This is a genomic window from Amycolatopsis sp. NPDC049159 (genome assembly GCF_040648295.1).
In the GTDB taxonomy this organism is placed as follows: domain Bacteria; phylum Actinomycetota; class Actinomycetes; order Mycobacteriales; family Pseudonocardiaceae; genus Amycolatopsis; species Amycolatopsis pretoriensis_A.
Genome location: NZ_JBEZDL010000006.1, coordinates 306,239 through 362,056 on the forward strand (window position 1 = coordinate 306,239; position 55,818 = coordinate 362,056).

At 71.6% G+C, this 55,818-nt stretch carries 56 protein-coding genes and 1 riboswitch (2 of these 57 only partly in view); of the genes, 37 read left to right on the forward strand and 19 right to left on the reverse strand.

Translation table 11 applies throughout. From position 1 onward, the window contains the following. Nucleotides 1-1,301, forward strand: partial view of an AMP-binding protein gene (locus tag AB0B33_RS14260; RefSeq protein ID WP_360770988.1) — the 3' portion only. 403 nt of this gene lie to the left of the window's left edge; only the last 1,301 of its 1,704 coding nucleotides appear in the window; its start codon lies beyond the left edge, outside the window; the stop codon is at nt 1,299-1,301. A 40-nt stretch (nt 1,302-1,341) separates the two neighbouring features. Here the strand turns inward: AB0B33_RS14260 and AB0B33_RS14265 are convergent, their stop codons facing one another. Further along, complete coding sequence (locus AB0B33_RS14265; RefSeq protein ID WP_360770991.1) at nt 1,342-1,731, reverse strand: hypothetical protein; 390 nt, start codon at nt 1,729-1,731, stop codon at nt 1,342-1,344. Nucleotides 1,732-1,764: 33 nt separating this feature from the next. Continuing rightward, nucleotides 1,765-2,265: a hypothetical protein gene (locus tag AB0B33_RS14270; RefSeq protein WP_360770994.1), complete on the reverse strand. Its 501-nt coding sequence runs from the start codon at nt 2,263-2,265 to the stop codon at nt 1,765-1,767. A 315-nt stretch (nt 2,266-2,580) separates the two neighbouring features. Here AB0B33_RS14270 and AB0B33_RS14275 point away from each other — a divergent pair, with 315 nt between their 5' ends. From AB0B33_RS14275 to trxA, 8 genes are all read left to right on the forward strand, one after another. Next, nucleotides 2,581-2,790 (forward strand): hypothetical protein, encoded by a 210-nt coding sequence (locus AB0B33_RS14275; protein WP_360770997.1) that lies wholly within the window; start codon nt 2,581-2,583, stop codon nt 2,788-2,790. 611 nt (nt 2,791-3,401) lie between these two features. Then, entirely contained in the window at nt 3,402-4,022 is a 621-nt protein-coding gene (locus AB0B33_RS14280; RefSeq protein ID WP_247023172.1) for a CDP-alcohol phosphatidyltransferase family protein, read from the forward strand. Nucleotides 4,023-4,110: 88 nt separating this feature from the next. Then, nucleotides 4,111-4,494 (forward strand): glycine cleavage system protein GcvH, encoded by a 384-nt coding sequence (gene gcvH / locus AB0B33_RS14285; RefSeq protein ID WP_247023173.1) that lies wholly within the window; start codon nt 4,111-4,113, stop codon nt 4,492-4,494. 137 nt (nt 4,495-4,631) lie between these two features. Beyond that, nucleotides 4,632-5,102, forward strand: coding sequence for a glycogen accumulation regulator GarA (garA, locus tag AB0B33_RS14290; RefSeq protein ID WP_086864865.1), 471 nt, complete (start codon nt 4,632-4,634; stop codon nt 5,100-5,102). Next, on the forward strand, nt 5,099-5,845 hold the full coding sequence (locus tag AB0B33_RS14295) for a MerR family transcriptional regulator (protein ID WP_247023174.1): 747 nt from the start codon (nt 5,099-5,101) through the stop codon (nt 5,843-5,845). The genes garA and AB0B33_RS14295 overlap by 4 nt, the downstream gene beginning before the upstream one ends. 225 nt (nt 5,846-6,070) lie before the next feature. After that, nucleotides 6,071-6,544 carry a bifunctional nuclease family protein gene (locus AB0B33_RS14300; protein WP_004559569.1) on the forward strand — a complete coding sequence of 158 codons (474 nt, stop codon included), beginning with the start codon at nt 6,071-6,073 and terminating at the stop codon, nt 6,542-6,544. Nucleotides 6,545-6,585: 41 nt separating this feature from the next. After that, nucleotides 6,586-6,981: a MerR family transcriptional regulator gene (locus AB0B33_RS14305; RefSeq protein ID WP_247023175.1), complete on the forward strand. Its 396-nt coding sequence runs from the start codon at nt 6,586-6,588 to the stop codon at nt 6,979-6,981. Nucleotides 6,982-6,992: 11 nt separating this feature from the next. Continuing rightward, the gene (gene trxA / locus AB0B33_RS14310; RefSeq protein WP_247023176.1) at nt 6,993-7,337 is read left to right on the forward strand and encodes a thioredoxin; all 345 of its coding nucleotides are present in this window, start codon (nt 6,993-6,995) and stop codon (nt 7,335-7,337) included. Here the strand turns inward: trxA and AB0B33_RS14315 are convergent. Continuing rightward, on the reverse strand, nt 7,318-7,950 hold the full coding sequence (locus tag AB0B33_RS14315) for a TetR/AcrR family transcriptional regulator (RefSeq protein ID WP_360771002.1): 633 nt from the start codon (nt 7,948-7,950) through the stop codon (nt 7,318-7,320). The genes trxA and AB0B33_RS14315 overlap by 20 nt on opposite strands. Nucleotides 7,951-8,228: 278 nt before the next feature. On the opposite strand from AB0B33_RS14315, the gene AB0B33_RS14320 reads away from it, so the two are divergent. Together AB0B33_RS14320 and gcvP are read left to right on the forward strand one after the other, a co-directional pair. Further along, the gene (locus AB0B33_RS14320) at nt 8,229-8,807 is read left to right on the forward strand and encodes a MerR family transcriptional regulator (protein WP_281506288.1); all 579 of its coding nucleotides are present in this window, start codon (nt 8,229-8,231) and stop codon (nt 8,805-8,807) included. A 42-nt stretch (nt 8,808-8,849) separates the two neighbouring features. Then, nucleotides 8,850-8,948, forward strand: a riboswitch (glycine riboswitch). Nucleotides 8,949-9,119: 171 nt separating this feature from the next. Next, a complete protein-coding gene (gene gcvP, locus AB0B33_RS14325; RefSeq protein WP_360771006.1) occupies nt 9,120-11,996 on the forward strand; it encodes an aminomethyl-transferring glycine dehydrogenase in 2,877 nt (958 codons plus the stop codon). A 34-nt stretch (nt 11,997-12,030) separates the two neighbouring features. Here the strand turns inward: gcvP and AB0B33_RS14330 are convergent, their stop codons facing one another. After that, nucleotides 12,031-12,774, reverse strand: a complete 744-nt coding sequence (locus tag AB0B33_RS14330) for a helix-turn-helix transcriptional regulator (protein WP_360771009.1) — start codon at nt 12,772-12,774, stop codon at nt 12,031-12,033. Nucleotides 12,775-12,842: 68 nt separating this feature from the next. After that, complete coding sequence (locus AB0B33_RS14335) at nt 12,843-13,511, reverse strand: hypothetical protein (protein WP_360771012.1); 669 nt, start codon at nt 13,509-13,511, stop codon at nt 12,843-12,845. 129 nt (nt 13,512-13,640) lie between these two features. Between AB0B33_RS14335 and AB0B33_RS14340 the strand changes: the two genes are divergently transcribed. Then, nucleotides 13,641-14,588, forward strand: coding sequence for an NAD-dependent epimerase/dehydratase family protein (locus tag AB0B33_RS14340; RefSeq protein WP_360771015.1), 948 nt, complete (start codon nt 13,641-13,643; stop codon nt 14,586-14,588). Beyond that, nucleotides 14,585-16,759 (forward strand): glycosyltransferase family 2 protein, encoded by a 2,175-nt coding sequence (locus AB0B33_RS14345; protein ID WP_360771018.1) that lies wholly within the window; start codon nt 14,585-14,587, stop codon nt 16,757-16,759. Before AB0B33_RS14340 ends, AB0B33_RS14345 begins: the two co-directional genes overlap by 4 nt. Here the strand turns inward: AB0B33_RS14345 and AB0B33_RS14350 are convergent. Next, a complete protein-coding gene (locus AB0B33_RS14350; RefSeq protein WP_360771021.1) occupies nt 16,689-17,186 on the reverse strand; it encodes a GtrA family protein in 498 nt (165 codons plus the stop codon). The two genes, AB0B33_RS14345 and AB0B33_RS14350, sit on opposite strands and share 71 nt — an antisense overlap. A gap of 138 nt (nt 17,187-17,324) precedes the next feature. Here AB0B33_RS14350 and AB0B33_RS14355 point away from each other — a divergent pair, with 138 nt between their 5' ends. Next, nucleotides 17,325-18,479, forward strand: a complete 1,155-nt coding sequence (locus tag AB0B33_RS14355; RefSeq protein ID WP_360771024.1) for an NAD-dependent epimerase/dehydratase family protein — start codon at nt 17,325-17,327, stop codon at nt 18,477-18,479. 47 nt (nt 18,480-18,526) lie between these two features. On the opposite strand, the gene AB0B33_RS14360 is transcribed toward AB0B33_RS14355, so the two are convergent. After that, the gene (locus tag AB0B33_RS14360; RefSeq protein WP_360771026.1) at nt 18,527-18,889 is read right to left on the reverse strand and encodes a nuclear transport factor 2 family protein; all 363 of its coding nucleotides are present in this window, start codon (nt 18,887-18,889) and stop codon (nt 18,527-18,529) included. Between the two features lie 332 nt (nt 18,890-19,221). On the opposite strand from AB0B33_RS14360, the gene AB0B33_RS14365 reads away from it, so the two are divergent. Together AB0B33_RS14365 and AB0B33_RS14370 are read left to right on the forward strand one after the other, a co-directional pair. Beyond that, nucleotides 19,222-20,031, forward strand: a complete 810-nt coding sequence (locus AB0B33_RS14365; protein WP_360771029.1) for a helix-turn-helix transcriptional regulator — start codon at nt 19,222-19,224, stop codon at nt 20,029-20,031. Nucleotides 20,032-20,074: 43 nt separating this feature from the next. Further along, nucleotides 20,075-20,854 (forward strand): aldo/keto reductase, encoded by a 780-nt coding sequence (locus AB0B33_RS14370; RefSeq protein ID WP_360771032.1) that lies wholly within the window; start codon nt 20,075-20,077, stop codon nt 20,852-20,854. Here the strand turns inward: AB0B33_RS14370 and AB0B33_RS14375 are convergent. The 5 genes from AB0B33_RS14375 to AB0B33_RS14395 all read right to left on the reverse strand — a co-directional run bounded on the left by AB0B33_RS14375 (nt 20,851) and on the right by AB0B33_RS14395 (nt 26,653). Further along, a complete protein-coding gene (locus AB0B33_RS14375) occupies nt 20,851-21,999 on the reverse strand; it encodes a hypothetical protein (protein ID WP_360771035.1) in 1,149 nt (382 codons plus the stop codon). The two genes, AB0B33_RS14370 and AB0B33_RS14375, sit on opposite strands and share 4 nt — an antisense overlap. Before the next feature lie 617 nt (nt 22,000-22,616). Further along, complete coding sequence (locus AB0B33_RS14380) at nt 22,617-23,489, reverse strand: 3-methyladenine DNA glycosylase (protein WP_360771038.1); 873 nt, start codon at nt 23,487-23,489, stop codon at nt 22,617-22,619. Continuing rightward, nucleotides 23,486-24,529 (reverse strand): hemolysin family protein, encoded by a 1,044-nt coding sequence (locus AB0B33_RS14385; protein WP_360771041.1) that lies wholly within the window; start codon nt 24,527-24,529, stop codon nt 23,486-23,488. The genes AB0B33_RS14380 and AB0B33_RS14385 overlap by 4 nt, the downstream gene beginning before the upstream one ends. Further along, nucleotides 24,526-25,872, reverse strand: coding sequence for a hemolysin family protein (locus tag AB0B33_RS14390; RefSeq protein ID WP_247023190.1), 1,347 nt, complete (start codon nt 25,870-25,872; stop codon nt 24,526-24,528). The genes AB0B33_RS14385 and AB0B33_RS14390 overlap by 4 nt, the downstream gene beginning before the upstream one ends. A 199-nt stretch (nt 25,873-26,071) precedes the next feature. Then, nucleotides 26,072-26,653, reverse strand: coding sequence for a TetR/AcrR family transcriptional regulator (locus tag AB0B33_RS14395; RefSeq protein WP_247023191.1), 582 nt, complete (start codon nt 26,651-26,653; stop codon nt 26,072-26,074). A 187-nt stretch (nt 26,654-26,840) separates the two neighbouring features. On the opposite strand from AB0B33_RS14395, the gene AB0B33_RS14400 reads away from it, so the two are divergent. The 5 genes from AB0B33_RS14400 to pip all read left to right on the forward strand — a co-directional run bounded on the left by AB0B33_RS14400 (nt 26,841) and on the right by pip (nt 30,993). Further along, entirely contained in the window at nt 26,841-27,242 is a 402-nt protein-coding gene (locus AB0B33_RS14400) for a hypothetical protein (protein WP_360771045.1), read from the forward strand. A gap of 8 nt (nt 27,243-27,250) precedes the next feature. After that, nucleotides 27,251-27,868: a DUF3558 domain-containing protein gene (locus tag AB0B33_RS14405; RefSeq protein ID WP_360771047.1), complete on the forward strand. Its 618-nt coding sequence runs from the start codon at nt 27,251-27,253 to the stop codon at nt 27,866-27,868. A 3-nt stretch (nt 27,869-27,871) separates the two neighbouring features. After that, a complete protein-coding gene (locus tag AB0B33_RS14410; RefSeq protein WP_360771050.1) occupies nt 27,872-29,212 on the forward strand; it encodes a WXG100 family type VII secretion target in 1,341 nt (446 codons plus the stop codon). Nucleotides 29,213-29,237: 25 nt separating this feature from the next. Next, entirely contained in the window at nt 29,238-29,966 is a 729-nt protein-coding gene (locus AB0B33_RS14415; RefSeq protein ID WP_360771155.1) for an ESX secretion-associated protein EspG, read from the forward strand. Nucleotides 29,967-30,045: 79 nt separating this feature from the next. Continuing rightward, entirely contained in the window at nt 30,046-30,993 is a 948-nt protein-coding gene (gene pip, locus AB0B33_RS14420) for a prolyl aminopeptidase (protein ID WP_360771053.1), read from the forward strand. A gap of 154 nt (nt 30,994-31,147) precedes the next feature. Here pip and AB0B33_RS14425 read toward each other — a convergent pair whose 3' ends face one another. Next, on the reverse strand, nt 31,148-32,347 hold the full coding sequence (locus AB0B33_RS14425) for a Glu/Leu/Phe/Val dehydrogenase dimerization domain-containing protein (RefSeq protein WP_360771056.1): 1,200 nt from the start codon (nt 32,345-32,347) through the stop codon (nt 31,148-31,150). Between the two features lie 120 nt (nt 32,348-32,467). Between AB0B33_RS14425 and AB0B33_RS14430 the strand changes: the two genes are divergently transcribed. The 7 genes from AB0B33_RS14430 to AB0B33_RS14460 all read left to right on the forward strand — a co-directional run bounded on the left by AB0B33_RS14430 (nt 32,468) and on the right by AB0B33_RS14460 (nt 40,084). Further along, nucleotides 32,468-33,394, forward strand: a complete 927-nt coding sequence (locus AB0B33_RS14430) for a LysR substrate-binding domain-containing protein (RefSeq protein WP_360771059.1) — start codon at nt 32,468-32,470, stop codon at nt 33,392-33,394. 122 nt (nt 33,395-33,516) lie between these two features. After that, nucleotides 33,517-34,785: a glutamate-cysteine ligase family protein gene (locus AB0B33_RS14435; protein WP_360771062.1), complete on the forward strand. Its 1,269-nt coding sequence runs from the start codon at nt 33,517-33,519 to the stop codon at nt 34,783-34,785. Then, nucleotides 34,782-36,125, forward strand: coding sequence for an ergothioneine biosynthesis protein EgtB (gene egtB / locus AB0B33_RS14440; RefSeq protein WP_360771064.1), 1,344 nt, complete (start codon nt 34,782-34,784; stop codon nt 36,123-36,125). Before AB0B33_RS14435 ends, egtB begins: the two co-directional genes overlap by 4 nt. 5 nt (nt 36,126-36,130) lie before the next feature. Next, complete coding sequence (gene egtC, locus AB0B33_RS14445; protein WP_360771067.1) at nt 36,131-36,886, forward strand: ergothioneine biosynthesis protein EgtC; 756 nt, start codon at nt 36,131-36,133, stop codon at nt 36,884-36,886. Continuing rightward, nucleotides 36,883-37,860 carry an L-histidine N(alpha)-methyltransferase gene (gene egtD / locus AB0B33_RS14450; RefSeq protein ID WP_360771069.1) on the forward strand — a complete coding sequence of 326 codons (978 nt, stop codon included), beginning with the start codon at nt 36,883-36,885 and terminating at the stop codon, nt 37,858-37,860. Before egtC ends, egtD begins: the two co-directional genes overlap by 4 nt. Nucleotides 37,861-37,906: 46 nt before the next feature. Further along, the gene (locus AB0B33_RS14455) at nt 37,907-38,329 is read left to right on the forward strand and encodes a nitroreductase family deazaflavin-dependent oxidoreductase (RefSeq protein ID WP_360771158.1); all 423 of its coding nucleotides are present in this window, start codon (nt 37,907-37,909) and stop codon (nt 38,327-38,329) included. Between the two features lie 141 nt (nt 38,330-38,470). Next, on the forward strand, nt 38,471-40,084 hold the full coding sequence (locus AB0B33_RS14460) for an alpha/beta hydrolase (RefSeq protein WP_360771160.1): 1,614 nt from the start codon (nt 38,471-38,473) through the stop codon (nt 40,082-40,084). A 45-nt stretch (nt 40,085-40,129) separates the two neighbouring features. On the opposite strand, the gene AB0B33_RS14465 is transcribed toward AB0B33_RS14460, so the two are convergent. Beyond that, complete coding sequence (locus tag AB0B33_RS14465) at nt 40,130-40,705, reverse strand: TetR/AcrR family transcriptional regulator (protein ID WP_360771072.1); 576 nt, start codon at nt 40,703-40,705, stop codon at nt 40,130-40,132. Nucleotides 40,706-40,795: 90 nt separating this feature from the next. On the opposite strand from AB0B33_RS14465, the gene AB0B33_RS14470 reads away from it, so the two are divergent. Next, the gene (locus AB0B33_RS14470; protein ID WP_360771075.1) at nt 40,796-41,650 is read left to right on the forward strand and encodes an alpha/beta hydrolase; all 855 of its coding nucleotides are present in this window, start codon (nt 40,796-40,798) and stop codon (nt 41,648-41,650) included. Between the two features lie 198 nt (nt 41,651-41,848). Beyond that, entirely contained in the window at nt 41,849-42,553 is a 705-nt protein-coding gene (locus AB0B33_RS14475) for an MgtC/SapB family protein (protein WP_360771078.1), read from the forward strand. A 54-nt stretch (nt 42,554-42,607) separates the two neighbouring features. Here AB0B33_RS14475 and AB0B33_RS14480 read toward each other — a convergent pair whose 3' ends face one another. Beyond that, nucleotides 42,608-45,421 carry an aconitate hydratase gene (locus AB0B33_RS14480; RefSeq protein WP_360771081.1) on the reverse strand — a complete coding sequence of 938 codons (2,814 nt, stop codon included), beginning with the start codon at nt 45,419-45,421 and terminating at the stop codon, nt 42,608-42,610. A 348-nt stretch (nt 45,422-45,769) separates the two neighbouring features. Here AB0B33_RS14480 and AB0B33_RS14485 point away from each other — a divergent pair, with 348 nt between their 5' ends. Together AB0B33_RS14485 and AB0B33_RS14490 are read left to right on the forward strand one after the other, a co-directional pair. After that, nucleotides 45,770-47,083, forward strand: a complete 1,314-nt coding sequence (locus AB0B33_RS14485; RefSeq protein WP_360771084.1) for an NlpC/P60 family protein — start codon at nt 45,770-45,772, stop codon at nt 47,081-47,083. A 44-nt stretch (nt 47,084-47,127) separates the two neighbouring features. Next, entirely contained in the window at nt 47,128-47,838 is a 711-nt protein-coding gene (locus tag AB0B33_RS14490; RefSeq protein ID WP_360771087.1) for a methyltransferase domain-containing protein, read from the forward strand. Between the two features lie 2 nt (nt 47,839-47,840). Here AB0B33_RS14490 and AB0B33_RS14495 read toward each other — a convergent pair whose 3' ends face one another. Continuing rightward, on the reverse strand, nt 47,841-48,239 hold the full coding sequence (locus tag AB0B33_RS14495) for a DUF1801 domain-containing protein (protein ID WP_360771090.1): 399 nt from the start codon (nt 48,237-48,239) through the stop codon (nt 47,841-47,843). A gap of 27 nt (nt 48,240-48,266) precedes the next feature. Here AB0B33_RS14495 and AB0B33_RS14500 point away from each other — a divergent pair, with 27 nt between their 5' ends. The 4 genes from AB0B33_RS14500 to AB0B33_RS14515 all read left to right on the forward strand — a co-directional run bounded on the left by AB0B33_RS14500 (nt 48,267) and on the right by AB0B33_RS14515 (nt 52,060). Continuing rightward, nucleotides 48,267-48,812 carry an NTP transferase domain-containing protein gene (locus AB0B33_RS14500; RefSeq protein WP_360771093.1) on the forward strand — a complete coding sequence of 182 codons (546 nt, stop codon included), beginning with the start codon at nt 48,267-48,269 and terminating at the stop codon, nt 48,810-48,812. A gap of 168 nt (nt 48,813-48,980) precedes the next feature. Then, on the forward strand, nt 48,981-50,054 hold the full coding sequence (locus AB0B33_RS14505) for an AAA family ATPase (protein WP_360771096.1): 1,074 nt from the start codon (nt 48,981-48,983) through the stop codon (nt 50,052-50,054). Between the two features lie 7 nt (nt 50,055-50,061). Beyond that, nucleotides 50,062-51,006 carry a DUF58 domain-containing protein gene (locus AB0B33_RS14510; protein ID WP_360771099.1) on the forward strand — a complete coding sequence of 315 codons (945 nt, stop codon included), beginning with the start codon at nt 50,062-50,064 and terminating at the stop codon, nt 51,004-51,006. A 73-nt stretch (nt 51,007-51,079) separates the two neighbouring features. After that, nucleotides 51,080-52,060 (forward strand): VWA domain-containing protein, encoded by a 981-nt coding sequence (locus AB0B33_RS14515; protein WP_360771102.1) that lies wholly within the window; start codon nt 51,080-51,082, stop codon nt 52,058-52,060. Between the two features lies 1 nt (nt 52,061). On the opposite strand, the gene AB0B33_RS14520 is transcribed toward AB0B33_RS14515, so the two are convergent. Next, the gene (locus tag AB0B33_RS14520; RefSeq protein ID WP_360771105.1) at nt 52,062-52,571 is read right to left on the reverse strand and encodes a hypothetical protein; all 510 of its coding nucleotides are present in this window, start codon (nt 52,569-52,571) and stop codon (nt 52,062-52,064) included. 105 nt (nt 52,572-52,676) lie between these two features. Between AB0B33_RS14520 and fxsT the strand changes: the two genes are divergently transcribed. Continuing rightward, complete coding sequence (gene fxsT / locus AB0B33_RS14525; RefSeq protein ID WP_360771108.1) at nt 52,677-55,262, forward strand: FxSxx-COOH system tetratricopeptide repeat protein; 2,586 nt, start codon at nt 52,677-52,679, stop codon at nt 55,260-55,262. A gap of 11 nt (nt 55,263-55,273) precedes the next feature. Here the strand turns inward: fxsT and AB0B33_RS14530 are convergent, their stop codons facing one another. Then, complete coding sequence (locus tag AB0B33_RS14530) at nt 55,274-55,735, reverse strand: tRNA (cytidine(34)-2'-O)-methyltransferase (protein ID WP_360771111.1); 462 nt, start codon at nt 55,733-55,735, stop codon at nt 55,274-55,276. A 3-nt stretch (nt 55,736-55,738) separates the two neighbouring features. Next, a protein-coding gene (locus tag AB0B33_RS14535; RefSeq protein WP_247023217.1) for a thioesterase family protein crosses the window boundary here: on the reverse strand, nt 55,739-55,818 show its final stretch. The gene runs 343 nt beyond the window's last position; 80 of the gene's 423 nt are visible here — the last part of the coding sequence; its start codon lies beyond the right edge, outside the window; its stop codon occupies nt 55,739-55,741.

Consider the following 55,818-nt stretch of genomic DNA (forward strand, 5'->3'; position numbering starts at 1 on the left):
ACCTGACCGACCGGGTGGAGCGCGGCGCGGCCAGGCACGTCGTGGTCCGCTCGGCCGACGCGCCGAAGTTCGCGGACGTCGAAGGGGACTACACGCGCATCGCCGTCGGAGAGCCGGTCGAGGGCTGGCAGCAGTACTCGGCCGCGTTCGCCGAGTCGTCGGAGTTCGCCCCGGACGCGCCCACGAAGGCCACCGACCCGCTGCTGCTCTACTTCACCTCCGGCACCACGGCGAAGCCGAAGCTGGTGCAGCACACGCACGTCTCCTACCCCGTCGGGCACCTGTCGACGATGTACTGGATCGGGCTGGAGCCGGGCGACGTCCACCTCAACATCTCCTCGCCGGGGTGGGCGAAGCACGCGTGGAGCAACTTCTTCGCGCCGTTCAACGCCGAGGCGACGGTCTTCCTCTACAACTACAACCGCTTCGACGCGGGCGCGCTGATGGCCCAGATGGACCGCTGCGGCGTGACGAGCTTCTGCGCGCCGCCGACGGTGTGGCGGATGCTCATCCAGGCCGACCTGACGGCGTTGAAGACGCCGCCGAAGAAGGTCGTCGGGGCGGGGGAGCCGCTCAACCCCGAGGTGATCGAGCAGGTCCAGAAGTCGTGGGGCGTCACCATCCGCGACGGCTTCGGGCAGACGGAAAGCAGCGTCCAGATCGCGAACACGCCGGGCCAGGACGTCGTGCCGGGCTCGATGGGCCGCCCGCTGCCGGGGTTCGTGGTGGCGCTGGTCGACCCGGTCAGCGGCGAGCGGGCGTCGGAAGGCGAGATCTGCCTCGACCTGCAGCACCGCCCGGTCGGCCTGATGACCGGCTACGCCGGAGACGACGAGCGCACGTCGGCGGCCTTCGGAGGCGGCTTCTACCACACCGGTGACGTCGGTTCGGTCGACGAACGCGGCTACATCACCTACGTCGGGCGCACGGACGACGTCTTCAAGGCGTCGGACTACCGGATCTCGCCGTTCGAGCTGGAGAGCGTGCTGATCGAGCACGAGGCGGTGGCGGAGGCGGCGGTCGTCCCGGCCCCGGACCCGATCCGGCTCGCGGTGCCGAAGGCGTACGTCGTGCTGGCCACCGGCTTCTCACCGGACGCCGGAACGGCGCGGTCGATCCTGGCGTACTGCCGCGAGCACCTGGCGCCGTACAAGCGGATCCGGCGGCTCGAGTTCGCGGAGCTGCCGAAGACGATCTCGGGCAAGATCCGCCGCGTCGAGCTGCGCGGCCGCGAAAGCGACCCCGCTCGGGGCGCGGGGACGGAGTTCCGCGAAGAGGACTTCCCGGACCTCAAGGCGTGACCAGGGGCGCCCCGGGGCTGGTCGCCCCGGGGCGCTTTCGTCAGCTGCGGGTGCCCTCGACCTGGCGGCCGTCCTCGGTCGAGCACGCCGTCACGGGGTCGTTCGCGCCGCTGCCGCAGGTCCAGTCGCCGAGGACGACCGGGCCGGGGCCGTCGGGCGAGCTCGCCTCGGCCGGGGTCAGCTTCGCGAAGTAGTCGGTCAGCAGCTGGGTGGCCGCGGCGCAGTCGACCTTGCCGTGGGCCACGACCGCCGTCTTCGCGCCGCCGGCACCGGTGACGTCGCCGCACGGGACGCCGGGCGCGGTGGACTCCGCCGCCGCGGCGGCCGCGGGGGCGGGGGACGGCGCCGCGGGGGCCGGGTCGGCGCCACCGCACCCGGCCAGTGCGGCGGACGCGGCGACGAGCAGCAAGGGGTACGCGAGAGTCTTCATGGGCCCTTCAGGAGCGGGACGGGTCGACGGGGATCACTCGGACGGCACGACGGCGGCGAAGACCGTCTGCTCGCCCTTGGTGCAGGTGGTGCCGCCTTGCGCGGCGGGCGGCCCGGAGGTGCACAGCCAGCCGTCGACGGTCTCGTTCACCGCGTCGTTCGAGCCCGCGCCCTGGCGGCCGGCGATCTTGTGGTGGAAGTCGCCGACGAGCTTCGTCGCCGCGGCGCAGCTGACGCCGGCGGAGCCGCTGTCGAAGACGTAGAGCGTCAACCCGCTGGCGGCGGTCACCGTCCCGCAGGCCCCGGGCACCGAGGGCGGCGCCCCGGACGGCTTGGGCGCGGACGGCACGACGGAGGAGCTCCCCGCGGCGGGCGGCGGCGGGGGAGTACCGGTGGACGTCGTCGCCGGCGCGGTGCTCGACACCGAGGGTGACGGCGCCGGGGCCGGGGCCGCCTGTTCGGCGGAGCAGGCGGCGAGCACGGGCAGCGCGAGGCAGGCCACGAGCCACGTCTTCGTGGTGGTCGGGTGGGGCACCGCGATCCTTCCTCCCCGGCTGGCTGGCCCGGTCATTCTGGCCCATCCGGGCGAGGCTCCGAGGGGCGACGCGCCCAAGGGTGTGCCGGAGATTACTCCAGCCGGGTGGCGCCCCGGTCCGGTGGCCGTCGGAAGAATGTCCACAATGGACGATTAACATTCCGTTCACGCTCCGAAACCTCAGGCTGCCATCTCGAATCGATCGGTCTAATTCGCGCCGCGCCGGTTAACAAATCGGCCCCGCGTGCCGAAGATCTTGGTGGGAGGCAAGAAGAGCTCCCGTCCCCGAAACCCGCCCCGAGCCCGTAGAGAGCCATGAACGCCAACGCTGTGACCAGCACCGAAGACCCGTCCAGTCCGCCGACCGCCCCGTGCACCGTCGTCTGGTGCTGCGGCCGCCCGTACGTCCTCGAGGGACGAGCCGGCCGAGCCCGCTGGATGGGCACCGACTACCGCGGCCGCCCCGAGTCGCTGACCAGCGCGGAGCTGCAGCGCCGCGGCTGGAGCCACCGCCGCGCGAGCTGACCCTATGCCGGGCCGCCGTGCGTCGGCGGCCCGGCATCGGGACGTCGACGGGCGGTGGCTGCGCACGGTGACCGGTTCGGCGCCGCCCGCCTGGGGGGCAAGCGCCCGCCGCCGGCCAACCGGCGGCGCTCGACACCGGCGCGTGGCAACCCGGACTGGTGCCAGGCCGCGGTGCTCTGCCGGTGGTCGCTCGGCGCCCGAGTCGCGCCGGCCGGCGCGTGGCAGTCCGGACTGGTGCCAGGCTGCGGTGCTCTGCCGGTGGTCGCTCGGCGCCCGAGTCGCGCCGGCTGACGCGTGGCAGTCCGGACTGGTGCCAGGCCGCGGTGCTCTGCCGGCGGTCGCCGGCGCCCGAGTCGCGCCGGCCGGCGCGTGGCAACCCGGACTGGTGCCAGGCCGCAGTGCTCTGCCGACGGTCGCACGGCCCCCGAGTCGCGCCGGCCGACGCGTGGCTCAGTCAAGTTGCAGGTTCCGCCCGAGGTCGCCGCGCGTGCCGACCTCGCCGCCGGGCCGCCCCGCTGCCGGGTCATCCCGGCTGCCGGCCCCGAGCCGTTCACCCGAACCCCCACCGCACCACCCGACGCCGCCACCCCGCTCCGCTGTTTAATGGCCCGGTGAGCACAGCCGCGCCCGAACCCGCCGCTCCGGCGGGCGCCCCCGAGCCGTCCCTGCTGCGGCAGGCGATGAACGTTCCCAACATCCTGTCCCTGCTGCGGCTGGCCGGCGTGCCGGTGTTCCTCTGGCTGCTGCTCGGCCCCGAAGAGGACGGCTGGGCGCTGGCCCTCCTCGTCTTCAGCGCGCTCACCGACTGGCTGGACGGGAAGCTCGCCCGCTGGCTCAACCAGATGTCGCGGCTCGGGCAGCTGCTCGACCCCGCCGCCGACCGGCTGTACATCCTCGCCACCCTCATCGCGTTCCTCGCCCGCGAGATCATCCCCTGGTGGGTGGTCGTGCCGCTGCTGCTGCGCGAAGCCGTCCTCGGCGTGTGCGTCCTGACGCTGCGCCGCCGCGGGTTCGCGCCGCCGGAGGTCACCTACATCGGCAAGGGCGCCACCTTCGTGCTGATGTACGCCTTCCCGTTCCTGCTGCTCGCGCAGGGCGGCTCGGACGTCGCCGCGATCGCTCGGCCGATCGGGTACGCCTTCACGATCTGGGGCGGCGTCCTCTACGTCTGGTCCGGCGTGCTCTACGTCCTCCAGGCGCGCAACGCCCTCCGCGGGGCGCGGGAAGCCTGAGCCGGGCCCGGGCCCGGCGGTTGCGCCGTGTGGGTGTAAGACTTCGCCCAGCACGTTTCGCCAGTGAGGGCATGAAAGGGGACCGGCGGTGTCCGCTCCTGAAGAGCTTCGCTACACCGAGGAACACGAGTGGGTCGCCACCCGCGAGGAGACGCTCGTCCGCGTGGGCATCACCGAGTACGCGCAGGACCAGCTCGGTGACGTCGTGTTCGTCGACCTGCCCGAGGTCGGCCGCCAGCTCAGCACGGGCGACGTCTTCGGCGAGGTCGAGTCGACCAAGAGCGTCTCCGAGCTGTTCGCGCCGGTCGACGGCGAGATCGTCGCGGTGAACGACTCGGTCGCCGACTCGCCCGAGCTGATCAACAGCGACCCCTACGGCGAAGGCTGGCTGATCGAGATCCGGCTCGACGACCCGGCGGGTCTGGAAGCGCTGCTCGAAGCCGAGGCCTACGACGCCCTGACCAAGGGCTGAAGCCCGCTCCCACCCGGTCGGACCAGCGCTGCGCCGGTTCGGGGAGCCGGGGCTCGGAGAATCGATCAGACACGGTACGTTGGCAGCTACACGTTCTTGAGTACTAGGCAACACAGCATGTGTGGAGGAGAGCTCAGGTGAGCACGAACGACGGGCCCGGCGGCGTTCCCCCGGAGCAGTCTCCGGAGCGGACCTCTGTCTTCCGGGCCGACTTCCTGGCCGAAGTCGAAGGTCACGAGCCCGCCCCCGCCGCGGAGGCGCCCGTCCAGGGTGTCGACGCCCTCCCGGCGGGTTCGGCGCTGCTGGTCGTGAAGCGCGGGCCCAACGCGGGTTCGCGGTTCCTGCTCGACCGCGACACCACCAGCGCCGGGCGGCACCCGGACAGCGACATCTTCCTGGACGACGTCACGGTCTCCCGCCGGCACGCCGAATTCCGGCGTGAGGGCGGCGAGTTCGTCGTCATCGACGTCGGCAGCCTCAACGGCACCTACGTCAACCGCGAGCCGGTCGACCAGGCCGTTCTCGCCGGGGGCGACGAAGTGCAGATCGGGAAGTTCCGCCTGGTCTTCCTGACCGGCCCGGGGCACGGGGGCCAGGGGGCGCAGTGACGGCGGCCGGACGGCCACAACGCGACGGGTTGAGCATCGGGGCCGTTCTCGCGCAGCTGCGCGGCGACTTCCCCGATGTCACCATCTCCAAGATCCGGTTCCTCGAAGCGGAAGGCCTGGTCACCCCGGGCCGGACGCCTTCGGGCTACCGGCAGTTCGCCGCGGCGGACGTGGAGCGTCTCAGGTTCGTCCTGGCCGCCCAGCGGGACCACTACCTCCCGTTGAAGGTCATCAAGGAACAGCTGGACGCGGCGGACTCGGGTGCCGGGCCCGTCGCGGACCTGCCCCGCCCGCCGCGCCGGCTGGTGCCGATCGACGCACCGGCCGAGAACGTCGGCCTGCCCGTGGCGGACGACTTCACCGCGGGCAGGGAGCTGCGCCTGACCCAGGAGGAACTCCTGGAGCAGGCGGGCATCGACGCCGCCGCGCTGGCCGAGCTGCAGCAGTACGGCCTGGTCCGGCCCGGTCCCGCCGGGTTCTTCGACCCGGACGCGGTGCTGGTGGCGCGGACGGTGCGGGCGATGACCGAATTCGGTATCGAGCCGAGACACCTGCGTGCCTTTCGCGCCGCGGCCGACCGCGAGGTCGGGTTGCTGGAGCAGATCGTGACCCCGGTGTACCGGCATCGTGACCCGGAGGCCAAATCGAGGGCCGACGAAGTGGTGCGCGAGCTGGCGGCACTGTCCGTGACGCTGCACACGCTCCTCGTCAAGGCCGGAATCCGTGGCGTCGCCGGGTGTTGATCACCATCGAGACCGCAACGGGGGAGTGAGATCCTCTTTGCGGTCCCATGTCAATGACTGAATGTTCGGCACCGCATGCCGTACCGTGAAGGCACGGGTTTGCGGCAGGCGAACCGAGAGAGTCCGGACAGCGAGCACAGCGCGCGGATGACGGGTAGCGTCGACAGTGGCGGCGCGAAGCCGTTCCACCGCTGAAGCCCGTGCACGAGAGGGAGGCGAAATCCGATGAGCGAGATGCGCGTCGTCGGGGTGCGGGTCGAGCTGCCCGCGAATCAGCCGATCTTGTTGCTGCGGGAAACCGAGGGCGAACGGTACCTGCCGATCTGGATCGGCTCGGTCGAAGCCACCGCCATCGCCTTGGAGCAGCAGGGAGTCCGCCCGGCCCGCCCGCTCACGCATGACCTGCTGAAAGAGGTCATCGGGGCGCTCGGCCGGGAACTCGAGCAGGTCGTCATCACCGACCTCAAGGAAGGCACGTTCTTCGCGGAACTGGTCTTCGACGGCGACATCCGGGTGTCCGCCCGGCCGAGCGACTCGGTCGCGCTGGCCCTGCGGATCGGGGTCCCCATCCACGCCGTGGACTCGGTGCTGGAAGAGGCCGGCCTGATCATCCCGGACGAGCAGGAGGACGAGGTCGAGAAGTTCCGCGAGTTCCTCGACTCCGTGTCGCCGGAAGACTTCCGCGGAGCGGACACCTGAGTACTTGCCTTGACGCGGACGTCAACGTCTAGCGTCGGGGTATGCGGATCGGAGAGCTTGCGCAGCGCACGGGTGTCACCACCCGTGCGCTGCGTTTTTACGAGGATCAGGGCCTCCTCGCGGCCCGTCGTTCGGCGAACGGCTACCGCGAATACGACGAGGACGACCTCCAGCTGGTCAAGGAGATCCAGACCCTGCAGACGGTCGGGCTGACCCTGGAGGAGACCCGGCCGTTCGTCGAGTGCCTGCGCAGCGGCCACGAAACCGGTGACTCCTGCGCGAATTCGATCGAGGTCTACCGCCGCAAGCTCGAAGAAGCCGACGCGCTCCTGGCCCGCCTCGGCGGCATCCGCGGCGAACTGGCCGCGAAGCTCGCCGGCGCGCTCGCCCGGCAAGCGCCCGACCCGTGTGTCGTGCCCGAATCCCCGCGCCCGTGAAGGAGACCGCCGTGTCCGAAGACGCCACCGTCAGTGCTGTCACCGATGCGACCTTCGCCGAGGTCCTCGGCAGCGACGTTCCCGTGCTCGTCGAGTTCTGGGCCACCTGGTGCGGCCCGTGCCGGATGGTCGGCCCGGTGCTGGCGCAGCTGGCCACCGAGCGGGCCGGCGGACTCGTCGTCCGCAAGATCAACGCGGACGAGAACCCCGAGACGACCCGGTCCTACCAGGTCATGTCGCTGCCGACCATGATGCTGTTCCGGAACGGCGAGCCGGTCGAGACGATCGTCGGCGCGTTCCCGAAGGCCCGCATCGAGGAGCGGCTCGACCGCGTGCTCAAGGCGCCGTCGCTTTGACGAAGGTGTCGGCCACCTCGCGGCCGTACTTCTCCAGGTCCAGTGCCGGGTCGGCGGCGTAGGCCGCGGCGACGCCGTCGATGGCCTGCGCGATCGACATCGCCATCACCTCGGGCGTGAACTCGCCGAACGCGCCTTCGGCCTGGCCCTGCTTGAGCTGGCGGGCCAGGCCGTGCACGCGCAGGTCGTCGACCAGCACCTTCGTCATCACCCAGCCGTCGACGTCGTCGGTGTTGGCGGCCAGCTCGGTCAGCACCCGGACGCATTCCGGGTACGTGCGCAGGAACGCTATCGACGTCTCGATGTGCGCCCGCAGGTAGCCGGGCCGGTCGGCGGGGTCGAGCCCGCCGCCGGTGCGCTCCTTCAGGTAGCCGTTCCTGGTCTCGACGACCGTGCTGAGCACGGCCTGCATCAGGCCGGCCTTGTTCGTGAAGTGGTAGGAGATCAGCCGGGTGCTGCTGAGCCCGGCCCGCTCCTTGATCTTGGCGAACGTGGTCCGGCGGTACCCGAGGTCGGCGAGGACGCCGATGGTCGCGCCGATGATCTGCGCGCGGCGTGCGGCCTCGGTGGGGCTGAGCCCCATCTCGGCCATGATGTCGGTGCTTACTTGCATGAGTAAAAAGTTACTCGGCTGAGTAAAACACGTCAAGGAGTTTGAACCGCCGCGCACGGGGTATAGCGAACGGCTCAAAGGCTCATCCGACCGTTGAGGCTTGCCGCGCGTCGCGTTGACCGGTGTTCTCCTGACGCTTACCGTCGAGAGAGGTAAATCGCCACGATGTGATTCACGGTCTGGGGCCGGATCGTGGCGGTTGATCTCCGGCGGGTCCCGCTCCTGGGACTCCCCGGCTGTCATTCGCCGGCCGTCCGGTCGGGCGAGGGGAGGCTTGCGTGGTCGAGGCTGGTTCCGAGAAGCAGCCTGTTGGGGTCGCGGGTGGCGAACAGGGTGAGCTGTTCCCCGACGACTCGCTGCCGGACGAGCTGGTGGGTTACCGCGGCCCGGCCGCGTGCCAGATCGCCGGGATCACCTACCGCCAGCTCGACTACTGGGCCCGGACGAAGCTGGTCGCACCCAGCATCCGCACGGCGCACGGCTCCGGCTCGCAGCGGCTGTACTCGTTCAAGGACATCCTGGTCCTCAAGGTCGTCAAGCGGCTGCTGGACACCGGGGTCTCGCTCCAGAACATCCGGGTCGCCGTCGACCACCTGCGCCTGCGCGGGGTCCGCGACCTGGCCAAGGTGACGCTGTTCTCCGACGGCACCACGGTCTACGAATGCACCTCGCCGGAGGAGATCGTCGACCTGCTCCAAGGCGGCCAGGGCGTCTTCGGCATCGCGGTCAGCGGCGCGATGCAGGAGATCAGCGGGACCATCCACGAATTCCCCGCCGAGCGCGCGGACGGCGGCGTCGTCGAGACGCACGAGCCGGACGAGCTCACCCAGCGCCGCAACGCACGCAAGACCGGTTGATCACCGCTGCGGCGGACGGAGTAAGGTTCTCCCTGCGGTCGACGAATCCGCGCGGGAGAGTCCGAGCCTCATATTGAGCTCGGCGCCGAAGGAGCAAGTCCTCCCCGGAACCTCTCAGGCACCCTGGACCGCGCGGACGAGACGCCTCTGGAAAGCGGGTCGTCAGGACACCACCTGATGGCCCCGCCGACGGTGCAAGCCCGGTTCAACCACGCGGGCGAAACTCTCAGGCGCCCCTCGGGGTACGGACAGAGTGGGGAGGGCCAGGACACCGTTGTCCCGGCCCCGCCCCGCCGTCCCCAGGAGGCCTTCGTGAATCCGTCACTCGCCTCCCTGGAGCAGGGGATCCCGTTCGCCGAGCGGCACCTCGGGCCGGGTCCGGCCCAGCTGCGCACGATCCTCGACGTCATCGGCGTCGCCTCCCTCGACGAACTCGCCGAACACGCCGTTCCCGAGTCGCTGCGCGCGTCCGCCGAGCCCCTCGAACTGCCGCCGGCGGCCTCCGAAGCCCAGGCGCTGGCCGAACTGCGCGAGCTGGCCGCCCGCAACCGGCCGACCGCCGCGATGATCGGGCTCGGCTACCACGACACCGTGACCCCGCCCGTGATCCGGCGGAACGTCCTCGAGAACCCGGCCTGGTACACCGCCTACACGCCCTACCAGCCGGAGATTTCCCAAGGGCGGCTCGAAGCGCTGCTCAACTTCCAGACCATGGTCGCGGACCTGACCGCGCTCCCGGTCGCGAACGCCTCCCTGCTCGACGAAGCCACCGCGGCCGCCGAAGCGATGACGCTCGTGCGCCGGGCCGGCCGGGCGAAGTCGAACCGGTTCGTCGTCGACCAGGACACCCTGCCGCAGACCCTCGCCGTGCTGCGGACGCGAGCCGAGCCGCTGGGGATCGAACTGGTCGTGGAAGACCTGTCGCAGGGACTCACCGGGCTGGGGCTCGGCGGCGACTTCTTCGGCGTGCTGCTGGCCTACCCCGGCGCGTCGGGGGCCGTGCACGAGCTCGACCTGACCATCGCGGAAGCCAAGAAGCGCGGCGCCGCGGTGGTCGTCGCGGCCGACCCCCTCGCCTTGACGCTGCTGCGGCCGCCCGGCGAGCTCGGCGCCGACGTCGCCGTCGGGTCGACGCAGCGCTTCGGCGTCCCGCTCGGCTTCGGCGGCCCGCACGCCGCTTATCTCGCGGTGCGAAAGGGCTTGGAGCGGCAGCTGCCCGGGCGCCTGGTCGGGGTCGCGAAGGACGCCGGCGGCGCGCCCGCGTACCGGCTCGCGCTGCAGACGCGCGAGCAGCACATCCGCCGCGAGAAGGCGACCTCGAACATCTGCACCGCGCAGGTCCTGCTGGCGGTGATGGCGTCGATGTACGCCGTGTACCACGGCCCCGACGGCCTGCGCGCGATCGCGTTGCGGGCCCACCGGATGGCGACCGTGCTGGCCGCCGGCCTGGCCGAAGGCGGGGTCGAGGTCGTGCACGGCGAGTTCTTCGACACCGTGACGGTGGCGGTGCCCGGCCGGGCGGACGCGGTCGTCGCGGCGGCCCGCGACCTCGGCGTCACCCTGCGCCGGATCGACGGCGACCACGTCGGCGTCGCCTGCGACGAAACGACCACCCGCGAGCGGCTTTCGTTCGTGTGGAAGGCGTTCGGCGTCTCGGTGTCCGATGTGGACGGCCTGGACGCGGACACGGCCGACGCGCTCCCGGCCCCGCTGCGGCGCACGAGCGCGTTCCTCACCCACCCGGTGTTCCACGAGCACCGGTCGGAAACGGCGATGCTGCGGTACCTGCGCCGGCTGTCCGATCAGGACTACGCGCTCGACCGCGGCATGATCCCGCTCGGCTCGTGCACGATGAAGCTCAACGCCACCGCGGAGATGGAACCGGTCACCTGGCCGGAGTTCGCCGGGCTGCACCCGTTCGCGCCCGCCGAGGACGCCGCCGGCCTCCTCGAGGTCGTCGCCGACCTGGGTGCCTGGCTCGCGCGGATCACCGGCTACGACGCGGTTTCGCTGCAGCCGAACGCCGGGAGCCAGGGCGAGTTCGCCGGCCTGCTGGCGATCCGCGCCTACCACCGCTCGCGCGGCGAGGACGCGCGAGACGTCTGCCTGATCCCGGCCAGCGCGCACGGCACGAACGCGGCGAGTGCCGTGATGGCGGGTATGCGGGTGGTCGTCGTCCGCTGCGACGACGACGGAAACATCGACCTCGCGCACCTCAAGTCCACTGTGGACAAGCACCGGGGCGACCTGGCGGCCATCATGCTGACCTACCCGTCGACGCACGGGGTGTACGAGGACACCGTCGGCGAGGTGTGCGCGGCGGTGCACGACGCGGGCGGGCAGGTGTACGTCGACGGCGCCAACCTGAACGCGCTGATCGGCGTCGCCCAGTACGGCCGGTTCGGCGCCGACGTCTCGCACCTGAACCTGCACAAGACCTTCTGCATCCCGCACGGCGGCGGCGGTCCCGGCGTCGGCCCGATCGGCGTGCGCGCGCACCTGGCGCCGTTCCTGCCGAACCACCCGCTGCAGCCGGCGGCCGGGCCCGGGTCCGGCGTCGGCCCGGTCAGCGCGGCGCCGTGGGGGAGCGCGTCGATCCTGCCGATCTCGTGGGCCTACGTCCGGATGATGGGTGCCGAGGGCCTGCGCCGGGCGACGCTCGTGGCGGTCGCCAACGCCAACTACATCGCCCGCCGGCTCGGTGAGCACTACCCGGTGCTGTACGCGGGCCGCTCGGGTTTCGTGGCCCACGAATGCATCCTGGACCTGCGGCCGCTGACGAAGGCCACGGGCGTGACCGTGGACGACGTCGCGAAGCGGCTGGCGGACTACGGGCTGCACGCGCCGACGATGTCGTTCCCGGTCGCGGGCACGCTGATGGTCGAGCCGACCGAAAGCGAGGACCTGGCCGAGCTGGACCGCTTCTGCGCGGCGATGATCGCGATCCGCGCGGAGATCGACCGCGTGGCGTCGGGGGAGTGGCCGCTGGCGGAGTCCCCGCTGCGGCTGGCCCCGCACACGGCGGGCTGCCTGGCCGGCGACTGGAACCGCCGCTACAGCCGCGAGACGGCGGCGTTCCCGGCGGGCCGGACGGCGGCGAAGATCTGGCCCCCGGTCCGCCGCATCGACGGCGCCTCCGGCGACCGCAACCTGGTCTGCTCCTGCCCGCCCCCGGAAGCCTTCGCCTGAGTGGTCGTGAGTGCGTAACAGTGTTCTGACACTGTTACGCACTCACGACCCCGGTACCGGACAGGTGGAGCAGCAGCTCGGCGCGGCTGGTGAGGCCGAGCTTGCGGTAGATCTGCTGCAGGTGCTTCTGGACCGTCCGCGGGCTGATGCCGAGCCGCCGGGCGATCTCGCGGTCGGACGCCGCCCGCGCGACCAGAGTGGCCACCTCCTGCTCGCGGGCCGTCAGCTCCGGGGCCGTCCCGGCGACCGGGTGGACCGCCGGCCGCTCGTGCCGGGCGAACGCCTGGGCCAGGTGCGGCGTGAGCAGCTCGACCAGGTCGTGGTCGCGGGCGGAGAACCCGGGCCGCGACCGGCTGAGCGTGAGGACGCGTCCGTGCCGGTCGTCGACCTGGACCACGCACAGCAGCTGGTCGACCGTGCCGCGCGGGCGGTAGAAGTCGGTGTAGAAGGGCAGCCCGCGCAGCGTCCGGAGGTCGGCCAGTTCGGTCAGCGCGGCCGCCGTACCCAGCCGCAGCGCTCCCGAGCGGTGGGCCGCGAACCCCGGGTGCTGGTGCGCCAGCGCCCGGAACTCCGCGTGGCGCATCAGGTTGTGCTCCGGCCGGTCGGTCACCGTGCCGGTCAGGCGGCGGGTCGTGTGCTCGGTGCTCGTGCACGAGACGACGTCGCAGCCGACCAGCCGGCCCAGTCTCGCCAGCCCCTCGGCCGGCCCCGCCGCCTTCAGCTCGCGCACCACTTCGAGGGCGCGGTGCAGGCACCGCGCCGTCACTTCACCGCTCACCCGGAATCCCCCTCGGCTCGTCCGGTCAAGAAAGACCCGGAAGCGCCGAGGGAGATACGAACCGGGTGTTACCGGGCGATCCGGACGTTCAGCGTGGTGTTCGAACCGGCGCTGACCATCGACTGCGCGATGCTGCTGATCCCGGCCGGCGCGCTGTAGGAGTTGTTGTTGCTGTCGTCCTCGTCGTCGGTGTGGAAGAAGCCCGACGAATCGACCCCGGAGAACACGAGGTAGCCGAAGCCGACGTTCGGGAACGCCGTCGTCGTGGCCACCCCCGGGGCGAACAGGCAGAACCGCAGCAGCGTGTTGCTGTCGCTCACGTTCGGGAAGATGTTGCCCGAGAACGAGTTGTTGTTGCTGTCGTCCTCGTTGTCGAACCGGCGCGAGAACTCCTGGGAGCCGTTCGGGCAGTTCGCGCCCAGCTTGAGCACCGAGTAGGGCCGGAACGAGCCGGACTGCGTGACGCCCCGGAACGCGGCGCCGTCGACCCGGCAGAAGAACAGCTCCGTGTTGCTCGTGCTGCCGACCGCCCCGATGAAGCCGCCGCGCGAGTTGGCGTTGCCCGAGTCCTCGTCGTCCATCCGGATGACGATCGCCTCGGTCCCGGCCGGACACGACCGGCTCGACGGGATGACGCCGACGTCGGTCGTCGCCGCCTGGGCGGGCGCGGCCGACACGGTGAGGGCTCCCGCGAGCGAGGCCAGGAGCAGTGCCGGAACGGTGAAGAGTCTTTTCATGGCTGGTCTTCCTCCCCATTGCTGTGTGACCGCTCAAGGACACCAAGCCGGCCGGGGGAGCGGCCATACGCACTTCTGCGTACGCGGGTCCACGGCGTGCGCACAGGAACGGGAGGTAGGTTGACCGCCATGGCGAGTGCGCACGGTCCCGATCGGACGTCCGTGGTCGTGACCGGCGGCAGCGGCTTCATCGGCCGGGCCGTCGTGCGCGCCCTCCTCGACCGGGACGTCCCGGTCACCGTCGTGGACCGGGTGCCGCTCCCCGAAGACCTCGACGGCGTCCGCGTGGTGACCGGCGACCTGCGCGAGGCCGCCGTCCGCGAGGAGGCCGTGACCGCCGGGACCGCGGGGATCGTGCACCTGGCGGCGCTGACGTCGGTGCTGAAGTCGGTCGAGCTGCCCGAAGACACCTTCGCCGACAACGTCCTGGTCACCCAGGAACTGCTCGAACTCGCCCGCCGCCGCGAGGTGCCGAAGTTCCTGCTCGCCTCGACCAACGCGGTGATCGGCAACGTCGGCACCGCGACCATCACCCCGGACCTGCCGCTACGGCCGTTGACACCGTACGGCGCCACGAAAGCGGCGTGCGAAATGCTGCTCTCGGGCTACGCCGGCGCGTACGGCATGACGACGTGCGCGTTGCGGTTCACCAACGTCTACGGCCCGGGAATGTCCCACAAGGACAGTTTCGTGCCGCGCATGATGCGGGCCGCGCTCACCGGCGGCAGTGTGAAGGTCTACGGCGACGGCCGCCAGCGCCGCGACCTCGTCCACGTCGACGACGTCGTCCGCGCGATCCTCTCGGCCTTCGCCAGCGGCCACACCGGCCGCGCGATCGTCGGCGCGGGGCGCTCGGTGTCGGTGCTCGAGATGGTCGAGGCCGTGCGCGAGGTGACCGGCGCCGAGCTGCCCGTCGAGCACGTCGAGGCGCCGGCGGGGGAGATGCCCGCGGTCGTCGTCGACGTCTCGGCCAGCGCGGAGACCATCGGGTACCGCCCCGAAGTACCGCTGGTCGACGGCCTCGCCACGGCGTGGAAGTACTTCTCGGGCCTCGACCGTCCGAACGCGACACCGTGACGGCGTTCCCGCGCCGCCACTGGCTGCTTCTCCTGCTCCTCGTCCCGGCGATCGTCCTGCGGGTGCTGACCTGGCTGGCCTACCGGCCCGCGCTGCTGTACATCGATTCGTTCCGCTACCTCGACAACCTGCACGCGCTGCGCGCCGACCAGCTCGACCCGATCGGCTACGACCTGGTGCTGCGCCCGTTGCTGGCCGTCGGCGGCCTGGCGTGGGTCGCGGCGGTCCAGCACGCCGGCGGGATCCTCATCGCGATCGGCGTCTACGCGCTGGTGCTGCGGCTCGGTGGCCGCCCGTGGGTCGCCGCGCTCGCCGCGGCGCCGGTGCTGCTCGACGCGTACCAGCTGCAGATCGAGCAGAACATCATGTCCGAGGTGACGTTCGAGGCGGTGCTCCTCGGGCTCCTGTGGCTCCTGCTCGGCCGGGGCGCGCCGGGCTGGAAGCGCGCCGGCGCCGCGGGCCTGCTGCTCGGGTTCGGCGTGCTGACCCGGCTGATCGGCATCTCGCTGGCCCTGCCGCTGCTGGTCTTCCTGGTCGTCGCCGGCGGAGCGTGGCAGCACCGGGCGGGCTGGCGCCGGGCCGGCGTCGCGGTGCTGGGCCTGCTCGTCGTGCTCGTGCCGTACTCGGCGCGCGTGCACGCGGAGACCGGCAAGTGGGGGCTGACCGGGCCGTCGGGCAACATGCTCTACGGCCGCACCGCCGCGGTCGCCGACTGCGCGAACCTCGAGCTTTCGGCGGAACTGAAGGTTTTCTGCCCGGCCGAGCCGCGCGAGACCCGGCTCGTCGACAACTACACGCACGCCGATCTCGACCCGAACTGGCCCGGCCCCCTCCCGCCCGGCGCGGACAAGGCCGCGCTGGCCCACGAATTCGCGATCGACGTCCTGAAGGAACAGCCCGGCGACGTCGCCGCGGCGATCTTGGACGACTTCGCCAAGAGCTTCGCTTGGAGCCGCGAGCAGGACCCGACCGACGTGCCCCTCGACCGGTGGCAGTTCCAGCTGTCCTACCCGCAGTGGGCCGACCAGTCGCTCATCGACCTGGTCACGCAGCAGAACGACGGCGTCGTGGCGAGCGCCGACCAGCCGCTGGCGAAGGTCCTGCGCGACTACCAGCTGGGCGGCGGGTACGTCTCGGGCGGCGTGCTCGGCCTCGGCGCGCTGCTCGGCCTGCTGACGATCTTCCGGCGCAAGAAGCCCCTGGACCGAGCACGGGCGGGCGCGCTGCTGGCGGCGTCGAGCGGGCTGGTCCTGCTCTTCGCTTCGGCGGTGTTCCAGTTCTCGTGGCGCTACCAGATCCCGGCGCTGGTGCTGTTCCCGGTGGCCGGGGCGCTCGGCTTCACGACGCTGACCTCAGCCAGCCGGAAGCGGCTCGCCGCGTTCCCCGACGACGTCGATTCCGGTGCCCTCGGCGACTTCCGGCGCCGCCACCCGGACGCCGGGTTCGCGCCGCTGACCGTCGTCATCGCCGCCTACAACGAGGCCGGCGGGATCGGCGAGGTCCTGGAGAAGATGCCGGACCGGTGCCTCGGGATGCCGGTGGACGTCCTCGTCGTCGTCGACGGCGGGACCGACGACACGGCCGCGATCGCCGAAGCGCACGGCGCGTACGTCTGCGTGGCGCCGCGCAACCGCGGCCAGGGCGCGGCGCTGCGCCTGGGTTACCACCTGGCGGCGGAGCGTGGCGCCGAGTACGTCGTCACGACCGACGCCGACGGGCAGTACGACAACAGCGAGCTGGAAGCGCTGGTCAGCCCGGTCGTCGAGGGCACCGCGGACTTCGTCACCGGGTCGCGGCGGCTCGGGCACGAAGAGGCCGACAGCCGCGTCCGGTGGCTCGGCGTGCGGGTGTTCGCCGCGCTGGCGTCGGCGCTGACCGCGCGGCGGATCACCGACACGTCGTTCGGCTTCCGCGCGATGCGGGCGGAGCTGGCCTGCGCGGTGCCGCTCAACGAGCCGCAGTACCAGTCGTCGGAGCTGATGCTCGGCGTGACCGCGCGCGGCGCCCGCGTGCTGGAGCTGCCGATGAGCATGCGGCTGCGCAAGGCGGGCAAGAGCAAGAAGGGCGGCAGCCTCGTCTACGGCGCGAACTACGCCCGCGTCATGACCGGGACGTGGTGGCGGGGGTACGTGCTGCGCCGCGGCCGAACACGACCTGGTCGAGCAGCGTGAACTTGAGGACGAACACCAGGGCGTAACTGCCGACGTACGCGCCGTCGACGAGCACGACCCACCAGAAGTGCGGCAGGTCCGCCCGCGCGAGCAGCGAACCGGCCAGCGTCGTCAGCCCGATCGAAACGAGCCCGCCGAGACCGATCACGGCCAGGTACGGCAGCAGCTCGCGCCGGACGCGCGGCCGGCCGGTGCGGCCCCACACCCAGCGGCGGGTGACCAGGAAGTTCAGCACCGCCCCGGCGGCCCACGCCAGCGTGCCGGCGAGCGCGGCGGCCCCGCCGGTGGCGAGGACGGCGAGCAGGACGACCTGGCTGAGCACGGTGGCGGCGAACGACGTCGCGGCCGCGCGGGCCAGCCGGGCCCAGCCGCGGCGGCGCGTCTTCTCCGTTGTGCGGGGCCGCACGCCGTTGGTTACGGTCGTCATGACCCCATCCTCCCCGCGGGCCGGCCGCCGCGCCGTCCGACCCCCCTACGCATAGGAGATTCACAGCCGATTGCCAGGTCTTCATCAGCAGGTGGTCGATAGCGTCGGGGGGCGTAAACGAGCAGGAAAGGCGGCACAATGCGGGTGCTGGTTCTCGGCGGTGACGGATATCTGGGCTGGCCGACCGCGTTGCACTTATCGGACAAAGGCCACGAGGTGGCCGTTCTCGACAATTTCGCCCGCCGCGGTTACGACGAAGAACTCGGCGTCGAAAGCCTGGTTCCGATCGAATCGCTGAAGGACCGGATCGCGGCCTGGCACGAAGTCTCCGGACGCGAGATCACCAGCTACGAAGGTGACCTGCTGGACGCGGAGTTCCTGTTCGGGGCGGTGCGCGAGTTCGCGCCCGACGCGGTCGTGCACTACGCCGAGCAGCGGTCGGCGCCGTATTCCATGATCGACCGCGAACACGCGGCGTACACGCAGCACAACAACGTGATCGGCAACCTGAACCTGCTCTACGCGATCGCGGAGATCGATCCGGCGATCCACCTGGTCAAACTGGGCACGATGGGCGAATACGGCACGCCGAACATCGACATCGAAGAAGGCTGGCTGGACCTCGAGCACAACGGGCGCAAAGACCGCGTGCTGTTCCCGAAACGACCGGGCTCGTTCTACCACCTGACCAAGGTCCACGATTCGCACAACATCGAATTCACGTGCCGCGCCTGGGGGCTGCGGGCCACGGACCTCAACCAGGGCGTCGTGTACGGGCAGCAGACGCCGCAGACCGCGCTGGACTCCCGGCTGGCCACCCGGTTCGACTACGACGCGGTGTTCGGCACGGTGCTGAACCGGTTCGTCATCCAGGCCGTGCTCGGCCAGCCGCTGACCGTGTACGGCAAGGGCACGCAGACCCGCGGCCTGATCGACATCCGCGACACCGTCGAGTGCATCCGGCTCGCCGTCGAGAACCCGGCCGACGCGGGGGAGTTCCGCGTCTTCAACCAGATGACGGAAAGCCTTTCCGTGGCCGCGATCGCCGAGCTCGTCGCCGACCGCTTCCCCGGCCCGGTGCAGATCGAGCAGCTGGAGAACCCGCGCACCGAGGCGCCGGAGCACTACTACAACGTGAAGCACACCGGGCTGGTCGGGCTGGGGCTGGCGCCGCACCTGCTGTCGGACACGCTGATCGAGTCGATGTTCGACATCGTCGGCGCCAACAAGCACCGGGTGAACCCGGAGAAGCTGCGTCCGACCGTGCGGTGGCGCGGCGCGCTCAAGAGCTAGCGGCGTGCGGGCTCCCCTGCCCGGGAGCCCGCACGCCGTGCGTCGGTTCAGCCCGGCATCTTGTCGAGGAAGCCGTGCACCTTGGCGATCTTCCCCTCCCGGAGTTCGACGACGTCGAACCCGATGGCGACCGGCTCCGCCGCCCCGGGCGCCCCGAGGTACCACTGGAACCGCGCGAGGTCGTGGTGCGCGTCGGGCTCGGCCGGCAGGCTGAAGGCGAGCCCGCCGAACTGCGCCTGCGCCCCGGCGACGAACTGGTCGATCCCGTCGTGCCCGGCGACCGCCCCGAGCGGATCGGTGTAGCCGGCGTCGGCGGTGAAGACGTCGGCGACGAGGGCCCGCCGCTTGTCGCCATCGGTCTCGTTCCAGACGGCGATGTACTGCTCGACGAGGCCACGGACGTCACTCATGGTGGTTCCTTTCGTTGGGGGACAACGGCTTCCGTCGTCCTGCGCTGGGACCCACTCTGACGCCGCGGCGGCGGCCCGTCGATTACGCGGCAGGTAATGCGGTGGCCTTCCGTCGCACGTTTCGCGAGATTCGCCGCGTGGAAGAAGATCCGCCGGGTTCGGCCGGGGCGTGACACCCGCCGACCTCATGCGCGCGTGCTACTCCGCGCGTGAAGTGATCGATGCCGAGGCCCCGGCGGGACCGGCTCAGCGGCTGGTGCCACTCGTCGTCCCGGCTGCCATTACCCCCGAAGTAATGGCAGCCACCCCGTGATCGCCGTAGCGTCGCTCGCGTGACGACTACGGTGCAGGCGGCCGCGCGGCAGCGGCCGGTGGGTGAGCTGCTGCGGGAATGGCGGGACCGGCGGCGGATCAGCCAGCTCGACCTCGCGATCTCGGCGGACGTCTCCACCCGCCACCTCAGCTTCGTGGAAACCGGCCGGTCCAAGCCGAGCCGGGACATGGTGCTGCGCCTCGGCGAGCACCTCGAAGTCCCGCTGCGCGAACGCAACCGGCTGCTGCTCGCCGCCGGGTACGCGCCCGCCTACACCGAAAACGCCTTGGGGGACCCCGGGATGGACGCCGTCCGCCGGGCCGTCCGGCAGCTGCTGGCCGGGCACGAGCCGTACCCGGCCGCCGTCGTCGACCGGAACTGGGACCTCGTCGACGCCAACGCGAGCATCGGGCTCTTCGTCGCCGGGATCCCGTCCGAGCTGACCACCAACGTGCTGCGCGCGACGCTGCACCCCGACGGCATGGCCCCGCACATCCTGAACCTGGGGGAGTGGCGCGCCCACCTGCTCGGCCGGCTGCGGCGCCAGGTCGGCCAGACCGCGGACGCCGGGCTCGCCGAACTCCTGGACGAGCTGCGCGGCTACCCGTGCGACCAGCCGGTGCCCGAGGTGGAGGTCCCTGGACCGGGTGACATCTTCGTGCCGCTGAAGTTCCGCCACGAGGGCACCGACCTCACGTTCTTCAGCACGGTGGCCACGTTCGGCACCCCGCTGGACATCACCGTCGCGGAACTGGTGATCGAGTCGTTCTACCCGGCCGACCCGGCGACGGCGGCGCATCTGCGCGAGCGGACCGCGTCAGTGGGATGATGGGGAGCACCCGCGCAGCATCCGAAGTGAGGATCACCGGTTGATGGCCGTCCCGCCTTCGCTCGCCCTGTCCGACGGAATCCGCATCCCCCAGCTGCTGTTCGGTGTCGCGGGCCTGTCCGCGGCCGAAACCGGCCGGGCCGTCCGCATCGCCCTCGACACCGGTTACCGCGGTATCGACACCACGCCCGGTACCGAGACGGCGGTCGGCACCGCCCTCGCCACGGCGGACGTGCCCCGCGAAGAACTGTTCGTCAGCGTCAAGGTGCCCGCGCAGGGCTACGACAGCGCCCGCCGCGCCGCCGACGAGGCGCTGGCCGCGTTGCAGCTCGAACAGGTGGACCTGTGCCTGCTGGACGGCACGAAGGGCGCCTTCCCCGACACCTGGCGCGCGCTGAGCCGGCTGCGCGCCGACGGCCGCGTCCGTGCGGTCGGCGTGGCCGGGTTCGGGGTCGCCGAGCTGCGCCGGCTGATCGACGCGACCGGGGCGGTCCCCGCCGTCAACCAGGTCGAGCTGCACCCGTGGCTGCAGCAGCTGCCGCTGCGGGAGTTCCACGCCGAGCGGGGCATCGTGACGGCCGCGGCCAGCCCGGTCGCGAACGCCGGGCTGCTGGCCGACGAGACGGTCACCGCGCTCGCGGCGAAGTACGGCAAGACCCCGGCCCAGATCGTGCTCCGGTGGCACCTGCAGGCCGGCACGGTCGCGGTGGCGGCGTCGGCGACCACCACCCGGACCCGCGAGCAGTTCGGGATCTTCGACTTCGAGCTGGCCGACGACGACCTCACCGTGGTGGAAGAGCTCGACAACGGCACGCGCGTCTAGGTGGACTTGATCCCGGCGGCGGCGAAGTCGGCCTGCTGGGCGGGCTGCTCGAGGTACTCGCGGAAGGTCTGGGCGGCGCGCAGCACGGTGTCGTCGATGCCCTGGCCGGAGAGGCCGACGAACGGGTAGTCCGCCGAGCGGGCGTTGGCCACCGACTGCGCGGCGGAGCCGATCATCTCCGGCTTCTTGGTGGTCAGCTCGCTGACCCAGTACGACGACTCGGGCAGCCAGGCGGCGGGCAGCCCGCCGATGGAGTCCAGGTTGGCCCGGCCGACCAGCGCGTCGAGCACCTGCGACGACGGCTTGGCCTCGATCATCACGTGCACGCACTGCCCGTGCACGACGGTGGCCGCCTGGTTCCACCGATCCGCCGCGGCGGTGAGCGGCTTCTGCACGCTCGGCGTGACGACGATCCGCATGTGCGACGTACCACCGGAGCAGCTGGCGGCCTGCGCCTCGGCGCGGTTGTTGAGCTCGCTGTCGGCCCAGTTCCACCCGACGATGCCGAGCCCGATCAGCGCGGCGAGCACGAGACAGGCGATCGGCCAGGTGGCGATCCGGCGCCGCGGCGCCTTCTTGCCGACGATCCGGTGCGAGCCGGTGGCCTCGCCCTTCCCGAGCGTCCGGTGCGAGCCGGTGGCCTCACTGCGCTTGGGTGGGGCGGTGTTCTCGCTGGTCTCGGTGCTTTCGGCACGCCGCTTGGCGCGGGTGGACCCGCCGCGGGTGAGGGTGCGGGCGGAGTCGGCTGGCTCGCTGCGCGTGGCGGCGGGGTAGTCGCCTTCGTCGGGCCGGGTGATGACCTCGGTCCGTTCGGCCGCGCTTTCGGCCTTCCGGGCGGCGCGGGACGAGCCTCGCCGGGTGGTGGTGCGGGGACCGGCGGCCTGGGTTCCGCCGCTCGCTTCGGCGTCGACGTGGCCGACCGCCGGATAGGCACCGGACGCTTCGCCCCGGTGGGAGGCAGGTTCACGGCGTGCGGTGATCGGGTAGTCGCCGGACGCTTCGCCACGACGGGCAACGGACGGTTCTTCGCGACCGACGGCGGGGTACGCGCCGGATCGCTCGCCACGCCCGGTGGCCGGATACACGTCGGTGATGTCGTTGCGTGCGGAAGCGGGGTAGGCGCCGGAAGCCTCGCCACGGCCCACGGCGGGATCGTTGCGGCCGGCGGCGGGGTAAGCACCGGAGGGGTCGTTGCGACCGGCGGCCGGGTACGAACCCGACGCCTCACCACGGCCCACGGCCGGATAGGCGCCGCTGGCTTCGCCGCGCGCGGCGATGGGGTCGTTCCGGCCGGATGCGGGGTAGGCGGAGGGGTCGTTGCGTCCGGCGGCCGGGTACGAACCCGACGCCTGACCACGGCCCACGGCCGGGTAAGCGCCGCTCGCCTCACCACGCCCCGCGACCGGGTACGCGCCAGAGGCCTCGCCGCGGCCGGCAGCGCGGGAGCCGGTGGGGCGGCCCGCGATCCCGAACGCCTCCGAGATGGAGCTGCGCTTGGGCTTCCGGACAGCGCCCGAAGTCTCGCTGCGGCCCTCGACCGGGTGTGAACCGGAGCTCTCACCGCGGGGAGTCCCCGGGCGCGAAGTGCGGTCCTGAGGGTGCGGCACCGGCTCCTCGTCCCGGTAGTGTCGCCCCATCGTCATCCTTTCGAGGGTGAGCGCATGACAAGCACGCGCTGCGATGCAACCAAACCGTTATCACCCTAACAGGTGAGTATCGGAGAGAGAATAATCTGACTCACAGTTGCACGTGCTGCGGGTGATCACCTGACCAGGCGATGGCAATGCGCAATCAGGCGATGACGCACCGGTGCCGCCCGGCGGGCGAACGAAGCCTGGGCGCGGGCGTATTCGGCCCTTCCTTCAGCCGTTTCGATGCGCACTGGCCGGTAGCCGAGTGCGGCCAGGTCGTACGGGCTGGCCCGCATGTCGAGCTCGCGGATCTCCACCGCCAGCTCGAAGCAGTCCGCCACCAGCTCCGCCGGCACGAACGGGTCCAGCTTGTACGCCCACTTGAACAGATCCATGTTCGCGTGCAGGCACCCGGGCTGCTCCGACGAGACCTGCGTCTCCCTCGACGGCGTCAGCTCGTTGCGCGGCCGCGCCGGGTCGGTGAAGAAGCGGAACGCGTCGAAGTGCCCGCAGCGGATGTCGAGCGATTCCACGACGGCGTCGGTGCCGCCCGAACCCAGTCGCAGCGGGACCTGGTTGTGCCGCACCGAATCCGCCGGCTCGCGGTAGACCATCGCCCACTCGTGCAGCCCGAAGCAGCTCAGCCGCGGCGCGCGGGACGCCGTCGCGGTCAGCAGGGCGAGGACGAACTCCGCCGTCCGCGCCTTCCCCGGCGTGAAGCTCGCGGGGTCCAGCACGACGCCGTCGCCGGTGAGGACGTAGCCCTTGCGGTCCAGGAAACGCGCCGCCGCGGGCCCGGCGAGCGCTACGCCGGGCCCGGGCTGCCACCGTTCGAGGTGCGACGGCCGGTACGAGTAGTAGGTGAACAGGAAGTCCAGCACCGGGTGCTTCTCGCCGCGCGAACGGCGCTCCTGGTGCGGTCCGGTCCACCGCCGCATCCGCTCGACGTGCGCCGCCTCCCGGGCCAGCCAGTCCGGTTCGGCGAGCACTTCGACGTCGGTCATGCGCCCACGTGCGTGCCGTCGCGGACCGTGCCCACGTACTCCTCCACGAGGTCCTCGAGCGCGACGACGCCGACGGCGCTGCCGCTCGTGTCGAGGGCCCGCGCCAGGTGGCTGCCTTCCTTGCGCATCGCCGAGAGGGCGACGTCGAGGCGGGAGTCGGCGCGCAGCTCGGTGAGCTGGCGCGTCTTGCCGGACGGCACGAGCGTCGCCGGGTCCTGCCCGGCCAGGTCGAGGACGTCCTTGACGTGGATGTAGCCGGTCAGGCGACCGTCGTCGGTGCAGACCGGGAACCGCGAGAACCCGGTGGACGACACCGCCCGCTCGACGTCGCCGAGCGTCGGCGCGCACGGCAGCGTCGTCAGCTCGGCGGTGGGCACCAGCACGTCGGCGACCGTCTTCTGCGTCGAAGACAGCGTCTGCGCGAGCCGCTGGTGCTCGGACTGGTCCAGCAGCCCTTCGCGGCGCGACTCGCTGAGCAGCTCGGCCAGCTCGTCGGACGTGTAGGCCGTCTCCAGCTCGTCCTTCGGCTCGACCTTCACCGCGCGCAGCAGCGAGTTCGCGACGAAGTTCAGCAGCCAGATGAACGGGTTGGCCAGCTTGACCCACCCCACGTGCACCGGCACCAGCCACAGCGCGAGCCGCTCGGGCTCGGCGATGGCGAGGTTCTTCGGCACCATCTCGCCGATCAGCACGTGCAGCACGGTGATGAACGCCAGCGCGATGGCGAACGAGACCGCGTGCAGCAGCGCCTCGGGCAGGCCCAGCAGGTCGAAGAACGCCGACAGCCGGTGCGCGATCGCCGGCTCGCCGAGGCGGCCGAGCAGCAGCGAGCAGATGGTGATGCCCAGCTGCGCGCCGGCGAGCATCAGCGAGACGTGCTTGCTCGCGTTGATGACGATCTTCGCGCGTGTCTTTCCCTGCTCCAGCAGCGCTTCCAGCCGGTCGCGCCGCGAAGAGATCAACGTGAACTCCGCGCCGACGAAGAAGGCGTTGGCCAGCAGCAGGACCGCGACGAGGGCGATGTTCAGCCAGTCGCTCACGAGACCACCTCGGCCACCGGGGTTTCTTCGGGGACGCGGACCGGGGCCACTTCGACCTCGGCGATGCGCCGCTTGTCCATGGTGGTGACGGTGAGCCGCCAGCCGTCGACGTCCGCGGCGTCACCCTCGGCGGGGATCTTGCCCAGCCGTTCGAGGATCAGCCCGGCGATGGTTTCGTAGTCGCCGTCGGGCATCCGGAACCCGGTGACGTCGGTGACCTCGTCCGGACGCAGCTGGCCCGACACCAGCCAGCTGTCGCTGCCGACCTGCTGCGAGGCGGGCGCCTCCCGGTCGTCGTGCTCGTCGCGGACGTCGCCGATGATCTCCTCGACGACGTCCTCCAGGGTGACCAGCCCGGCCGTGCCGCCGTACTCGTCGACGACGATCGCCAGCTGGAAGCGGGAGTCGCGCAGGCGGTTGAGCAGGTCGTCGCCGGGCAGCGACTCGGGCACGGTCGGCACCGGCCGCATCACCGAGCCGATCGGCACGGCGGCCCGGTCCGCGGCCGAGACGGCGAACGCCTGCTTGACGTGCACGGCGCCGCGGACGTCGTCGAGGTCCTCGGCGTGCACCGGGAACCGCGAGAACCCGGTGCGGCGCGAGAGCTCGATGAGGTCCTCGACCGTGTCGTCGACGCCGAGCGATTCGAGCTGCACGCGGGGCGTCATCAGCTCCTCCGCGGTGCGTTCGCCGAACCGCAGCGAACGGTCCAGCAGCTCCGCGGTGGTCGTGTCGAGCGTGCCGCTCTCGGCGCTGGAGCGGACGATCGAGCCCAGCTCCTGCGGCGAGCGCGCGGACCGCAGCTCTTCCTGCGGTTCGACGCCGAACTTGCGCACCAGGAAGTTCGCGCTGTTGTTCATCAGCGTGATGAGCCAGCGGAACAGCGCCGAGAACCGCGAGTGGTAGCCGGCGACGGCGCGCGCGGTCGGCAGCGGCCGCGCGATCGCGAGGTTCTTCGGCACCATTTCGCCGAGGATCATCGACAGCGACGTCGCGATGACGAGGGCGAGCACGATCGACGCGCCCCCGGCGAACGCTTCGGGGAGCCCGACGCCGGTGAGCAGCGGCCGGACGAGCTCGCCGATCAGCGGCTCGGCCAGGTAACCGGTGATCAGCGTGGTGAGCGTGATCGCGACCTGGGCGCCGGAGAGCTGGAACGAGAGCGTCCGGTGCGCCTTCTGGACGGTGAGGGCCCGGCGATCGCCCACCTGGCGGACGTTGGCGTCGACGGTGCTGCGTTCCAGCGCGGTCAGCGAGAACTCGGCCGCGACGGCGAGCCCGGTGCCGACCGTGAGCAGCACGAAGAGGAGGACGCCGAGGACGGCGAAGAGGATCTGGATCATTCCGCATCCGCCCTGGTGGCGGGGGAAGAACCTATCGGACAGCCGGGTCGGTCACCCGGCCCGGTACTGTCACCGGGTGACTGCGCTGCGCGCACGAAACGGTCACTCCTAGCACTGGATCGGCGTGTACTGCGGATATGCGGACAATCCTAACGTGTCCTTCGCGGTCACCGCTGGCGATATCGGTGTGTCGGACAGCTCAAACCGTCGTCTGGCGGTGCCGCCGCACGGTCTCCTCGACGAGGTCGAGCACCGGCCCCAGGCCGGCGGCGGGCAGGCCCATCGCCAGGTGGGAGACGAGCCCCTCGAGGACGAGCTCGAGGAACGCGGTGAGGACGTCGACGTCGACGTCGTCGCGCAGCTTCCCGGCGTCGCGCTGGCGCAGCAGCCGCAGCCGGGTGGCGGTGGTGAGCTGCTCGGACCGCTCGGCCCACCGGCCGCGGAACTCCGGATCGGTGCGCAGCCGCCGGCTCACCTCGAGCCGCGTCCCGAGCCAGTCGGCGGGGTGGTCTCCGCCGGCGAGCAGATCTCGCATCACCTGCACGAGCCCCTGCTCGGCGACGACGTCGGCCATCCGGATGGCATCATCCTCCGCGAGGGCGAGGAAGAGCGACTCCTTGTCCCGGAAGTGGTGGAAGATGGCCCCGCGCGACAGCCCGGTGGCTTCCTCCAGGCGCCGGACTGTGGCACCTTCGTAGCCGTAGCGCGCGAAGCAGACGCGCGAGCCGTCGAGGATCTGGCGCCGGCGTGCGTCGAGGTGATCCTGGCTTACGCGTGGCATCCTGAAATCCTGACACCGCGGACCGGACTTTCGCAATCCGTACGTACGTACTGTGACCCGGAGTGCCCAGGGAACCGGATCCCCACCCTCATCGTCTGAACGTTGCGGCGATTCGCTGACACGGAGTGAGACGGTTGGCTAGTCTTTGCCACATCACCGTGGGTGAACTGAGGGGAAGGTGCGGGTCGTGATCATCGGCGAAGCCGGACAGGCGGTCCAGGCGGTCTGGGGTGGCGACATCCTGGGCGAGCGAGGACGGGTCTACGGCGGCGGAGGCGGCGGGGGCGGTCAGTTCAAGATGGACCCCGAGGAGCTCGCCTCGGTGATCGGTCTGTGGGAAGACGAGCTGGACAAGATCGTCAAGGACGGCGACAAGATCCAGCTGATCAGCAACCTGGTCCAGGCCCCCGGCAAGGACACGGTCAGCGGCGGTTACGTGTCGACCACGATCGACTCGATCGCCGCCCTGCAGACGCAGAACGACTCGATGCGCAAGTACGTGCAGGGCTACATCAAGAAGCTCAAGGAAGCGCAGACCAAGACGGTCGCCACCGACCAGGGCATGGCCGACCCCTTCCGGACGGTGTGACCGTGCGCATGGTTGCCCGTGTCGCGGTCGGTGTCGTGGCCGCTTCGCTGCTGCTCACCGGATGTTCCCCGGAGAAGACCGGGACCGCCACCCCCGCGCCGAGCGAAACGGCGTCTTCCGGATCGCCTGCCAACCCGGACGTGCCCAAGGTGGCCACCGCGCTCGACGTTTCGAAGTACGTCTCCAAGCCGTGCGACGTCGTCCCGTCGTCGGTGCTCTCGTCGCTGCGGTTCACCGACCCGGGGGATGTCCAGTCCCAGGACAACGGTCTCGGTGCGTCCGGTCCGGGCTGCAGCTGGCGGATTTCCGGCGAGGGCGTGAGCATGCAGGTCATCATCGGCACCGGGAACCGCGATCGCGGTCTCGGCGGGCTGGCCGGGCTGTACACCGCGCACGAGAGCGGGCAGTTCCCGTTCTTGGAGCCCGCACCCGAGGTGCAGGGGTACCCGGCGATCTACGTCGACAAGCGGGACCGGCGGCCGATCGGCAACTGCGTGCTCGACGTCGGCGTCGCAGACGACCTCGCGATCAACGTGTACGCCGGCGGTTATGAAGGCGCGGACGATTCCTGCGCCGCCGCTCAGCAGGTGGCGGGCTCGATCATCACCACACTCAAGGGGGCCTGACGAGTGGACGGCAAGCAGATCTACGACAACTTCAGACAAGGCGACACCAGCGGCCTCCGCAACGCCGCCGACGAGGTCGCCAACCTCTCCAGCGCCTACATGGACCGGGCGCAGGGCATCAAGTCCCTGCAGGACCGCATGAAGCAGGCGTGGACCGGGGATGCCGCCGACGCCGCCAACGCCGGGGCCGGCCCGCTCGAACAGGCCTTTGCCGAAACCGCCGCGCCGCTCGACGTCACCAAGTCCTCCGTCGACACGCAGGCCGCTGTCTTCGACACCTCCAGCAACTCCGTGGTCGAGATCCCGCCCAAGCCCGACAAGCCGAATCCCTGGACCACCGGGCTCAAGGCCGCCATCCCGGTCGCCGGGCCCTTCATGGCCGCCGACGACATCGACAACTACCAGCAGGGCATGGCCAAGTACAACGCGGCCAACGAGACCAACGTCCGGGTCATGGACCAGTACAGCAACATCACCAGCGGTACCCAGGCGATCCTGCCCACCGACTACGGCGTCCTCGAGTCCGACGGCGCCGCCATCGCCGTGAACACCCCCAAGGGGCCCGGCGGCATCAACGAGCCGACCGACAAGAACAAGTGGTACCCCGAAGGCGGGGGCGGTGACCCCGGCAACGGGACCACCGACCACACCTCGACCAGCAGCGTCGACCCGGGCCGTACCGGGGGCCACGACCAGCCCGGCGGCACCGACCGCCCCGGGGGCACGGACCGCCCCGGGGGAACCGACCGTCCCGGTGGGACCGATCGGCCCGGCGTCATCACCGACAAGCCCGGCGACGACACGCACACCACCGGCACCGGCCGGCCGCCCACGACCACCACGCGGCCCGGGCAGACCACCGAACGGCCGGGGGGCACGCCGCCCGGGACCGGGGGGATCGAGTTCTACCCCACCGGCACCGGTGGGGGTGGTGGCCAGAACTACTCCAACACCTCCTTCGGGAACGACCCCACGTCCGGCGGCCGCGGGCCGGCCAGTGGCAACGCCGGCAGCCGGCTGCTCGACTCGAACGGACGTCCCATCGGGGGCGGGAGCGGCAGCGGGACCGGTGGTGGCGGGAACGGCGCCGCGGGGGAGCGGGGGCTCGGCAGCGGGCGCGGTTCCGGCATGGGCAGCCTGGGCAACGCGGCCGCGGCGGAGGCCGCCGCCGCGCGGTCGGCGGCCGGCCGGAGCGGGCAGATGGGGCCGATGGGCCCCGGGGGCCGGCGCGGCGAGGGTGAGGAAGATGATGAGCACCAGCGGCCGGACTTCCTGATCGAAGCGGATCCGGACGCGATCTTCGGTACCGACCAGCGGACCAGTCCGCCGGTCATCGGCGAGTAGGCGGGTGGACGTGGCAACAGGCCGGGTGGACGTTCCGGTCGAGGCGTTGGCCGCGTTGGCTGAACGCGAACAGGCGGGTCAGCTGCACATCACCCTGCGCCCGGAGCCGATCTGGCTGTCGGACGTGGAGCGCGACGAGGCGGGCAAGCGGATCGACGCCGCGCTGGCGGAAGCCGGGCTCGTCGACGTGCGCGGGCGGGTCACCGTCGACTTCCTCGACTGGCTGCCGCTGCTGGTCAACCCCGCGCGGGAGTGCTACGGCTGGGTCGGTGTCGACGGGCAGACCTACGGCGTGCTCGCCGCGGCGAAGGGGCTGCAGGCGATCCTCGCCGTCTCCGACGGGACCCACATCGGCGTGCAGGAGATCGACCGGAACCGGCTCGCCGAGTCCCTCGTCGAGCAGCTGCCGCCGGTCGGGCCCGGCGGTGGGCACCCGCGTTCGGTCCGGGTCGCCGACCTGGCCGAGGCCGCGCGCCGCGGGCAGGAGGCGTACCCGCTGGCCCCGGCGATCGCCGATGTCGTCAGCCTCGTGCAGCGGCCGGTCTCGGGCAGCGGCGAGCTTTACGTCGGGCGGCGCGACGACGTCGGCCGCCACACCTGCCTGCAGCAGCCGCTGCACTACGCCGACACGGACTGGGGCCGCTACCTCAGCTACACGACCGGCTCCGGCGATGACGCCGTCATCCACATCGGACCGGCGGGGCCGCGTGAGCTGGCCGAAACGCTCGACGAGCTGGCCGGCACCCTCGGCTGAGCGGAAAAGACCGCGCGCGAACTCCTCGTCCCGGCTAATGTGACAGCGCTGTTGCATTCCGAGGTGGAAGGACGCGCCGATGCGGTACCCCGAGATCGAACCGTACGAACACGGCATGCTCGACGTCGGCGACGGGCACGAAATCCACTGGGAGACCTGCGGGAACCCGGACGGCAAGCCCGCGCTGGTCGTGCACGGCGGGCCCGGCTCCGGCTGCTCGGCCGGCGTCCGGCGGTTCTTCGACCCGGCGCGCTACCGGATCGTCCTGGCCGACCAGCGCGGCTGCGGGCGCAGCACCCCGCACGCGGGCGCCCCGGTCGCGGACCTCTCCGCCAACACGACCGGCCACCTGGTGGCGGACTTCGAACGGCTGCGCACGCACCTCGGGATCGGGAAGTGGCTGCTGTTCGGCGGCTCGTGGGGTTCGGTGCTCAGCCTGGCCTACGCCCTGCGCCACCCCGGCCGGGTCAGCGAAATGGTCCTGATGGGCCTCGCGACCGACCGCCACCTCGAGATCGAACTGCTCATCCGCGGGCTCGGCTCGTACTTCCCGGATGCCTTCGCGAAGTTCCGCGAAGGAGTGCCGGAAAGCGAGCGCGACGGCGACCTCTCGGCCGCCTACCACCGGCTGCTCATGGACCCCGACCCGGCGATCCACCACAAGGCGGCCGACGACTGGTGCGCCTGGGAAGACGCCATGCTCCCCGGGGTGCCGCCGCACGACGTCTTCGAGGACCCGGCCTACCGGCTCTGCTTCGCCCGGCTCGTCACGCACTACTTCAGCAACCGCGCGTTCCTGCCCGACGGCGAAATCCTGCGCCGGGCCGGCGAGCTCGCGCACATCCCCGCCGTGCTGGCCCAGGGGGTGCTGGACACGAGCAACATCGTCGGCACGCCGTGGCTGCTGCACCACGCCTGGCCGGGCAGCGAGCTGGTCATGCTCGACGACGTCGGGCACACGGTGTCGGCCGCGTCGATGCAGGACGTCCTGATCGGCGCGACCGACCGCTTCGCGAACCGTGGCTGACCGCCAGGCGATCTGCGACCACGAACCCCACCTGCTCACCGAGCGCGGGGTCCGGCTGATTTACCGCCGCCATCCGGCACAACCGCGCCGGCAGCCAGCCCATCACCCGATCCCTGACCGCTTATGACCATTGACCGGGTTGCGCATTGCTCGTCTAGGGGATGAGCAGCTGCGGCTCACCTTCCGGGGCGAGCGCGGCTTCGGTGCGCCGGACCCGGTTGGCCTCGGCCAGCTGGAGCCCGGTGACGCGCAGCGGCAGCCGGTCCATCCGCCACTCGGCCAGCAGGAGGGCGACCTTCGCCTGCATTTCGGTGCGCAGCCGCAGGAACGAGTCGGCCGGATCGGCGCCGACCTCGCCCAGCAGCAGCCACCACGCCCACGCGGCCGCGCCGGCGTTCGCCACGAAGTCCGGGACCACGGCGACCCCGCGCGCGGACAGCGCCGCTTCCGCTTCCGGGGTCGTCGCCGCGTTGGCCGCTTCGACGACCACCGCCGCCTTGACCAGGTTTTCGTTGTCCGGGCGCAGCGCGTAGGAGATCGCGGCCGGCACGAAGATGTCCGCGTCGATGCCGACGATCGTCTCGCGGGGGAGCGAGCGCACCCCGGCGGGCAGCCGCGACCGGTCGACCTCGCCGAAGCGGTCGCGCAGCTCGAGCAGCGCCGGGACGTCGAGCCCGACCGGGTCGTAGAGCGTTCCCGCGGCGTCGGCCACCGCGACCACCTTCATCCCGGCTTCGTGCAGGTACCAGGCCGCGCCGCCGCCCATGGTGCCGATGCCCTGGATCGCCACCGTCGTCTCGCGGACGTCCCAGTCCCACGCGGCCGCGACGCCGAGGCACGACTGCGCCACGCCGTAGCCGCCCACGACGTCGCCGAGCAGGAGCCCGCCGGGCACCGGGGCGTTGAGGCCCGCCTGCACGCGACGCAGGGTGCGGGCCGGGTCGGCCGAACGGCGGATCGCGGCGTGGTACGACTGCTCCAGCCCGAGCTCGGCGAACACCTCGTCGATCAGGTGCTGCGGGACGCCGAGGTCCTCCGCGGTCACCCAATGGGCGTCGAGCCACGGCCGCAGGAACGCGCAGAACCGCTTGAGGACGCCGAACGCGCGCGGGTCCTTCGGGTCGAAGTCGATGCCGCCCTTGGCCCCGCCGACCGGCAGGTTGAAGGTCGCGGTCTTGTTGGCCATGCCCCGGGCGAGGTCCTCCACCTCGGACATCGTGCAGCCGGCCCGCATCCGGGTGCCGCCGGTGGCGACGCCCGAGACCAGGCTGTGCACGACCAGGTAGCCGGTTGCGCCGGTTTCGGGATCGGTCCACGTGAGCCGCATCAGCGGTCCGGGGTTGCGCGGGGTCATCAGGCCACTCACCTCCAGGGAAGTCCGGGGCGGCCACCCCGGCCGCCTCCACGAGCGTGCGCCCGGGGTGGCCGTCCCGTCCATTTAACGAACCTGCACGATCTCGTTTAGGTTTTGTGTATGGAGCTTTCGTTGCACCGCTTGAGGATGCTTCGCGAGCTGCACCGCCGGGGAACCGTGACGGCGGCCGCCGCCGCGCTGCACTACACCGCTTCGGCGGTATCGCAGCAGCTCGCGCAGCTGGAACGCGACGTGGGCGCGAAGCTGTTCGAACGGCTCGGCCGCCGGGTCCAGCTGACCGAGCTGGGCACCCTGCTCACGGAGCACGCGGAAGAGATCCTCGGATCGGTGGAGCGCGCGACACTCGCACTGGAGGAGGCGCAGGAGGCCCGCACGGTCCGGCTGACCGCCGGGGTGTGGGCTTCGGTGGCCTCCGGCCTGCTCCCGACGGCGCTGACCGCGCTGGCCGGCGACCACCCCGGCATCGAGGTCCGCACCCGCGAGCTGGCGCCCGAGGACACCGCGGAGGCCGTCCGCGACGGCAGCCTCGACCTGTCGTTCGTCATCGACTACTCCGATTCGCCGATGGCGTGGGACGCCGGGCTGGAACGCGCGGTCGTGGCCGTCGAGCGCCTGCACGCCGCGGTGCCGCGGGGCGCGTTCCCTTCGGGGTCGGCGTCGCTGGACGACCTCGCCGAGCACCCGTGGATCCTGGCCAGCGCGAAGTCGCAGTTCGGCCGCGCGATGCGCACCGCCTGCCAGCGTCACGGGTTCGCCCCCAAGATCAACCACGAGGTCGAGGAGCAGTCGACGGCGATGGCGATGGTGGGCGCCGGGCTGGGCGTCACCCTGGTCTCGGACCTCGGCCTGCGCCTGCTGCGGCCGCCGGGGATCGACGTCGTCACCCTCACCACGCCGTTGCTCCGAACGGTTTCGATCGCCTACCGGCGCACCGCGTTCCGGCGGCCCGCGTTGCACCTGGTGATCGAGGCCGTGCGCGCGTCCGCGGCCGAATTGGGACTGGGCACCGAGTCCGCTTTGCCCTGATCCGGGGGTTCTTACGGAGTGGTGAAACCGTCCTGCGGGGCAAGACGAGCCCTGAATTTGTCGTACCCCGCGTGTAGCGTCCGAAGTCGAGAAGTTCCACCACACGGGACTAGGAAACGGACATGACAGAAGCGTCTACGGTGCACGATTTCCCCGAGAAGTCGGGTAGTGCGTCGAACCAGACCGCGCGGCTCCTCGCGGACCGCGCGGCCGGGGAGGCGTACGTGGCATCGGTGTGCTTCAAGCACGGGCCACCCCGCCTGACCGGCGTGGAGCTGGAGTTCACCGTGCACCACGCCGACGACCCGGCAAGACCGCTCGATCCCGACGTACTCGCCACGGCGCTGGGCCCGCACACCCCGCGGACCCTCCGCCCCGACAGCCCCGCCGTGCCACTCCCGGCCGGCAGCCCGGTCAGCCTCGAACCCGGCTGCCAAGTCGAAATATCCGCGCTTCCCCAGGCCACGCTCCGCGAACTCGACGCGGTCGTCTCGGCCGATCTGCGCCACCTGCGCACCCTCCTCGCCCGCCACGGGCTCGAACTCGGCGAAACCGGCATCGACGCGCACCGCGCGCCGCGCCGGCTCCTGCGCACGCCGCGCTACGCGGCGATGGAACGCCGGTTCGCGCCCATCGGGCCCGGCGGCATCACGATGATGTGCAGCACCGCCGGCCTGCAGGTGTGCGTCGACGCGGGGGAGGCCGACCAGCACGCCTTCCGCTGGGCGGCCGCCCACGCCATGGGCCCGCCCTTGCTGGCCCTCTTCGCCAATTCCCGCGTCCACGCCGGACGCGACACGGGGTTCGCCTCCGCCCGCTGGCTCGCGGTGCACGACACCGAAGCGGTCCGGTCGCGCACCGAACGCGTCGCGGGCGAGCCCGCGGCGGAGTGGGCCGCCCGCCTGATGGACACGCCGTTGCTGGTGCTGCCCCGCGGCGACCGGCCGTGGGACGCGCCCGAGGGGCTGACGTTCGCCGACTGGATCGACGGCAAGGGCGCCGGCGCCCTGCTGCCGAAACCCACGTCGGTGGACCTCGACTACCACCTCACGACGATGTTCACCCCCGTCCGCCCGCAGGGGTACCTGGAGATCCGGTACCTCGACGCCCAGCCGCCGGGCGCGTGGCTGCCGCCGGTCGCACTGGTCTCGGCGCTGCTCGCCCGCCCGTCCACGGTGGACAAGGTGCTCGACCTGTGCGGGCCCGTCTCGGGCCGGTGGCGCACCGCGGCGCGGCGTGGCCTGGCCGACCCGGAGCTGGCCGCCGCGGCGGCCGCGCTCGCCGACCTCGGCTGCGCCGAGCTGGGCGAGACGGGGCTGGCGGACGAATCGATCACCGAGATCAGCGAGAGCGTGCAGGGGCGCGTGTCCCGATCGAGGAGCGAAGCATGAGCACAGAAGCCGAAGCACTGGACGACCTGAGCGCGCAGGACCTGCGCGCCCGTGCCGCCGAAGCACTGACGAGGGCCCGGGCGCGCAGCGAGGCGCTGACCGACGCCGTGGACGACGAAGACCTGGTCCGCCAGCACTCCAAGCTGATGTCGCCGCTGGTCTGGGACCTGGCGCACATCGGCGTGCAGGAGGAGCTGTGGCTGGTCCGCGACGTCGGCGGCCGCGAGCCGCTGCGCCCGGACATCGACGACATCTACGACGCCTTCCAGCACGCCAGGGCCGACCGGCCGGAGCTGCCGCTGCTCGGCCCGGCCGAGGCCCGCGCGTACGTGAAGCAGGTTCGCGAAAAGGCGTTCGACGTACTCGAACGCGTGCCGCTGCAGGGCAGCAAGCTGACCGAGCGGGCGTTCGCGTTCGGCATGATCACCCAGCACGAGCAGCAGCACGACGAGACGATGCTGGCCACCCACCAGCTGCGCAAGGGCGACCCGGTGCTGCACGCGCCGGAGCCGCCGCCCGCCCGCTCCGGCGCGCTGCCGGCCGAGGTGCTGGTCCCGGGCGGCGCGTTCACCATGGGCACGTCGGCCGAGCCGTGGGCGCTGGACAACGAGCGCCCGGCGCACGAGCTCGCCCTCGAAGCGTTCTGGTTGGACACCGTCCCGGTCACCTGCGGGGCGTACGCCGAATTCCTGGACGGCGGCGGGTACGACGACGAGCGGTGGTGGAGCCCGGCGGGCTGGGCCTACCGGACGGAGCACGGCATCACCGCGCCGCGGTTCTGGAAGCGGGAGCAGGACGGCTGGTGGCGGACCCGGTTCGGCGTCTACGAACGCGTCACGGCCGACGAGCCGGTCGTGCACGTCTCCTACCACGAGGCCGAGGCCTACGCGGCCTGGGCGGGCCGGCGGCTGCCGACCGAAGCGGAGTGGGAGAAGGCGGCGCGGTTCGACCCGGCGACGGGCCGGTCGCGGCGGTTCCCGTGGGGTGACGACGAGCCGTCCGCCGAGCACGCCAACCTCGGCCAGCGGCACCTGCGCCCGGCGCCCGCGGGCGCGTACCCGGCGGGTGCGTCGCCGACCGGCGTGCACCAGCTGATCGGCGACGTCTGGGAGTGGACGAGCACCGACCTGCACGGGTACCCGGGCTTCGTGCCCTTCCCGTACCGGGAGTACTCGGAGGTGTTCTTCGGGCCGGAGTACAAGATCCTGCGCGGCGGCTCGTTCGGCACCGACGCGGCGGCGATCCGGGGCACGTTCCGCAACTGGGACTACCCGATCCGGCGGCAGATCTTCGCCGGCTTCCGCACGGCGCGCGACGCGGCACCCGGCGAGGTGGGCTAGGCACCATGTGCAGGCACATCGCCTACCTCGGCGAGCCGGTTCCACCCGCCGAGGTGCTCTTCCGCGCGCCGCATTCGCTGCTGGTGCAGTCCTACGCGCCGGCGGACATGCGCGGCGGTGGCTCGGTGAACGCCGACGGGTTCGGGCTGGGGTGGTACCCCGGCCCGGGCTCGCCGCCGCTGCGCCACCGCCGCTCGACTCCACTGTGGACGGACGAGACGCTGCCGCCGCTGGCGGCGGCGGTGACCACGGGCGCGTTCGTCGCCGCGGTCCGCAACGGCACCACCGGCCTGCCGGTGACCGAGGCGGCCGCGGCGCCGTTCACCGACGGACGCTGGCTGTTCAGCCACAACGGCGTCGTCCGCGGCTACCCGGACTCGCTGGCCGGCCCGGCCAAGACGCTGCCGATCACCGAGCTGCTGACCTTGGAGGCACCGACGGACTCGGTGGTGCTCTGGGCGCTGCTGCGCGCCCGGCTCGCCGCGGGCGAGGATCCGCTTCGGGCGGTGGCGGAACTGACCGCCGAGGTCGAAGCGGCCGCGCCCGGCTCCCGGCTCAACTTCCTGCTCACCGACGGCGAAACGCTGATCGGCACCACCTGGACGCACGCGCTGTCGGTGCTCGAAACGCCGTCCGGCGTGCTGCTGGCCTCCGAACCCTGTGACGGCGACCCGCGCTGGCGGCCCGTCCCCGACCACCACGCCGTGCGCGCCACCGCGGCCGGCGTCGAACTGCTTCCCCTGACCCAGGAGAACCCATGACCGAAGTCGATCTCGACCACCACCGCTCCGGCGACGCCGTCACCGCGGAACTGCGCGCCGACGTCGTCGCCGGCCTCACCGCGGACCGCAAGTGGCTGCCGCCCAAGTGGTTCTACGACGCCGAAGGCAGCGAGCTGTTCGAGAAGATCACCCAGCTGCCGGAGTACTACCCGACCCGCAGCGAACGCGAGGTGCTGGCCGCGCACGCCGCCGACGTCGCGGAGCTGACCGGCGCGCACACGCTCGTCGAGCTGGGTTCGGGCTCGAGCGAGAAGACCCGCCTGCTGCTCGACGCGCTCACCGCGCACGGGACCATGGAGGCGTTCGTCCCGCTCGACGTGTCCGAGTCGGCGCTCGCCGAGGCCGCCGAAGCCATTTCGAAGGACTACCCGGGGCTGACCGTCCGCGGGGTGGTCGGCGACTTCACCCAGCACCTCGGCCTGCTGCCCGGCGGTCAGCCGCGGCTGGTGGCGTTCCTCGGCGGCACCATCGGCAACTTCCTGCCCGCCGAGCGCGCGGCCTTCCTGCGGTCCGTGCGGGAGGTCCTCGACGAGGGGGAGTGGCTGCTCCTCGGCACCGACCTGGTCAAGGACGCGGGCATCCTCGAACGCGCCTACGACGACGCCGCGGGCGTGACGGCGGAGTTCGACAAGAACGTCCTGCGCGTGATCAACGCCCGCCTCGGCGCGGACTTCGACACCGACGAGTTCGACCACGTCTCGCACTGGGACGCGGAGAACGAGTGGATCGAGATGCGCCTGCGGGCCCGCCGCGCGCTCACCGTCGAGATCCCGGGCGCGGACCTCACGGTGAGCTTCGCCGAGGGCGAGCACATCCGCACGGAGATCTCCGCCAAGTTCCGGCCGTCCGGCGTCGAGGCGGAGCTGGCCGCGGCCGGGTTCGAGCTGGCGCACTGGTGGACCGACTCCCAGCAGCGGTTCGGGGTGAGCCTGGCAAGATCTGTGCGTGGCTAATCCTCTCCGGGCACTCGCCCGGGCTGTCGGCACGAAGCCGTGGCTGATGCGCACGGCACGCTTCGTCGTGTGGGCGGACAAGAAACTGCACAAGGCGTTCGGCGGCCGGGTGAGCCTCGTGGCGCTCGCCGGGCTGCCGTCGCTGCGCCTCACGACGACGGGCCGCAAGAGCGGGCTGGCGCGCAGCACCAACCTGCTCTACTACCCGCACGGTGACGACTTCGTGCTGACGGCCTCCAACTGGGGCCGCCGGCACGACCCGGCGTGGGCGCTGAACCTGCGCGCGAACCCGAAGGCGGAGGTCGCACGGGCGGGACGGCCCACGGCGGTCGTCGCGCGGGAGCTGACCGGCGAGGAGTACGCCGCGATGTGGCGGGAGCTGCTGCAGTTCTGGCCGGGGTACGCGATGGAGCAGCAGGAAGCCGGCCGCCCGTTGCCGGTTTTCCTGCTGACCGCGGTCGTCGGGTAGGTTCCCACCATCCTTTTGGCCGGTGACGGCTTTCGCCGGTTTGTGCCAGTCTCTCCCGGGTAACGCGCCGTGACGTCTTGGACGCGCGGTGGATGCGTGACCTACGGAGGAGTCGTCTTGCGGAGATCCACCAGGGGCCGGATACGCTCGTTCGCGCTGGCCGGAGCGCTCGTGGCCGGGCTGGGCACGGCCGGGACGGCGGGTACCGCCGCGGCCGCCACCGATGCCGCCGGAGCCGCCGTCAAACCGGCGGTCGTCGGCGCGACCGCCGCGCCGAACTGGGGTACCTGCCCGGCCGGCACGCTCGCCGGGGTGCCCGCGGACCAGGTCCAGTTCTACAGCTGCGCCCGCTACCGCGTCCCGATCGACCACGACAACGCCACGCTGGGCACCATCGACATCGCGCTGCTGAAGCGCGCCGCCCGCACGCCGGCCACCCGCGTCGGCTCGCTGTTCCTCAACCCCGGCGGACCCGGCGGCTCCGGCCTGACGATGCCGACCGTCGGCCAGTACTACTTCCAGCCGCAGGTCCTCGACCGCTTCGACCTCATCGGGTTCGACCCGCGCGGCGTCGGCGACAGCAACCCGCTGCGCTGCTTCACCACCCAGGAAGACGCGGACGAGGTGTTCGGCGCCCAGATCGCCGTGCCGCTGTCGCGCACCGACATCTCCGGCACCCTCGCGAGCTACCGCGACTACGGGCAGTTCTGCAAGAACAACGCGGGTTCGCTGCTCAACCACATGTCCACGAAGGACGTCGTGCGCGACCTCGACACGCTGCGCGCGGCGGTCGGCGACCAGAAGCTGACCTACGTCGGCTTCTCCTACGGGACCCTGATCGGCTCGACCTACACCTCGATGTTCCCGAAGCAGTCGCGGGCCATCGTGATCGACGGCAACGTCGACCCGGCGCTGCGCACCAGCGACGGCGTGCAGTACGACCGCGAACGCGCGCAGGGCTTCGAAATCTCCCTCGACGGCTTCCTCGAGCGGTGCGACCAGGCCGGCGCCAAGTGCGCGTTCAGCGACGGGAACCCGCGGGCGAAGTTCGACGAGGTCCGCGAGTACCTGCGCAAGCAGCCGATCACCCTCCCCGGTGGCGGCACGGTGGACATCAACCGGTTCACCGGCGGCGTCTCGAGCGCGCTGTACTCCCCGGCGCGCTTCCCGGCCCTGGCCGAGGACCTGCAGGGGCTCTACGCCGCGCTCCACCCCTCGGGTGCTCAGGCCCAGACGTGGGCGGCCAAGCCGCTGAAGGCGCTCACCGCCGGCAAGCAGGGCCTCGCCGACCAGAACCCGGACAGCCCGTACACCAGCGACGACTCGTACTTCGCCGTCAACTGCGCCGACAAGCCGTTCAAGATCAAGCAGGACCAGGTGCCGGGCATCGCCGCCCAGTGGGAGCGCGAGTCTCGCACCTTCGGCCGCTACCAGGCGTTCGCCGACACGGCGGCCTGCCCGGTGTGGCCGGCGAAGAAGCCGGACGCCTACCGCGGTCCGTGGCGGGCCAAGACCGACGTCCCGGTCGTCGTGGTCGGCAACTACTACGACCCGGCGACGCAGTACCGGTTCGCCCAGCGGATGGCCGCGGAGCTCGGCAACGCCCGGCTGCTGTCGGTCGACGCGTTCGGCCACTGCATCCTCGGTGACGCCCTCGGCGTCGACAAGGCCGTGGCCGACTACCTGACCGACCTCAAGGTGCCGGCGGGCGGCCAGGTCTTCCAGCCGAACGTCCAGCCGTTCGAAACGCCGTAGCGAAACCGGGAACGGGCCGGGGTGACGTGGTCGCCCCGGCCCGTTTCACCTCCCGAGCAGCCGGTCGAGCAGGTCGGCGGCGGCGGCTTCGGCCTCGGCGGTGCTGGTGGGTTCGCCGGTGCGGGCGGCGAGCAGCGCGACTTCGTTCATCCCGGCGAGCAGCACGTGCGCGAAGAGGTCCACGCGCGCGGCGGGGATCCGGCCGTCGCGCCGCAACGCGGCCTTGATCTTGCCCAGCGTGCGCCGCTCGTCGAGCTGCCGCCAGCGTTGCCAGCCGAGCACGGCGGGCGCGTCGACGAGCAGCACCTGCCGCACCACGGGGTCCGCGGTGCTCCGGATCCACGCCAGGCAGGCGGCGCGCAAGGCGGCCGCCGGCTCGGTCAGGCCCTCGACGGCCCGCGCGCTCTCCGCTTCCACCCGCTCGTAGACGGCGTCCAAGACGGCCGTGAACAGCGCGTCCTTGCCGGGGAAGTGGTGGTAGAGCGCGCCCCGGCTGACGTCGGCGGCCCGCAGGACGGCCTCGATCGACGTCGCGTCGTAGCCGTGTTCGGTGAACAGGTCCGAGGCGACCGCGACGAGGTGCTCGCGGGTCGCCTGGCCGCGGTCGATCTTCTTGTTCATGCCGGTGGGCCGCCTCCGTCGTTGACAAACCGACTGTCGGTCTGTTGATACTAGACCGACAGTCGGTCTACTTCCGGAGGGACTCTACCGATGGACCTGCGCACCTGGGAGGACCAGCGCGGACGCGTGTCGACGGCGTCCGGTGAAGTGAGCTACGTCGACGTCGGCGAAGGGCCGGTCACGCTCTTCGTCCACGGCGCCGGGACGAACAACCTGTTGTGGCGCAAGGCGATCGCCGAGCTGGCGGGGGAGCGGCGGTGCGTCGCGCCGGACCTGCCGGGGCACGGCGGCTCACCGGTCACGGCCACGCAGGACCTCAGCCTCAACGGACTCGCCCGGCTCCTCGAAGACTTCTGCGAGTCGCTGGAGCTCGGCGAGCTCGACCTGGTCGCCAACGACACCGGCGGCGCCGTCGCCCAGGTCTTCGCCGTGCACCACGCCGGCCGGCTCCGGACGCTCGCCCTGACCAACTGCGACACGCAGGGCAACCTGCCGCCCGCCGCGTTCCGGCCGATCGTGGAGCTGGCCGAGCGCGGGGAACTCGCGCCGCGGTCGGTCCGGCTCGCCGCGCACCCCGGGCGGATGCGGGCCGGTGCCCTCGGCGGCGGCTACGAGTGGCCGGACGAAGTGCCCGGCGAAGTCCTCGAAGCGTTCGTCCGGCCGGTGTTCGGCACCCTCGAGGCGGCCCGGCAGTTCGAGCGCTTGCTGACTTCGGTCCGCGGCGAGGAGCTGGACGCGATCGAGCCGCTGCTCAAGGCGTTCACGGCGCCGACCCTGCTGGTCTGGGGCACCGGCGACCCGAACTTCGGCGTCGAGTGGGCGCACCGGTTCGCCGAGACCGTCCCGGGCGTCACCGAAGTCGTCGAGGTGCCGGGCGCGAAGCTGTTCTTCCCCGACGAGCGGCCCGGCGACCTCGTGCCGCACCTGCGGCGGCACTGGGCGTAGCGATCATCACAGCGCCGGGAGCGGACCAGGCGCTACAGTGGTCCGGTTGATCAAGACGAGCACGGAAGCGAGGTGAGCGGCACATGCCAGCGGACAGTCATCGGACGGCCGGGCGCGCGCTCACCGGGGGTTTCCCGCTGGGCTGAGTCCGGCCGCCCCCTGTCCGGCAGTGCGCGCACGCCGGAAAAGAGCCGGATCATGACCATCTTCGAAATGCTGCTGCGCGTGGGCGCCGGCGTCGGCCTGGGTGCCGTCATCGGGGTCGAGCGCCAGTTCCGCGCCCGGCTGGCCGGGCTGCGCACCAACGCGCTGGTCGCCGTCGGGGCGACCCTCTTCGTGCTGCTGTCCGCGCACGGCTTCGGCGGGCTGGCTTCCAGCGGTGACGCCGATCCGACGCGGGTGGCCGCGCAGATCGTCTCGGGCATCGGGTTCCTCGGTGCCGGGGTGATCATGCGCGACGGCCTCAACGTCCGCGGCCTCAACACGGCGGCGACGCTGTGGTGCTCGGCCGCGGTCGGTGCGCTGGCCGGAGCCGGGCTGTACGTCGTCGCGGCGGCCGGAACGGCGGTCGTGGTCGGGGTGAACGTGGTGCTGCGGCCGCTGGGCCGCGTCGTCGACCGCCGCCCGGACGCGGGGGGCGAGACGCCGACGCGGTACGCGTTCCAGGCCGTCACGCGCGACGCGACCGAGGCCCACGTGCGGGCGCTGCTCGTGCAATCGTTGACCCGCACGGACTTCCGGCTGCTGTCGGTGCTGAGCACGGACCGCGAAGACCGCACGGTCGAGGTCCGCGCCGAGCTGGTCGGCGACCAGCGCGACGACGCCCAGATGGAGGCGGCGGTTTCGCGGCTCTCGCTGGAGCCGTCGGTGTCGAGCGTGCGCTGGGAGGCCGTGCCCGCGTAACGGAGAAGGCCTCCCCGCTCACCGAGCGGGGAGGCCTTCTCCGAGCAGAAACCCTTACGCCTGCGTCATCTTCCGCAGCACGTACTGCAGGATGCCGCCGTTGCGGTAGTAGTCCGCCTCACCCGGGGTGTCGATGCGGACGTCCGCGTCGAACTCCACCTTGGTGCCATCGGCCTTGGTCGCCGTGACGTGCACCGTGCGGGGCGTGTCGCCGTCGTTCAGCGCCGTGATGCCCGTGATGTCGAACGTCTCGGTGCCGTCCAGGCCGAGCGACGAGGCCGACTCGCCCTGCGGGAACTGCAGCGGGATGACGCCCATGCCGATCAGGTTCGAGCGGTGGATGCGCTCGAACGATTCGGTGATCACCGCGCGGACGCCCAGCAGCGACGTGCCCTTGGCCGCCCAGTCACGCGACGAACCGGAGCCGTACTCCTTGCCGCCCAGCACGACCAGCGGGGTGCCCTGCGCCGCGTAGTTCTGCGCCGCGTCGTAGATGAACGCCTGCGGGGCGTCGTCCTGGGTGAAGTCGCGGGTGTAGCCGCCCTGCACGTCGTCCAGGAGCTGGTTGCGCAGCCGGATGTTCGCGAAGGTGCCGCGGATCATCACCTCGTGGTTGCCGCGCCGCGAGCCGTAGGAGTTGAAGTCCTTCTTCTCCACGCCGTGCTCGGTCAGGTACTGCGCGGCCGGGGTGCCCGGCTTGATCGCGCCGGCGGGGGAGATGTGGTCGGTGGTGACCGAGTCGCCCAGCTTCGCCAGCACGCGCGCGCCGGTGATGTCGGTGACCGCGGCCGGCTCCGGCGTCATGCCCTCGAAGTACGGGGGCTTCCGGACGTAGGTGGACTCGGCGTCCCACTCGAAGGTCTTGCCCTCGGGGGTGGGAAGCGACTTCCAGCGCTCGCCGCCGTCGAAGACGTCGGCGTAGTCCTTGGTGAACATCTCCTGCGTGATCGCGTAGTCGATGGTCTCCTGGATCTCCTGCGCCGTCGGCCAGATGTCCTTGAGGAAGACGTCGTTGCCGTGCTCGTCCTGGCCCAGGGGCTGGTTCGCGAAGTCGAAGTCCATCGTCCCGGCCAGCGCGTAGGCGATGACCAGCGGCGGCGACGCGAGGTAGTTCATCTTCACGTCGGGGTTGATCCGGCCTTCGAAGTTCCGGTTGCCCGAGAGCACCGAAACCGCGGTGAGGTCGTTCTCCTGGATCGCCGCGGAGATCTCGTCCGAGAGCGGGCCGGAGTTGCCGATGCACGTGGTGCAGCCGTAGCCGACCAGGTGGTAGCCCAGCTTCTCCAGGTACGGCCACAGGTTGGCCTTGGTGTAGTAGTCGGTGACGACCTGCGAGCCCGGCGCCATCGACGTCTTCACCCACGGCTTGACCGCGAGGCCCTTGTCCACGGCGTTGCGCGCGAGCAGCGCGGCGCCGAGCATGACCGACGGGTTCGAGGTGTTGGTGCACGAGGTGATCGAGGCGATCACGACGGCGCCGTGGTCGAGCACGAACTCGCCGCGGTCCGCCGTCGAGACCTTGACCGGCTTGCTCGGGCGGCCCGACGCGCCGTTCGCGGCGGAGCTGGTGACCGGTGCGGCGTCGTCCTCGGCGAACGACAGCGAAGGGGCGTCGCTGGCCGGGAAGGACTCCTCCGAAGCCTCGTCCATCTTCGTGTGCGGGGTGGAGTCCTCGCCGTCCACGTAGTCGTGGATCGACTTGCGGAACGCCGACTTCGCGTCCGACAGCTCGATGCGGTCCTGCGGGCGCTTCGGGCCGGCGATCGACGGGACGACCGTCGAGAGGTCCAGCTCGAGGTACTCGGAGTAGGTCGCCTCGCGCGAGGAGTCGTGCCAGAGGCCCTGCTCCTTGGCGTAGGCCTCGACCAGCGCGACCTGCTCGGCCGAGCGGCCGGTCAGCTTGAGGTAGCGGACGGTCTCCTCGTCGATCGGGAAGATCGCCGCGGTGGAGCCGAACTCCGGGCTCATGTTGCCGATGGTGGCGCGGTTGGCCAGCGGCACCGCGCCGACGCTCTCGCCGTAGAACTCGACGAACTTGCCGACCACGCCGTGGCGGCGCAGCATCTCGGTGATCGTGAGGACGACGTCGGTGGCGGTGACGCCGGCCGGGATCTCCCCGGTCAGCTTGAAGCCGACGACGCGCGGGATGAGCATCGACACCGGCTGGCCCAGCATGGCGGCCTCGGCCTCGATGCCGCCGACGCCCCAGCCCAGCACGCCCAGGCCGTTGACCATGGTGGTGTGCGAGTCGGTGCCGACGCAGGAGTCGGGGTAGGCCTGCCCGTTGCGGGACATGACCGTGCGCGCGAGGTGCTCGATGTTGACCTGGTGCACGATGCCGGTGCCCGGCGGGACGACCTTGAACTCGTCGAAGGCGCCCTGGCCCCAGCGCAGGAACTGGTAGCGCTCGCGGTTGCGCTCGTACTCGATCTCGACGTTGCGCTCGAAGGCGTCGGGGCGGCCGAAGACGTCGATGATGACCGAGTGGTCGATGACCAGTTCGGCGGGGGCGAGCGGGTTGACCTTGTCGGGGTCGCCACCGAGGTCGGTGACCGCCTCGCGCATGGTGGCGAGGTCGACGACGCACGGCACGCCGGTGAAGTCCTGCATGATCACGCGGGCGGGCGTGAACTGGATCTCGATCGACGGGTCGGCGTTGGGGTCCCACGAGCTCAGCGCGCGGATGTGGTCGGCGGTGATGTTCGCGCCGTCTTCGGTGCGCAGCAGGTTCTCGAGCAGGATCTTCAGGCTGTAGGGCAGCCGCTCGGCGCCCTCGACCTTGTTCAGGCGGAACACCTCGTACGAGGCGTCGCCGACCTTCAGCGTGTCTTTGGCGCCGAAGCTGTCCTTGCTGGCAGGTGCGGTCACGTCTAACTCCAGTGGCATGGACTTCCGCGCCGGTGCGGCGGTCGAGTCCCGGGTCAGTTCGGTCGGGTTCGGTGGTGGCGAGTCTTGCGCACCCCCACCGTAGGACCGGATCGGGGATGGCACACCTCGCGGTGCCTCAAACAGTACGCGCGTCCTGTTTGGGGGACAAGACGACACGCGGTGTGGGCTGCGCCATCCGCGACGGGGGTCCCTCAATGAGGGGAATTGGTGCCTACGGTGTGTAAGTTTCCGGTGATGCTTGTGATAGTGGTGTGACTGCAGTGACGCGCGATGTGCGCAGGTGAGCGGAGGTGGGCGGTCGTGGCGGGACGGCGTGGGGGTCCGGGGGTGCCGCGGACCCGCCGGGGACTCACCGTGAGCGCGCTCACCTTGGTGATCTTGTTCGGGGCCGGCGGCACCGGCCTGGCGGCGCCCCCGCCACCGCCGAACCCGAGCGACTCCGACCTGAACAACAGCAAGGCCGACGCCAACGCGAAGGCGGGCGAGGTCGGCCGGCTGACCAACCAGCTGGCCCAGGCCGAGCAGAAGCTGTCGCAGCTGCAGGACGACGTCGAGCTCAAGCAGGAAGAGGCCAACAAGGCCCTGGTCGACCTGCAGTCCGCGCAGGACGCCGCCGCCCAGGCCGAGAACGACGCGAAGGCCGCCCGCACCGAGGCGGACGCGGCGGCCGCGGCGATCGAGAAGGCCCGCACCGACCTCAAGACGTTCGCCGCCGCGAGCTTCCAGCAGGGGAGCACGGTCGGCTCGCTCTCGGCGTACCTGAGCGCCGACAGCCCCAAGGACATGCTGGCCCGCGCGCAGCTGCTCGACGCCGTCGGCGGCGACCGGCTCAACGCCCTCGACCGGCTCCAGCAGGCGCAGACGGCGAAGGCCAACAAGGACTCCGCGGCCCGCAAGGCCGCGGAGATCGCGCAGCAGAAGCAGGACGCCGCCCGCGAGGCCAAGCACTCCGCCGATTCCGCGCAGGCCAGGGCGATCAGCGCGCAGGACAGCCAGGCGACGCAGAACACGCAGCTCGAGAAGAACAAGTCCGACGTCGAACAGCAGCTCTACGCCGCGCAGGCCAAGGTCAGCGGCCTGCAGGGCCAGCGCCAGCGCTACCAGGACTGGCTCGCCCAGAAGCAGCGCGAAGACGACGAACGCGCCCGCCAGGCCGCGCTCGGTTCGTCCGGTGGCGGCGGTGGCCGCCCGGCGAGCAAGCCGGCGTCGGGCCCGGCCGGGTCGTCCATCGAGGCGGTCATCGCGCGGGCGCTGTCCAAGGTCGGCCTGCCCTACGCGTGGGGTGGCGGCAACGCGAGCGGCCCGACCCGCGGCATCCGCGACGGCGGCGTCGCCGACCGCTACGGCGACTACAACAAGATCGGTTTCGACTGTTCCGGCCTGATGATCTACGCGTTCGCCGGGGTGACGGGCTTGCCGCACTACAGCGGCTACCAGTACACGGCGGGACGGCGGGTCCCGCTGTCCCAGATGCGCCGCGGCGACATGCTGTTCTACGGCGGCGCGGGCGGCATCCACCACGTCGCGCTGTACCTCGGCGGCGGCCAGATGGTCGAGGCGCCGCAGTCCGGTCTGCGCGTCCGGGTCGCGCCGGTGCGCTACGGCGGGATCATGCCGTACGCGACCCGCCTGATCGGCTGAAAACCCGGTCGACGCCACCGGTGCCGGCCGCCAGGATCGGCCGCGTGGACGACGAACTGAACGCGCTGCGGCGCTCGCGGATGCGCTGGAACACGCCCCTGTCCGAACCGCACGCGGAGCTGCTGCTCGACCGGATGGCTCTCGGCGACGGACGGCTGGTGGACCTCGGCTGCGGCTGGGGTGAACTGCTGCTGCGTGCGGCGGCCAAGGCACCGGGCCTGCGCGCGACCGGCGTCGACACCGACGTGACCGGTCTCGAGCGCGGGCGGTCGGCGGCTCGGGAGCGGGGCTTGGCGGTGGAGTTCACCGAGTCGGACGCCGCGACCTGGGACGGCCCCGCCGACCGGGCGTTCTGCATCGGCTCCGCGCACGCCTTCGGCTCGACGAAGGCCGCTCTGGCCAGGCTCGCGCGGGTGGTCCCGGCCGGCCGGGTGCTCTACGGCGACGGTTTCTGGGCCGCCCCGCCGGCCCCGGCGGCGCTGGAGATCTTCGGGCCGGACACGCTCACCCTGCCGGCGCTGCTCGACGCCGCGGCGGCCGCCGGCTGGCGGGTGCTGCACGTCAGCACCGCCGGCCGGCTCGAGTGGGACGACTTCGAGTCGACGTCGAAGCTGGCCTGGCAGGAGTGGCTGCTGGCACACCCGGCCGACCCGCGGGCGGGCGGGGTCCGGGAGTGGCTCGACGAGCGGCTGCGGCAGTACGTCCGGGACTACCGGGGTGTGCTGGGCCTCGCGTACCTGGTGCTCGCCCGCTGAGGTCAGGCTCGCTCGCGCTTGAGCTTGCGCCAGCCGCCGGCCCGGTTGTTCGCGATGATCTGCCGGAACATGGCGGTGAGCGCGGGGGCGTTGATGGTCTCGCCTTCGCGGAAGGCGACGGTCCGCGCGGTCTTGTTGCCGTGCCCGGCGGTGATGATGCCTTCGGGGTCGGGGACGATGCCGCCGTCGTAGACGAAGACGTTGACGTGGTCCTTCGCCGCCAGGAGGGCGCAGATGTTGCCTTCGAGCACGAAGTAGGGCTGCCGGGTGCGCTTGATCGTCTCGACGACGTCGGGGTCCGCCGCGTGGACCAGCTCGCGGACCTCGCGGCAGATCGCCCGCTGCCACTCGGGCAGGGCGGCGAGGTAGGCGTCGACGCGGGGCTCGACGGTGTACGACACGCGCTCAGTATGGGCTAGATTCCCCGGATGCGGTACGCGGGGATCGTGGTGGCCGGGGGTTCGGCGCGCAGACTGTCCGGTGTGGACAAGCCGGCCCTGTCGGTGGGCGGGAAGCCGTTGCTCGCCCGCGCGATCCACGCTCTCTCCGGAGCCGAGCGCGTGATCGCCGTCGGCCCGCGGCGGCCCGGCTTCGACGTCGTGTGGACCCGGGAACCGGTCCCGGGCACCGGCCCGGTGGCGGCGCTGGCGGCGGGACTCGCGTTCGTGCCGGCGGAGGTCGACGTGGTCGCGGTGCTGGCCGCCGACCTCCCGGGCGTCCGGCGGTCCACTGTGGACCGCCTGGTCGCGGCTCTCGGTGACGGCGATGGCGCGGTCCTGGTGGACGCGGCGGGATCCCGGCAGTGGCTGCTGGGGGCGTGGCGGGTCCCGGCGCTGCGGGCGGCGTTGCCGGACGAGGTCGAGAACGCGGCGCTGCGGCGGGTGCTGGGTGGGCTGGCGGTCGCGGAGGTCCCGGCGGAACTGGGCGAAGCGGACGACATCGACACGCCCGAGGATCTCGAGCGGCACCGCTGAGAACGGGAACCGGATCAGCTTCACAGATGTCACACCAGGGAAGGTGTTGGCTACTGACGGGGCAACCCGTGTCCGCGTGCCGGACGGACGAACGGCCGGGGGACGCAGTACGGTCGCACCGCGTGATCACCGTCGCGGGGGCGGCGCACGAACTTTCGAGGAGGCAGAGTGACCGAGCCCGGCTACGCCGAGGGCGGGAACGGCCAGCAGGCGGCGACACCGGCGCGGGACGCCCAGTTGCTGGAGCGGACCGTGTTCGAGGTCAAGCGGATCATCGTCGGCCAGGACCGCCTGGTCGAGCGGATGCTGGTCGGCCTGCTGGCCAAGGGCCACCTGCTGCTCGAAGGCGTGCCCGGCGTGGCGAAGACCCTCGCCGTCGAGACGTTCGCGCGGGTCGTCGGCGGCTCGTTCTCCCGCGTCCAGTTCACCCCCGACCTGGTCCCCGCGGACATCCTCGGCACCCGGATCTACCGGCAGGGCGCCGAGCGGTTCGACGTCGAGCTCGGCCCGGTCGTGGCGAACTTCGTGCTCGCCGACGAGATCAACCGCGCGCCCGCCAAGGTCCAGTCCGCGATGCTCGAGGTGATGGCCGAGCGGCACGTGTCGATCGGCGGGCAGACGTTCCCGATGCCCGACCCGTTCCTCGTGCTCGCCACCCAGAATCCGATCGAGAACGAGGGCGTGTACCCGCTGCCGGAAGCGCAGCGTGACCGGTTCCTGTTCAAGATCCAGGTCGAGTACCCCTCCGCCGAGGAGGAGCGCGAGATCATCTACCGGATGGGCGTCACGCCGCCGACCCCGCACGAGGTGCTCAGCCCGGGCGAGCTGGTCCGGCTGCAGGGCGTCGCGGCGCAGGTGTTCGTGCACCACGCCCTCGTCGACTACGTCGTGCGCCTCGTGCTGACCACCCGGACGCCGAACGAGCACGGCCTCGCCGACGTCGCCGGCTGGGTGTCCTACGGTGCTTCGCCGCGGGCGAGCCTCGGCATCATCGCCGCCGCGCGGGCGCTGGCCCTGGTCCGCGGTCGCGACTACGTGCTGCCGCAGGACGTCGTCGACGTCGTGCCGGACGTGCTGCGCCACCGGCTCGTGCTGTCCTACGACGCGCTGGCCGACGGCGTGCCGATCGACCACATCATCACGCGCGTGCTGCAGACCGTGCCGTTGCCGCAGGTCTCGGCCCGGCCGCAGGGCGGGGCCGGCCAGGGTGGCCCGGTCCCGGCGGGCGCGCCGGTCAGGTAACCCGGCGATGGCGAAGAACGAGAAGGATCTCCGTCCTTCGTGGGCGCCGCCGGTGCTGCGCGGCGACCGGCTGGAGGCCGGGCTCCGGACCCTGGAGCTCGACGTCCGCCGCCGGCTCGACGGGCTCCTCCAGGGCAACCACCTCGGCCTCGTGCCGGGGCCGGGCTCCGAGCCCGGCGAAGCGCGGCCGTACCAGCCCGGCGACGACGTGCGCCGGATGGACTGGGCGGTCACCGCCCGCACCACGACCCCGCACATCCGCGAGACCGTGGCCGACCGCGAGCTGGAGACGTGGGTCGTCGCCGACCTGTCGGCGAGCCTCGACTTCGGCACGGCGCTGTGCGAGAAGCGCGACCTGGTGGTCTGCGCCGTCGCGGCGGTCGCGCACCTCACCGGGGGCGGCGGCAACCGGATCGGCGCGCTGGTCTCCACCGGCGCCGACACCGCCCGCATCCCGGCCCGCGGCGGGCTGGCGCACGCGCGCGGTCTGGTGCGGAAGCTGGCCGAGACGCCGCGCGCGGCCGAGGGCACGCGCGGCGACTTCGCCCAGGCGCTGGAGGCGCTGCGCCGTCCGCCGCGCCGCCGTGGCCTGGCCGTGGTGATCTCCGACTTCCTGGGCGACAGCTCGTGGGAGCGGCCGCTGCGGGCGCTGGGCGGGCGCCACGAACTGATCGCGATCGAAGTACTCGACCCGCGCGACGTCGACCTGCCCGAGGTGGGCACCGTCGTGCTGGCCGACCCGGAGACAGGAAAACAGCGCGAAGTGCACGCTTCGGCCTTGCTGCGCAAGGAGTTCGGGGCCGCGGCCCACGCCCACCGCCAGAAGGTGGCAGCCGGCCTGCGGCGCGCGGGTGCGGCCCACCTGACGCTGCGCACGGACGCCGACTGGATCGCCGACATGGTGCGGTTCGTCGTCGCCCGCAAGCGCCGCTGGTCCGGGGGTGTCGCGTGAGGGAGCTTGCGACCGAACCATTCGACGCTGCGCTTTCGGCTCAGGCCGCACCGAGCGCCGGCGAGGTGTGCGCATGAGCCTGACCGGATTCACCGCGCCTTGGTGGTTCCTGCTCCTGATCGCCGTGGCGGCGGTCGCCGTCGGGTACGTGCTCGCGCAGCGAGCGCGGCGGAAGCGGACCATGCGGTTCGCGAACCTCGACCTGCTGGAGCGGGTCGCGCCGAAGAGCCAGGGCTGGGTCCGGCACGTGCCGGCGGTGCTGATCGTGCTGTCGCTGCTGCTGCTGACCGTGGCGCTGGCCGGGCCGACCGCCGAGCAGAAGGTGCCGCGCAACCGGGCCACCGTGATGCTGGTGATCGACGTGTCGCTGTCGATGGAGGCGACCGACGTCGCCCCGACGCGGCTGAAGGCGGCCCAGGACGCGGCGACGCAGTTCGCGCAGAACATGACCCCGGGCATCAACCTGGGCCTGATCTCGTTCGCGGGCACGGCGACGGTGCTGGTCAACCCGACCACCGACCGCAACGGCGTGATCAAGGCGATCGAGAACCTGAAACTGGCCCAGTCGACGGCGACCGGCGAGGGCATCTTCGCGGCCCTGCAGTCGGTGGAGAGCTTCTCCACCGTCGTCGGCGGCGCCGACGGACCACCGCCGGCCCGGGTGGTCCTGATGTCCGACGGCAAGCAGACGGTGCCGGAGGACCTGTACGCGGCCCGCGGTGGCTACACGGCGGCCCAGGCGGCGAAGCAGGCGGGCGTCCCGATCTCGTCGATCTCGTTCGGCACGACGCACGGCTCGGTCGACATCGACGGCAAGGCCCAGCCGGTGAGCGTCGACGACGAGTCGCTGCGCGAAATCGCCCGGCTGTCCGGCGGCGACTTCTACAAGGCGGCCAGCGCCGAAGAGCTGAAGAAGGTCTACGCGGACCTCGGCGAGCAGATCGGCTACGAGATCAAGGACGCCGACGCGAGCAAGCCGTGGCTGGTAGCGGGCACACTGATCCTGATGATCGGCGCGGCGGCCAGCCTGTTCTTCGGCCAGCGACTCCCGTGACTCAGGCTCGGCGGACGCCGTAGAGGCTTCCGCCGAGCAGGGTTGCCCCGGAGAGGACGCCGCTCACGAACGGCACCCACTCCGTGGCGCTCCCGAGCAGAGCGAGACCGACGACGCCGAGCACGGTCAGGACCGCGCCCACCACCAGGATCGACCGGGTCTTCCACGCCGACGCCAGCGCGACGAAGTGCAGCCCGACGATCGTGGCGATCCAGGCGACGTTCGCCTCCACCGGTGCTTCCAGCAGGCTCAGCACGAAGAACCCCGCGACCAGCAGCACGACCTCGCCGATGACGACGACCCGGTAGCTGGGCCCGAACACCGGGCGGTCGTCGAGCGTCGGGCGGCCGCCCGCGCGGAAGCCGAGGACCACCACCGCCGCGAGGGCGAGGACGGCGAGGACGCGCAGCACCCAGCCGATCGCCGCCGGCAGCGGGGCGCCGGAGTTGACCAGGACGAACACCGTGCCGAACGCGGCGCCGATGAGCGCCCCCAGGAACTGCTGTCGCATCCGGCGAACCTACCGGACGGCGATCATGACGCTTCGCGGTCACCGTAACGCCCACGTGGATGGAGAAGACTGTTCCCAGGTACGGCGAACGTGAGGAGACGGGGGTTGGCGGTCGGGGAGCAGGGGCGGAAGCTGCCGGCGCGGCGGGTGTTCCTCAGCCACACCAGTGAGCTGGGCGAGTGGCCGAAGCCGCGGTCGTTCGTCGCGGCGGCGAAGGACGCGGTGGCCGCGGCCGGGGATGCGGTGGTGGACATGTCCGCCTTCACCGCCCGGGACGCGACACCGGAGCAGCTCGATCGGGAGATGCTGGCCGAGGCGGACATCTACGTGCTGATCGCGGGTTTCCGCTACGGCACGCCGGTGCGGGGCCGTCCGGAGGTCTCCTACTGCGAGCAAGAGTTCGAGTTCGCCACCGCCGCCGGCATGGAGCGGCTGGTGTTCGTGCTGGCCGAGGACACCGAGGGGCCACCGGCGCTGATCCGGGACCTGGAGCACGGCCGCGAGCAGGAGGCGTTCCGCAAACGGCTGCCCGACAGCGGTCTCACGATCACCAGGGTGTCCTCACCCGGCGAACTGGCAGCCAAGCTTGAGCGTGCGCTGAATCGGGTTCCTCGCTCCCGGCCGGAGTCGAAGCTCGCGGGCCGGATCTCGAACATCCCCGCGCGTACGGCGACCTTCACCGGTCGCGACGAGCTCCTGAACAGCCTGCGGGCGGCGTTGTGTTCGGGGCAGCCGGCGGTGGTGCAGGCACTCAACGGGATGGGCGGAGTCGGCAAGACCACGACGGCGATCGAGTACGCCCATCGTCACGCCGAGGACTACGACGTGGCGTGGTGGGTCCCGTCGGAAGACCCCAGCCTCGTCCTCGGACACCTCGCTGACCTGGCGCAGTCCCTGGGCCTGACCACCGGGCAGGATTCGCCGGCGGTCGCGGTGTCCCGGCTGCGTGGGGCGCTACGGTCTCGCGGCCGGTGGCTGGTGGTGTTCGACAACGCCGAAGACCCCGCCGCCCTGCGACCGCTGCTGCCCACCGGGGGCGGGCACGTGATCATCACCTCCCGCAACCCCGACTGGGACGACATCGGTGCTGCGCTGCCGGTGCGGCAATTTACCCGCCCCGAGTCGATCCAGCTGCTGCGAACCCGTTGTGACCGACTCACCGAATCCGACGCCGACCGCATCGCGAATGCCCTGGGCGACCTGCCCCTGGCTGTGAACCAGGCAGCACGCCTGCTGGCGACAACCGGTCTGACCGTCGAGGACTACCTCGAACTGCTCTCCGAGCGCACCGATGAACTGATGGCCCGCCAGGAGATGGGCAGCAGCTATCCCGTCTCGCCGGCTGCGGCGTGGACGCTGTCGTTCGACCAGCTCGGCAGGGACCACCCCGCCGCTTTGAGCACGCTGACGCTGGTGGCCTGGCTAGCCCCTGAGCCGGTGCCACTCGCCCTGCTCACCCACCAGGACGGCGACGCCGGGGCTGCCGCGAGGGATCCGCTGGCCTTCGCCGACGCCACGGCCGCGCTGCGCGGCCGGGGGATGGCCGAGGTCACTACGACGACCATCCAGCTCCACCGGGTTCCCGCCGCGCTCCTGCGGGCCCGCACCCACGACGACATCGTCATCGAGGGCGACCGAGACTCGACGTGGCCGGTCTCCGCGGTCCGGCTGCTGAATGCCGGGCTGCCCGACGATCCCTGGAGCAACCCGCCGAGCTGGCCTCGCTGGCGGGAGCTACTCCCGCATCTGCTGGTCGTGTGTGACCCCGACCGTGCATGGCAGCCGGCAGCGGACGAAGTCGCTCACCTGCTCGACCGCACCGCGACCTACCTCCAGACCCGTGGTGACCCCCGCGTGGCACTGCCGCTGTTCCGGCGGGCGTACGCACTTCGCAAGGAATTCCTCGGCGAGGACAACCCCGGCACCCTCGCCTGCGCCAACAACCTCGCCCTCGGCCTCAGCGATCTCGGCGAGCACCAGCAGGCCCGTCAGCTGAACGAAGACACCCTCGCCCGCCGTAAGCGCCTCTCCGGCGACGACGACCCCGGTACCCTCACCGCGGCCAACAACCTCGCCCTCGGCCTCAGCGATCTCGGCGAGCATCAGCAGGCCCGTGAGCTGAACGAGGACATCCTCACCCGTCGCCGGCGGGTCCTTGGCGACGACGACCCCGGTACCCTCACCGCGGCCAACAACCTCGCCGTCAACCTCGGCAACTTGGGCGAGCATCAGCAGGCCCGTGAGCTGAACGAGGACACTCTCTCTCGCCGCAAACGCGTTCTCGGGGAGGACCACCCCGACATCCTCACCTCCGCCAGCAATCTCGCCCTCGACCTCAGCAACCTGGGCGAGCATCAGCAGGCCCGTGAGCTGAACGAGGACACCCTTGCCCGCCGAAAACGCGTTCTCGGCGACGACCACCCCCGCACCCTCACCTCCGCCAGCAGACTCGCCGTCGACCTCAGTAATCTGGGCGAGCACCAGCAGGCCCGTGAGCTGCACGAGGACACCTTCGCCCGCGCCAAACGCGTTCTAGGCGAGGACCACCCCTATACCCTCATCTTCGCCAGCAATCTCGCTGCCGACCTCAGAAACCTGGGCGAGCACCGGCAGGCCCGCGAGCTGGCCGAAAACATCCTCGCCCGTCGCAACCGCCTCCTAGACAACGAAGACTCCGGCGAAATCACGTAGCTCCGGCCAGGTCAGGCGCCCGCGAAGCCGTTCTGCCGCCAGGCTTCGTAGACCGTGATCGCCGCCGTGTTGGCCAGGTTCAGCGACCGGCTGGTCGGCAGCATCGGCAACCGCACGCGGTCGGTCACCTCCGGGGCTTCCTGCACCGAAGCCGGCAACCCCACCGACTCCGGCCCGAACAGCAGCACGTCTCCCGGTCCGTACGCGACGTCCGTGTACAGCCGGGTCGCGTTGGCGCTGAACGCGTACACCTTCGCCGGCAGCAGCGCTTCCCAAGCGGCGGCAAGGGAAGCGTGGACGTGCACCCGGGCGAGGTCGTGGTAGTCGAGCCCGGCCCGGCGCAACTGCTTGTCCTCCAACGTGAACCCGAGCGGCTCGATCAGGTGCAGTTCGCAGCCGGTGTTGGCGGCCAGGCGGATCGCGTTGCCGGTGTTCGGCGGGATTTCGGGGTGGTAGAAGAGAACCCGGAACACGGCTCAGCCCTCGAGCAAGGCCGCGTAGACCTTGCGGACCGCGTCCGGCGGCGGGGCCGGCCGCAGCGTCGCGGGATCGATGA

Bases quoted from the DNA above. Each gene is read 5' to 3' on its own strand.
- AB0B33_RS14265 (WP_360770991.1), bottom strand. From the start codon at position 1,731: ATGAAGACTCTCGCGTACCCCTTGCTGCTCGTCGCCGCGTCCGCCGCA.
- AB0B33_RS14275 (WP_360770997.1), top strand. From the start codon at position 2,581: ATGAACGCCAACGCTGTGACCAGCACCGAAGACCCGTCCAGTCCGCCG.
- AB0B33_RS14300 (WP_004559569.1), top strand. From the start codon at position 6,071: ATGAGCGAGATGCGCGTCGTCGGGGTGCGGGTCGAGCTGCCCGCGAAT.
- AB0B33_RS14305 (WP_247023175.1), top strand. From the start codon at position 6,586: ATGCGGATCGGAGAGCTTGCGCAGCGCACGGGTGTCACCACCCGTGCG.
- AB0B33_RS14315 (WP_360771002.1), bottom strand. From the start codon at position 7,950: ATGCAAGTAAGCACCGACATCATGGCCGAGATGGGGCTCAGCCCCACC.
- AB0B33_RS14335 (WP_360771012.1), bottom strand. From the start codon at position 13,511: ATGAAAAGACTCTTCACCGTTCCGGCACTGCTCCTGGCCTCGCTCGCG.
- AB0B33_RS14340 (WP_360771015.1), top strand. From the start codon at position 13,641: ATGGCGAGTGCGCACGGTCCCGATCGGACGTCCGTGGTCGTGACCGGC.
- AB0B33_RS14350 (WP_360771021.1), bottom strand. From the start codon at position 17,186: ATGACGACCGTAACCAACGGCGTGCGGCCCCGCACAACGGAGAAGACG.
- AB0B33_RS14355 (WP_360771024.1), top strand. From the start codon at position 17,325: ATGCGGGTGCTGGTTCTCGGCGGTGACGGATATCTGGGCTGGCCGACC.
- AB0B33_RS14360 (WP_360771026.1), bottom strand. From the start codon at position 18,889: ATGAGTGACGTCCGTGGCCTCGTCGAGCAGTACATCGCCGTCTGGAAC.
- AB0B33_RS14370 (WP_360771032.1), top strand. From the start codon at position 20,075: ATGGCCGTCCCGCCTTCGCTCGCCCTGTCCGACGGAATCCGCATCCCC.
- AB0B33_RS14380 (WP_360771038.1), bottom strand. From the start codon at position 23,489: ATGACCGACGTCGAAGTGCTCGCCGAACCGGACTGGCTGGCCCGGGAG.
- AB0B33_RS14390 (WP_247023190.1), bottom strand. From the start codon at position 25,872: ATGATCCAGATCCTCTTCGCCGTCCTCGGCGTCCTCCTCTTCGTGCTG.
- AB0B33_RS14395 (WP_247023191.1), bottom strand. From the start codon at position 26,653: ATGCCACGCGTAAGCCAGGATCACCTCGACGCACGCCGGCGCCAGATC.
- AB0B33_RS14405 (WP_360771047.1), top strand. From the start codon at position 27,251: ATGGTTGCCCGTGTCGCGGTCGGTGTCGTGGCCGCTTCGCTGCTGCTC.
- pip (WP_360771053.1), top strand. From the start codon at position 30,046: ATGCGGTACCCCGAGATCGAACCGTACGAACACGGCATGCTCGACGTC.
- AB0B33_RS14425 (WP_360771056.1), bottom strand. From the start codon at position 32,347: ATGACCCCGCGCAACCCCGGACCGCTGATGCGGCTCACGTGGACCGAT.
- AB0B33_RS14430 (WP_360771059.1), top strand. From the start codon at position 32,468: ATGGAGCTTTCGTTGCACCGCTTGAGGATGCTTCGCGAGCTGCACCGC.
- AB0B33_RS14435 (WP_360771062.1), top strand. From the start codon at position 33,517: ATGACAGAAGCGTCTACGGTGCACGATTTCCCCGAGAAGTCGGGTAGT.
- egtB (WP_360771064.1), top strand. From the start codon at position 34,782: ATGAGCACAGAAGCCGAAGCACTGGACGACCTGAGCGCGCAGGACCTG.
- egtC (WP_360771067.1), top strand. From the start codon at position 36,131: ATGTGCAGGCACATCGCCTACCTCGGCGAGCCGGTTCCACCCGCCGAG.
- egtD (WP_360771069.1), top strand. From the start codon at position 36,883: ATGACCGAAGTCGATCTCGACCACCACCGCTCCGGCGACGCCGTCACC.
- AB0B33_RS14455 (WP_360771158.1), top strand. From the start codon at position 37,907: ATGCGCACGGCACGCTTCGTCGTGTGGGCGGACAAGAAACTGCACAAG.
- AB0B33_RS14465 (WP_360771072.1), bottom strand. From the start codon at position 40,705: ATGAACAAGAAGATCGACCGCGGCCAGGCGACCCGCGAGCACCTCGTC.
- AB0B33_RS14470 (WP_360771075.1), top strand. From the start codon at position 40,796: ATGGACCTGCGCACCTGGGAGGACCAGCGCGGACGCGTGTCGACGGCG.
- AB0B33_RS14475 (WP_360771078.1), top strand. From the start codon at position 41,849: ATGACCATCTTCGAAATGCTGCTGCGCGTGGGCGCCGGCGTCGGCCTG.
- AB0B33_RS14500 (WP_360771093.1), top strand. From the start codon at position 48,267: ATGCGGTACGCGGGGATCGTGGTGGCCGGGGGTTCGGCGCGCAGACTG.
- AB0B33_RS14510 (WP_360771099.1), top strand. From the start codon at position 50,062: ATGGCGAAGAACGAGAAGGATCTCCGTCCTTCGTGGGCGCCGCCGGTG.
- AB0B33_RS14515 (WP_360771102.1), top strand. From the start codon at position 51,080: ATGAGCCTGACCGGATTCACCGCGCCTTGGTGGTTCCTGCTCCTGATC.
- AB0B33_RS14520 (WP_360771105.1), bottom strand. From the start codon at position 52,571: ATGCGACAGCAGTTCCTGGGGGCGCTCATCGGCGCCGCGTTCGGCACG.